At 71.4% G+C, this 56,471-nt stretch carries 49 protein-coding genes (1 of these 49 cut by a window edge); 23 read left to right on the forward strand and 26 right to left on the reverse strand.

The annotated features are described in order from the left end of the window. The 13 genes from WMF45_RS48125 to WMF45_RS48185 all read right to left on the reverse strand — a co-directional run. Window position 1: a 1-nt sliver of a tetratricopeptide repeat protein gene (locus tag WMF45_RS48125; protein ID WP_437713788.1), read on the reverse strand. 3,071 nt of this gene lie to the left of the window's left edge; only 1 of the gene's 3,072 nt is visible here; its start codon straddles the left edge of the window (only 1 of its three bases is visible, at window position 1); its stop codon lies beyond the left edge, outside the window. 194 nt (window positions 2-195) lie between these two features. Further along, window positions 196-483, reverse strand: coding sequence for a hypothetical protein (locus tag WMF45_RS48130; RefSeq protein WP_437713789.1), 288 nt, complete (start codon window positions 481-483; stop codon window positions 196-198). Window positions 484-894: 411 nt separating this feature from the next. Then, entirely contained in the window at window positions 895-2,382 is a 1,488-nt protein-coding gene (locus tag WMF45_RS48135) for an OmpP1/FadL family transporter (protein WP_437713791.1), read from the reverse strand. A gap of 29 nt (window positions 2,383-2,411) precedes the next feature. Next, the gene (locus WMF45_RS48140) at window positions 2,412-4,232 is read right to left on the reverse strand and encodes an acetyltransferase (RefSeq protein WP_437713793.1); all 1,821 of its coding nucleotides are present in this window, start codon (window positions 4,230-4,232) and stop codon (window positions 2,412-2,414) included. 2 nt (window positions 4,233-4,234) lie between these two features. Beyond that, on the reverse strand, window positions 4,235-6,181 hold the full coding sequence (locus tag WMF45_RS48145; RefSeq protein WP_437713795.1) for a hypothetical protein: 1,947 nt from the start codon (window positions 6,179-6,181) through the stop codon (window positions 4,235-4,237). 214 nt (window positions 6,182-6,395) lie between these two features. Continuing rightward, window positions 6,396-7,691 (reverse strand): ketopantoate reductase family protein, encoded by a 1,296-nt coding sequence (locus WMF45_RS48150; RefSeq protein WP_437713797.1) that lies wholly within the window; start codon window positions 7,689-7,691, stop codon window positions 6,396-6,398. Between the two features lie 157 nt (window positions 7,692-7,848). After that, the gene (locus tag WMF45_RS48155) at window positions 7,849-8,550 is read right to left on the reverse strand and encodes a hypothetical protein (RefSeq protein WP_437713799.1); all 702 of its coding nucleotides are present in this window, start codon (window positions 8,548-8,550) and stop codon (window positions 7,849-7,851) included. Continuing rightward, window positions 8,547-9,728 carry an AAA family ATPase gene (locus tag WMF45_RS48160; protein ID WP_437713800.1) on the reverse strand — a complete coding sequence of 394 codons (1,182 nt, stop codon included), beginning with the start codon at window positions 9,726-9,728 and terminating at the stop codon, window positions 8,547-8,549. The genes WMF45_RS48155 and WMF45_RS48160 overlap by 4 nt, the downstream gene beginning before the upstream one ends. A gap of 79 nt (window positions 9,729-9,807) precedes the next feature. Continuing rightward, entirely contained in the window at window positions 9,808-10,758 is a 951-nt protein-coding gene (locus tag WMF45_RS48165; RefSeq protein WP_437713802.1) for a diacylglycerol/lipid kinase family protein, read from the reverse strand. Window positions 10,759-10,851: 93 nt separating this feature from the next. Beyond that, window positions 10,852-11,190, reverse strand: coding sequence for a hypothetical protein (locus tag WMF45_RS48170; protein ID WP_437713804.1), 339 nt, complete (start codon window positions 11,188-11,190; stop codon window positions 10,852-10,854). 63 nt (window positions 11,191-11,253) lie between these two features. Beyond that, on the reverse strand, window positions 11,254-12,276 hold the full coding sequence (locus WMF45_RS48175) for a YihY/virulence factor BrkB family protein (RefSeq protein WP_437713806.1): 1,023 nt from the start codon (window positions 12,274-12,276) through the stop codon (window positions 11,254-11,256). A 363-nt stretch (window positions 12,277-12,639) separates the two neighbouring features. Then, entirely contained in the window at window positions 12,640-13,359 is a 720-nt protein-coding gene (locus WMF45_RS48180; protein ID WP_437713808.1) for a MerR family transcriptional regulator, read from the reverse strand. Window positions 13,360-13,522: 163 nt separating this feature from the next. Continuing rightward, complete coding sequence (locus WMF45_RS48185; protein WP_437713810.1) at window positions 13,523-15,784, reverse strand: bifunctional salicylyl-CoA 5-hydroxylase/oxidoreductase; 2,262 nt, start codon at window positions 15,782-15,784, stop codon at window positions 13,523-13,525. Between the two features lie 503 nt (window positions 15,785-16,287). On the opposite strand from WMF45_RS48185, the gene WMF45_RS48190 reads away from it, so the two are divergent. The 3 genes from WMF45_RS48190 to WMF45_RS48200 all read left to right on the forward strand — a co-directional run bounded on the left by WMF45_RS48190 (window position 16,288) and on the right by WMF45_RS48200 (window position 20,176). Then, entirely contained in the window at window positions 16,288-17,988 is a 1,701-nt protein-coding gene (locus WMF45_RS48190; RefSeq protein WP_437713812.1) for a DUF1592 domain-containing protein, read from the forward strand. A gap of 43 nt (window positions 17,989-18,031) precedes the next feature. Further along, entirely contained in the window at window positions 18,032-19,378 is a 1,347-nt protein-coding gene (locus WMF45_RS48195; protein WP_437713814.1) for a DUF1552 domain-containing protein, read from the forward strand. A gap of 252 nt (window positions 19,379-19,630) precedes the next feature. Further along, on the forward strand, window positions 19,631-20,176 hold the full coding sequence (locus WMF45_RS48200) for an HdeD family acid-resistance protein (protein WP_437713816.1): 546 nt from the start codon (window positions 19,631-19,633) through the stop codon (window positions 20,174-20,176). 35 nt (window positions 20,177-20,211) lie between these two features. Here WMF45_RS48200 and WMF45_RS48205 read toward each other — a convergent pair whose 3' ends face one another. Continuing rightward, a complete protein-coding gene (locus WMF45_RS48205) occupies window positions 20,212-21,075 on the reverse strand; it encodes a hypothetical protein (protein ID WP_437713818.1) in 864 nt (287 codons plus the stop codon). A 121-nt stretch (window positions 21,076-21,196) separates the two neighbouring features. Between WMF45_RS48205 and WMF45_RS48210 the strand changes: the two genes are divergently transcribed. The 6 genes from WMF45_RS48210 to polA all read left to right on the forward strand — a co-directional run bounded on the left by WMF45_RS48210 (window position 21,197) and on the right by polA (window position 30,392). After that, complete coding sequence (locus tag WMF45_RS48210) at window positions 21,197-21,937, forward strand: SDR family oxidoreductase (protein WP_437713819.1); 741 nt, start codon at window positions 21,197-21,199, stop codon at window positions 21,935-21,937. Window positions 21,938-22,034: 97 nt separating this feature from the next. After that, a complete protein-coding gene (locus WMF45_RS48215; protein WP_437713821.1) occupies window positions 22,035-23,573 on the forward strand; it encodes an aminopeptidase P family protein in 1,539 nt (512 codons plus the stop codon). Between the two features lie 492 nt (window positions 23,574-24,065). Continuing rightward, window positions 24,066-26,000 (forward strand): S8 family serine peptidase, encoded by a 1,935-nt coding sequence (locus WMF45_RS48220; protein ID WP_437713823.1) that lies wholly within the window; start codon window positions 24,066-24,068, stop codon window positions 25,998-26,000. An 86-nt stretch (window positions 26,001-26,086) separates the two neighbouring features. Further along, complete coding sequence (locus WMF45_RS48225; RefSeq protein ID WP_437713825.1) at window positions 26,087-26,293, forward strand: hypothetical protein; 207 nt, start codon at window positions 26,087-26,089, stop codon at window positions 26,291-26,293. Window positions 26,294-26,312: 19 nt separating this feature from the next. After that, complete coding sequence (locus WMF45_RS48230; RefSeq protein WP_437713827.1) at window positions 26,313-27,656, forward strand: carboxypeptidase regulatory-like domain-containing protein; 1,344 nt, start codon at window positions 26,313-26,315, stop codon at window positions 27,654-27,656. Window positions 27,657-27,689: 33 nt separating this feature from the next. Beyond that, entirely contained in the window at window positions 27,690-30,392 is a 2,703-nt protein-coding gene (gene polA, locus WMF45_RS48235; protein WP_437713829.1) for a DNA polymerase I, read from the forward strand. Window positions 30,393-30,689: 297 nt separating this feature from the next. On the opposite strand, the gene rpsT is transcribed toward polA, so the two are convergent. The 4 genes from rpsT to WMF45_RS48255 all read right to left on the reverse strand — a co-directional run bounded on the left by rpsT (window position 30,690) and on the right by WMF45_RS48255 (window position 33,374). After that, window positions 30,690-30,974 carry a 30S ribosomal protein S20 gene (rpsT, locus tag WMF45_RS48240; RefSeq protein WP_437547546.1) on the reverse strand — a complete coding sequence of 95 codons (285 nt, stop codon included), beginning with the start codon at window positions 30,972-30,974 and terminating at the stop codon, window positions 30,690-30,692. Between the two features lie 13 nt (window positions 30,975-30,987). Continuing rightward, entirely contained in the window at window positions 30,988-31,176 is a 189-nt protein-coding gene (locus WMF45_RS48245; RefSeq protein WP_044967265.1) for a hypothetical protein, read from the reverse strand. A 108-nt stretch (window positions 31,177-31,284) separates the two neighbouring features. After that, entirely contained in the window at window positions 31,285-32,790 is a 1,506-nt protein-coding gene (locus tag WMF45_RS48250; protein WP_437713831.1) for a hypothetical protein, read from the reverse strand. Continuing rightward, on the reverse strand, window positions 32,787-33,374 hold the full coding sequence (locus tag WMF45_RS48255) for an RNA polymerase sigma factor (protein WP_012241290.1): 588 nt from the start codon (window positions 33,372-33,374) through the stop codon (window positions 32,787-32,789). The genes WMF45_RS48250 and WMF45_RS48255 overlap by 4 nt, the downstream gene beginning before the upstream one ends. Before the next feature lie 384 nt (window positions 33,375-33,758). Between WMF45_RS48255 and WMF45_RS48260 the strand changes: the two genes are divergently transcribed. Next, window positions 33,759-35,096: a S41 family peptidase gene (locus tag WMF45_RS48260; RefSeq protein WP_437713833.1), complete on the forward strand. Its 1,338-nt coding sequence runs from the start codon at window positions 33,759-33,761 to the stop codon at window positions 35,094-35,096. A 45-nt stretch (window positions 35,097-35,141) separates the two neighbouring features. Here WMF45_RS48260 and WMF45_RS48265 read toward each other — a convergent pair whose 3' ends face one another. The 4 genes from WMF45_RS48265 to WMF45_RS48280 form a co-directional block, all read right to left on the reverse strand. Beyond that, window positions 35,142-36,389, reverse strand: coding sequence for an FAD-binding protein (locus WMF45_RS48265; RefSeq protein WP_437713835.1), 1,248 nt, complete (start codon window positions 36,387-36,389; stop codon window positions 35,142-35,144). Continuing rightward, complete coding sequence (locus tag WMF45_RS48270; RefSeq protein WP_437713837.1) at window positions 36,368-38,149, reverse strand: glycerol-3-phosphate dehydrogenase/oxidase; 1,782 nt, start codon at window positions 38,147-38,149, stop codon at window positions 36,368-36,370. Before WMF45_RS48270 ends, WMF45_RS48265 begins: the two co-directional genes overlap by 22 nt. A 94-nt stretch (window positions 38,150-38,243) precedes the next feature. Then, window positions 38,244-38,987: a glycosyltransferase gene (locus tag WMF45_RS48275; protein ID WP_437713839.1), complete on the reverse strand. Its 744-nt coding sequence runs from the start codon at window positions 38,985-38,987 to the stop codon at window positions 38,244-38,246. Beyond that, on the reverse strand, window positions 38,984-40,333 hold the full coding sequence (locus WMF45_RS48280) for a protoporphyrinogen/coproporphyrinogen oxidase (protein WP_437713841.1): 1,350 nt from the start codon (window positions 40,331-40,333) through the stop codon (window positions 38,984-38,986). The genes WMF45_RS48275 and WMF45_RS48280 overlap by 4 nt, the downstream gene beginning before the upstream one ends. A gap of 238 nt (window positions 40,334-40,571) precedes the next feature. Between WMF45_RS48280 and WMF45_RS48285 the strand changes: the two genes are divergently transcribed. From WMF45_RS48285 to WMF45_RS48305, 5 genes are all read left to right on the forward strand, one after another. Then, on the forward strand, window positions 40,572-42,554 hold the full coding sequence (locus WMF45_RS48285) for an aconitase family protein (protein ID WP_437713843.1): 1,983 nt from the start codon (window positions 40,572-40,574) through the stop codon (window positions 42,552-42,554). 134 nt (window positions 42,555-42,688) lie between these two features. Continuing rightward, entirely contained in the window at window positions 42,689-42,919 is a 231-nt protein-coding gene (locus tag WMF45_RS48290) for a TIGR04563 family protein (RefSeq protein ID WP_012241296.1), read from the forward strand. A gap of 43 nt (window positions 42,920-42,962) precedes the next feature. Then, window positions 42,963-44,027 (forward strand): alpha/beta fold hydrolase, encoded by a 1,065-nt coding sequence (locus WMF45_RS48295; RefSeq protein WP_437713845.1) that lies wholly within the window; start codon window positions 42,963-42,965, stop codon window positions 44,025-44,027. Next, window positions 44,024-45,232 carry a hypothetical protein gene (locus WMF45_RS48300; protein ID WP_437713846.1) on the forward strand — a complete coding sequence of 403 codons (1,209 nt, stop codon included), beginning with the start codon at window positions 44,024-44,026 and terminating at the stop codon, window positions 45,230-45,232. The genes WMF45_RS48295 and WMF45_RS48300 overlap by 4 nt, the downstream gene beginning before the upstream one ends. A gap of 54 nt (window positions 45,233-45,286) precedes the next feature. Beyond that, window positions 45,287-45,772 carry a YbjN domain-containing protein gene (locus WMF45_RS48305; protein WP_437713847.1) on the forward strand — a complete coding sequence of 162 codons (486 nt, stop codon included), beginning with the start codon at window positions 45,287-45,289 and terminating at the stop codon, window positions 45,770-45,772. Between the two features lie 37 nt (window positions 45,773-45,809). Here the strand turns inward: WMF45_RS48305 and WMF45_RS48310 are convergent, their stop codons facing one another. Beyond that, entirely contained in the window at window positions 45,810-47,096 is a 1,287-nt protein-coding gene (locus tag WMF45_RS48310; RefSeq protein WP_437713849.1) for a formylglycine-generating enzyme family protein, read from the reverse strand. 86 nt (window positions 47,097-47,182) lie between these two features. On the opposite strand from WMF45_RS48310, the gene WMF45_RS48315 reads away from it, so the two are divergent. From WMF45_RS48315 to WMF45_RS48330, 4 genes are all read left to right on the forward strand, one after another. Continuing rightward, window positions 47,183-47,446, forward strand: a complete 264-nt coding sequence (locus WMF45_RS48315; RefSeq protein ID WP_437713851.1) for a hypothetical protein — start codon at window positions 47,183-47,185, stop codon at window positions 47,444-47,446. Window positions 47,447-47,456: 10 nt separating this feature from the next. Then, the gene (locus WMF45_RS48320; RefSeq protein WP_437719661.1) at window positions 47,457-48,416 is read left to right on the forward strand and encodes a prepilin peptidase; all 960 of its coding nucleotides are present in this window, start codon (window positions 47,457-47,459) and stop codon (window positions 48,414-48,416) included. Then, entirely contained in the window at window positions 48,413-48,772 is a 360-nt protein-coding gene (locus tag WMF45_RS48325) for a YXWGXW repeat-containing protein (protein WP_437713853.1), read from the forward strand. Before WMF45_RS48320 ends, WMF45_RS48325 begins: the two co-directional genes overlap by 4 nt. Window positions 48,773-48,889: 117 nt before the next feature. Then, on the forward strand, window positions 48,890-49,585 hold the full coding sequence (locus WMF45_RS48330) for a hypothetical protein (RefSeq protein ID WP_437713855.1): 696 nt from the start codon (window positions 48,890-48,892) through the stop codon (window positions 49,583-49,585). Between the two features lie 23 nt (window positions 49,586-49,608). Here the strand turns inward: WMF45_RS48330 and WMF45_RS48335 are convergent, their stop codons facing one another. Beyond that, a complete protein-coding gene (locus WMF45_RS48335; RefSeq protein ID WP_437713857.1) occupies window positions 49,609-51,579 on the reverse strand; it encodes a serine/threonine protein kinase in 1,971 nt (656 codons plus the stop codon). Between the two features lie 179 nt (window positions 51,580-51,758). Here WMF45_RS48335 and WMF45_RS48340 point away from each other — a divergent pair, with 179 nt between their 5' ends. The 4 genes from WMF45_RS48340 (at window position 51,759) to WMF45_RS48355 (ending at window position 55,128) form a co-directional block, all read left to right on the forward strand. Then, the gene (locus WMF45_RS48340; RefSeq protein WP_437713859.1) at window positions 51,759-53,546 is read left to right on the forward strand and encodes an AMP-dependent synthetase/ligase; all 1,788 of its coding nucleotides are present in this window, start codon (window positions 51,759-51,761) and stop codon (window positions 53,544-53,546) included. A 2-nt stretch (window positions 53,547-53,548) separates the two neighbouring features. Then, window positions 53,549-54,262 carry an HAD family hydrolase gene (locus tag WMF45_RS48345; protein ID WP_437713861.1) on the forward strand — a complete coding sequence of 238 codons (714 nt, stop codon included), beginning with the start codon at window positions 53,549-53,551 and terminating at the stop codon, window positions 54,260-54,262. A gap of 334 nt (window positions 54,263-54,596) precedes the next feature. Further along, on the forward strand, window positions 54,597-54,806 hold the full coding sequence (locus WMF45_RS48350; protein ID WP_012241308.1) for a hypothetical protein: 210 nt from the start codon (window positions 54,597-54,599) through the stop codon (window positions 54,804-54,806). A 10-nt stretch (window positions 54,807-54,816) separates the two neighbouring features. Next, window positions 54,817-55,128, forward strand: a complete 312-nt coding sequence (locus tag WMF45_RS48355) for a hypothetical protein (protein ID WP_437713863.1) — start codon at window positions 54,817-54,819, stop codon at window positions 55,126-55,128. A 198-nt stretch (window positions 55,129-55,326) separates the two neighbouring features. Here WMF45_RS48355 and WMF45_RS48360 read toward each other — a convergent pair whose 3' ends face one another. Together WMF45_RS48360 and WMF45_RS48365 are read right to left on the reverse strand one after the other, a co-directional pair. After that, window positions 55,327-55,842 (reverse strand): hypothetical protein, encoded by a 516-nt coding sequence (locus WMF45_RS48360; RefSeq protein ID WP_437547566.1) that lies wholly within the window; start codon window positions 55,840-55,842, stop codon window positions 55,327-55,329. A gap of 189 nt (window positions 55,843-56,031) precedes the next feature. Further along, window positions 56,032-56,349 (reverse strand): YtxH domain-containing protein, encoded by a 318-nt coding sequence (locus WMF45_RS48365; RefSeq protein WP_437713865.1) that lies wholly within the window; start codon window positions 56,347-56,349, stop codon window positions 56,032-56,034. Window positions 56,350-56,471 lie beyond the last annotated feature (122 nt).

Consider the following 56,471-nt stretch of genomic DNA (forward strand, 5'->3'; position numbering starts at 1 on the left):
CAGGACGCTGTGTAGCATGCCGCGTCGCGGCCTGTGGTCTCCCGCGTCGCCCTCTCTCGGGTGGTGGGGTACTTTGACTGAAGGTGGGTCTCTTGAACCGCCAAGGCGCCGAGGGCGCCAAGAAAATCCCAATCATCTTGGCGTCTTATGGCGCCATGGCGGTTCCATCATCCCGGCAGGGCGGGGGAGAGGCGACTACCAGCAGGTCGGCTGACCCTGGCAGCACCCGGGCTCCCAGGGCTCGCAGGTCTGCTCGTCGCAGTCCGCCAGGCAGGCATCCCGCTCGGCGGTGCACAACTCGCGGTCTTCGCCTTCGCTCGACTGGATGCAGGCCAAGAAGAACCTGACGCACCGGCCCTTGCAGTTGATCAACTCCTGGCTCGCCTCGCCGACCTCGACGTCGGGGGACGGCTCCTCGGCGACCTCGACCTGACAGCCGAACAGGGTGAAGCTCGCCAGCAGCGACGCGAGAAGGACAGACATGGATCGTTGGGTGACGCGAGTGAACATTCGACTCTCCTCGATGGTGACCGGACAGGTGGAACAGCGATGTCGTTGGCGTCGACAGGAGGTCACGGCGAATGGCCCTCTGCGCGTCGACCCGCGCGCAACGTGCATTGCCCGTGGGTTGAAGCGGCGCTGTCGGCGAGAAACGAAGCGTCCGGCGAAAGGTTTTGCAGATGCCATGCCACGGCGAGCGGGCCGGGCGTCCGCCGGCGGGCTCCCGCGTTTGCGCCCAAATCGAGGCGTATCGTTCGCCTGATCTCCCGCCCTGAGCGCGAGGCTGCCGAGCCCCTTGTCTCTCTGGAGGAGACACCTGTTCCTCGCGGAGAACAGCGGGCCGGCTCGCGGCGAACAGCCACGACGCGGGCGCCGGCGGCCGGCAAATTGCGGTTAGAACACGAACTTGAGGTGTCCGCCCACCGTCGCGAGCACGAGCGAGTACTTCCCGTTGCCGAGGTCGTAATCCGAGCCGGTCACCGTGCGCGGCAGGATGCCCTGCACGCGGACGTCGCCCGAGAGCGACACGCGATCGCTGAGCTTCAAGACGCCCCCGACGTCGCCGATCAGCCGGTGGTTGTCGGGCGAGGCCACGTCGATCGTGCTGTCCGGCGAGGCCGCCGATTGATACCCGACCGACGCCGTCGCCAGAAGCGCCTCGCTGAGCTTGTACTTGGCCCCGAGCTCCACCCACACCGTGTCGTTCCACCTGCGCGGCAGCGTCACGGTGACGCGATCGGTGATCCCGAGCTTCGGCTGCGCGAGGTCCGGAGACGTGGCCTCGACGACGAACGCCTCGATGTCCGAATAGAGCACGTACGAGAGGAGCCCATCGAGGCTGAGCTTGTCGTTCACCCGGTAGCCGACGCCGGCGGTGAGCCGCTTGGGGAGCGTGAACGAGAGCTCCACGTCGCCCTCGACCAGCGGCTTGTAACGCAGGCCCTGCTCGGCGAGGTCCTGCGTGAAGAACGGGTGGTCCATGTCGATGGCGAACTTGCCCTTGTACCGCATCGCCGCGCTGTGCTGGTACGTGAGGCCGAAGCGAAGGTCCTTGTTGGGATTGAAGGCCAGCCCGAGGTGGAACGAGGCGCCGTGCGACAGCGCCTCCTTGATCGAGATGGAGCGGGCGAGCACGTCGAGCTCGCGCAGCTCGGACGGCGTGTTCGGGCCGAAATCGTTGTCCTGCTCGAGGTAGTCGAGGCCGTCGTGGAACTCCTTGAGGCTCCCGAAGTCCTGCACCTTCGAGAGCTCCGCGAGGCCGCTGACGTAGGACAGGCCGGCGCCGAGCGAGACCTGGTCGGTCAGCTTGAGCCCGGCGGCCGCCGTGAGCGACGTCGAGACGATGAACGCCTGCCGGAGCTGCCAGCGCTGCGCGCCGTCCTGGAAGCTGAGCGCCGCGGCATAAGGGACATACAGGCCGACGCCCACGGTCAGGCGATTGGGCAGGACCGGGATCGCCAGGAAGGCGTTGCCCGTCGGCGCGATCGGCGTCGTCGACACCTCCTCGGCGCGGCCGCGCTTGCTGGCGTCGACGTTCGCCGGATCGAGCGGGAGCTTGAACTGGAGCGTGTCCGGCGTCTGGTATGTGCCGAGCCGCTCGCGCTGGTAGGTCGCGTGGCCGACGATGAGGCCCGCGCCCAGGACGAGCTCGGGCCGCTGGACCCCCGCGAGCTCGGCCGGGTTCCAGTAGACGGCCGCGGCGTCGGAGGTCGTGGGGCCCGAGAGGCCGCTCGTCACCCAGGGCGCGTCGATGCCCGAGGCGCGCGCGTCCTGCGCCGTCAGGCAGACGAGGCCTGTCGCGAGCGAGAGCGCGGCGAGTTCACGTCCTGTTCGTTGACGCGCACGGGCGCGGGGCCGCGGGGGCGGCAGAGCTCCTTGCATGAGACGGGTCCTCACGGTGGGGGGGCCGATCACTGGATCCGGGTGAGGGTGAGCGAGAGGCGATGGGGGCTCGGCTTGTCGCCGATCGTGATCTCGTAGCGGTGCCCCTCGTCGTCCGCGAAGTACAGCGTATCTCCCGCCTTGACCTCCACCTTCTCGTGGAGCGCGTCGCCGTCGATCTCCTCGGTCGTCGACACCTTCTTCTCGAGCGCGGGGTCGGAGAAGAAGCCAGGGCTCTCGTAGGCATAGTCGCGCACGCGCACGCCGTCCGCGTCCTTGCGGATGTCGTCGGGCGCGACGAAGTAGAGGTAATCCCGCTGGCCGGCGACGCCGCTCTCGGTGCTCGGCTGGTAGAGGTAGAAGTCCGCGTCGCCGGCGGCGTTGTTGTTGAGCTCGAGCGCCATGTCCTTGAGGACCGCTGGATCGCTCGCGAGGTTCTTCTTGATGCTCGCGACGAGATCCTCCGTCTTCACGCCGACCGGCACGTCGCGCAGGGTCACCTCGAGGTTGGCCTCCCCCTCGCCGAGGCCGCCGTCATGCAGCCGCGCCTGGGCCACGTCGAGGAGGATGTCCCAGAAGTAGGACGGCGCTGGCTCCTCCACGACCACGCTGTCATCGACGCTGATCTTGGTCCATCCGGTGCCGTCGATGCAGACCTCGACGGGCTGGAAGTCGCTCGTGGAGCTGCCCTGGGGCCCGTAGCTCGTGCAGTGATCCTCGATCTGGGCCGCCCTGAGCTCACCCGCGCGGGCGAGGATGTGCTCGAACTCCCAGAGCGGCTGGTCCCACACGGGCGAGTTGCCGCGCGGCGCGGGTTCCTGGCTCGTGCCGCCCGGCAGGAGCATCGCGTTCTCGGGGATGGCCAGCGTCAGCTCGCCGATGCTCAGGTTTCTGTTGAGGTTGTCCAGAACGAGCCAGTCCTCCTGGCTGAAATCGAACAGGGTGTCTATCTGGCCGGGCGTGCTGTTGACGCTCGCGACATCGGCCATCGTGGCGTCGATCCCCTTGTATGGCAGGGCGTTGACGTCGACGCGGACCGTCATCGTGAAGTCGTCGAGGGCCGCCTTCACCCCGGATGCGGCCTTGATGAAGCCGGGGTGCTCCGCGCCGTCCGGGTCGTCCGGATCGAGCGGCGTCGGGCCGAACTGCGCGGCGAGGCCGGCAAAGTCGGTGACGACGTCGTACAGCGTGACGGGGATGGAGTGCGGCGCGACAGGGTAGACGCCGTCCGGGTGCTCGTCGTTCGCCGGCCCTCTCCGGTGCTGGGTATTCGGGTGGGTGCTGACGAGGTTCTCCAGGACGGCCTGCGAGGTGATCTGGACGGGGATGAGCCGCTCGTTGGCGGCCGCGCCTGTGAGGTCCGAGAGGATCTTGGAGGTCGGGAGCCCCACGGCGTTGCCGACCCCGAGCAGGCCCTCGAGGCTCGTGCCGCGGAGGTCGGCGTTCTCCGGCGTCATGTTCAGGAGCCCGACGAGGTTGCGCGACGCCGGCGGGAGCGCCGCGACCTCCGCGGGGGGCATGTACATGACCTTGAGCAGCGCGTTCTCGATGAGCGTCGAGATGTCGAGATCGAGCAGCCAGATCCCCTCGAGGGTGGGCCGCGGGATGGCCTTGAGCTCCTCGAGCGTGAGCGTCTTGGCGAAGCCCGTCGCGTCGAACCGCAGGAACTCTAGCGTGAGGGTGCGGCTCTCGTTCATGCCGAGCGCCGGCGGGGGCGGCGCCTGCTCCACCGTGACGGCCTCGACGCAGCCGGGCAGCGCAGAGGAGAGCGCGGCGGCGAGCAGGGGGCCGAGCCGGGAGAGCCGGCGGGCGGCGGGCGCGGCGGGGCGGGTGCGGTCTCGCGCTTCCATGATCAGAGCTTCTCCACGTCGGCGGTGATCTCCACCGGATCGTCGCTCTCGGGCACGTAGAAGCGGACCTCGTAGACGGCGCCCTCGTCGTCCTGCATGTACAGCGTGGTCTCGCCCGGTGGCAGCCTGTATTTCTCGTGCGTCGTGTCGTCGAGGCCGTCGAGCTCCTTGCTGGAGACCTTGCTCGCCTCGCCGAGATCCGGGCTCGTGAAGAAGCCGGGACTTTCGTAGGTGTAGGCGCGAGGGGCCTGCGAGCTTTGATCCGAAGGCCGGAGGTCGTCCTCGGCGACGAAGAACAAGGTGGGCGCGCCGTCGGGCGCGCCGCGGCCGTAGAAGAAGTCGAGCGCGTCGTTGTTGACCCAGTACCTGCCCAGGATGATCTCGGCGATCTCGTCGGCCTGGCTCTGCAGGGTCGGGCGGAGGTCGGCCACGATCTCGTCGGCGGTCAGGCCGATGCCGACGTTGTGGAGCGCGAAGACCGGCTGGGCGGCGCCTTCCTGGATCTCGGGGCTGCCGTCGCCGGTGGGGTCGTGAATGGCGACCTGGCCGACCTCGGTGAGCAGCTCCCAGAAGAACTGCGGCGGCGGTATCGGGGGCGGTTGGTCGGAAACCAGGTCGGTGAAGGCCGTCCAGCCGCGCGGGTCGCCGTTCTGGCCGATGGTCACGCCCACCCGGCACGTCCCGCTCAGGCGGAAGTAGCACCCTGTGAAGGGCACGCGCTCGCCATACGTGAGATAAGCCGCCTTGCCCACGATGTGCTCCATCATGAATGGAGGGGTGGACCATACCGTATCGGAGCCGACCGGCATGCCTGGACGGTTCTCCTTGCAGGCGGGCGCGTCGGCCTCGATGCACGTCTTCACCTTGGTGGGCAGCTCGCGCAACGAGATGCGCATATCGATCGTCGGTGTCGGGGCGATGCCGCTGATCTGGAGCTTCTCCGGGTCGGTGAAGTCGAACCGGAGCGGCGCGTCGCCGTCCCGGAGGAACATGTCGCCGCCGCCCTTCGAGAGATCGACCCCCGAGACCCTGCGCAGGCCGGACTCGGCGACGACGCGCATCCGGAAGTCGGGCAGGAGGACATCGCTCTTCGTCGTGAACGTCTCATCGTCCCGCACGAGCACGCCAGGATGATCCCCGCTGGGTCCGAGCTTCTCGGACAGCGGCTGGAGATCGACCAGCGCCTCGTAGAGGCTGACAGGCATCCTCAAGCCATCTGGACTGGCGATGGCCGGGTGCGTGCCGAGCAGCTGCTGCTGGAGGGCGACGATGAGCTTGGGTATCGGCACGAAGGGGGCCGTCCGGTTGCTGCGCACGGCCGTCGGATCTGGCTGGACCGCCAGATCGAGGGTGATGCTGTCGGCGAGGACGTCGGCGAAGTCGAACGCGAAGGTGCCCGGATTCTCCTCGAAGATCGCCTGCAGCCCCTCGAGCGACGTCCCCGTCACGTTGGCGTTGGCGGGCGTCATGCTGAGCAGCCGGACGAGCGCGAACTCCGGGGATGTCCTCCACTCCATCCCGAAGCTCTCGCCGAGCTCGGTGAGCGAGCAATCGTGGCCGGGGTTCGGGTTGTCGTTCGCCCACGAGGTCCCACACGCGTTCTGGATCTGCTCCAGCGCGTTCCGGAGCAGCCCGGTCGTATCCACGTTGAGGATCGTGATCTGCTTGGCCCCGTCCTCGCCGAAGACCTGGAGCGCCTTCTGCTTGTCGAGCTCCAGCACGACCGACGGGAGCTCGGCGTCGTCGATGCGCAGGCGGAACCGGTTCGGCTCCTCGATGACCACGCCGCCACCCCCGCCGCCCTCGCCGCCGCTTCCCCCGCCGCCCGCGGCCCCGCTGCCGCCGCCTCCATCATCGCCGCATGCGGCGAGCGCGGCGAGCAGCACGAGGGAAGCGCCGCGGAGCGCGGCGCCGCGCCGGGAGGAGAGGGCGAGCGAGATGTGCGTCATGCGAGGGTTCCTCGTCGAGGGATCTCTCGGGATCCGCAGGAAGAGACGTCCGATGCTACCGAACTTCGACGCCACGGCGCGACAAAGAGTTCGTGCCGCGACGGCGCGGTGAGCTCGATCCGCGACGAAGCCAGGCGCGCCAGGACACGTGTCGGTGTCCTTCGGCTGTTCGTCCGCTTGTCGGTGTTCTGTCGCCGAGCTGCTCGGCGCCTGTCTACGCGTCCCTGAGATCGCTCTGGACGTTCGCTGCTGGCATGGACGGCTCGCCCGATGCGTCCGCCTGTGCGTTCGTTGCGGTCGTGGGCGGCTCGTACGGCGGAGCCGCGGGCGGCTCGTGCGGCGCGGCCGCGGGCGGCTCGGCGGGCGTCGCCGGCGGCGGTGGCCGCATGGACGACGGCGCGCCCACGAGTTCGCGCGTCCGGTCGAAGAACGCGCGCAGCAGCGTGAGGCTCGGCTTGCGCTTGCCCGCCGCGATCGCGAGCACCTCCTCGCGGATCGCGACGTTGATCGGCGTCGCGATGCCGAGCGCCGCGCCGCGCTCGACGACCTCGCCGTTCAGGAAGTCGACAGCCGGCGGGCGGCCTCGCTCGATGGCGGCGAGCATCGAGGAGCGCATGCGGCGGAAGCGCGCGCCCACCGCGAGGAGCAGCGCGTGCTTCGCGAAGAGCCCCGGCGAGCCCACGGCGGTGCGCTCGGCGTCCGTGAGCGCGATCCAGTCGAGGTCGAGCGTCCCTGCGACCTTCTCGAGGCGCACGCCGAGCGTGCGCGAGACCTGCACGGTCTCGGTCATGATCTCCAGCGCGAGGCGGCGGACGAAGCGGTGCCTGAGCAGCACGCCCAGGCGATCGCCGCCGACGGTGCCGAGCGACGAGATGGCGCAGTTGATGGCGAGCTTCGACCAGCGCGCGCCGGCGAGGTTGTCCGTCACGGTCGTCGGCCCGATCGCCTCGAGGATGCGCGCGAGCTCGTCGAGGCGCGGGTCGCTCGCCCCGTCGAGCCGCCCGAGGACGAAGCCGCCGCTCGAGGTGCGGTCGTAGACGCCGGGCTCCACCATCGAGGCGCCCCACGCGACGATCCCCCCGAAGGTGCGCTCCGGGCCGGCGATGCGCGCGATGCGCTCCTCGCAGAGGCCGTTCTGGAGGCAGATCATGGCGCCCGTCGGGGCGAGGTGCGCGACCGCGTTCCGCGCGGCCTCCTCGACCTGCGGCGGCTGCGTCGCCAGGAGGATGTAGTCGAAGGGTCGGGTGTCCGGGCCGAGCTCCCGCACCGCGCGGCCCCCGACCGTTCCAGGGCTCGTCTCGCCGCGCACCCGGAAGCCGCCGGCGTTGATGGCGTCCGCGATGAGCGGGTTCGTCGTGAAGGCAGTGACGTCGTGGCCCTGCTCGAACAGGTACGCGGCGACGATGCCGCCGATCCCGCCGCAGCCGACGACGAGCAGCCGGGGGGCGGAGGAAGCGGGGGCCACGGAGGCACCCGGGGCAAGCTCGGCAGGTGAATCGATGAAGCTCATGAAAGATCCATTACCACCGCTGCCGCGCGGGCTCGACGGGCTCGAGGGGAGCGGCACAAGGGGGCAGGGGTGTCGGAAGCCACGGCGGCTTCCGCAGCGCGTCATGGGGGAGGCGCGGGTGATGCGGCGGTGGCTCGAGGGGCGGCTCGCATGGGCGTTACGGCCCCACGTCCCCAGCTGTCTCGAAGGCCGAGAGCCGTCGCCGGAAGCTCTGGATGTGTCCCGTGCGCGCGCAACGCGCCCGCAGCGCGTCGAAGTACGACGGCTCGATCACCACGCCTGGGCGCTGCTTCGTGTAGCGATGGCTGCGCTCGATGAGCATGGCCTTGAGATACGCCAGGTGGAAGCTGGCGCGGGTGACGTAGCCCGGATAGGTCCCCATCCGCTCGGGATCGTCCGTGCTCACGTCGTGGAAGCGCTTGAAATCGACGAGCTGGGGTGACTGTGGGCCGGCGCGGAGGAAGCCGTCGTGCCCCAGAAACCAGGTCTCGATGCAGCAATGCTGGATGATGATGCGGATCTCGAGGGAGGGATTGGTCCTCGCCATGCGGGTGCCCTGGAGCTCGGCCTGCACGGCGCGGTGGACCTCGGCGTAGCGAGCCTCGTACGTGTCCTCGTCCGAGTCGATACAGATCCAGAATTCCTGCACGCGACCGGCGTTGGTCTCGATGTCCTGGAGGAGGCCGGCGATCCTGCGATAAACCGAGGGATAGCCCTTGCCGCTCACGAGGACGTAGCCGTCGGCGATAAGGTCGGCCACGTTGGGCACGCGACGCAGCGCGGGGAGCCGGTGTCGGAGCCATGCCTCGTAGACCCTCGGCTCGGTCTCGGCACCCTCCACGAGGAGGACGAGGTTCATCCCTGGACCCCGTGCTCGTACTCCGGCAGGTTGATGAGGCGCGTGAAGCGGTCGAGGTGCGAGCGCTCCTCTGCCATCGCCGGGATTTTCTCGGCGTCGAGGACCCGCACGCGACTGCCCTTCCGGGTGACGATCTTCCAGTGGCTCGGCGGGATTTGCTCGATGATGTAGGGGTGGTGGCTGGTCAGGACGAGCTGGAGGTACGGCGCCCGGCTCAGCAGGAAGCGCGTCACTGCGGGCAGGCAGTTGACGCCAAGGCTCGACTCCAGCTCGTCGATGAGCACCACCGTACCAGGCGGAGCGAACGAGAGGTGGATAAGGAAGGAGAGGTAACGCTGCATGCCAGAGGACATGTCGTAAAAGAAGATCCAGCTATCGACGCCCGACTCGGCTGCCGTGAGCGCGAGGTTGTAGCTACCCCCTAACTCCTTGCTCGCCTCGGAGCCCAAAGGGTAGTAGCGCTGGACCTTGAGCTTCTCGACCGTGGGAAACGCTTCGCTGAACGCCTCCTCTATCTCGGCGAACGCCTCTGGAAACACCTCCTGGAGAAGCTCGGCCTTGTGGTGCAGCGGCAGCGTGAAGTCCGCGCCAAGATCTGCCGCGGATTGGTAGTTGCCCCGCCGCTTGTCGAAGTGAGTCTCCGTCGTAAATCCATGGCTCGGCAACGTTTCGAGCGCTGATCGAGGAATACAGCGCGAAAAGGCCTTGTAAAGCGGAGCCATCTGCGGGTCTTCCTTGAGGACGGCAATTGCGCTCTGCGCCCGGTCCAGCTTGGGGAGTGCATGGCCATTCAGAAGGAAGCGCTCAGGCGAGCGTTCCACGATGGCCCGGTCTCCCTGGAAGATGCGCTCGGTTCGGAGGAGGGGTGGCTCCTCGGCGTGCAGCGCGCCGTGCTCTTCTGCCCCTCGCCCGACGCGCGGCTCCAGATCGGCTTCCCAGCGGTACGTGAGCCCTTCGTGCTCGAAGCCGATCGCGAAGCTGGCCCCGCGGACTGCATCGATCAGCTCATCCTCTTCCTTCTCTCCGAGCGCCACGGCGCGGACCTGCTCGATCGCCCGGACAATCCGCGTCTTGCCCGCCCCGGACACGCCGACCAGCAGGTTGAACGCATCGAGCACCATCGGCTCGAGCGTCCAGCCACGCCCAGCGCTCTGAAACTCGAAGGTCAGGATCCTCATACGGCGGCCAGTCTACGCGCCTGCCCCATTCCGGCTAGCCCTGCCGGCTCGACCGCAGCGCCTCCCCTCGCGGTCCCCCTCAATCCGCCGGCGCCAGCACCTCGATCGCCTTCGGCTCCAGCGTGACCTTGATCGGCAGCTTCCCCAGCGGCTCGCCGTCCACGTCGAGGAAGAACGACTGCTCGACGTCGCGGTTCAGGAGCGTGAGCTCGATGCTATCGCACTGGAAGTGGCGCACGTCCGGGTGGCGGATGTGCGAGCCCGTGTACATGCCGGTCGACACGGCCGCGAAGCGGAGGTGGGGCGCGGCGCCCAGGTCGATGACGTCGAACACGCCGTCGTCGAGCTTCGCCATCGGCGCGAGCTGCATGCCCGCGCCGAAGAAGCGGCCGTTGCAGATGCCCACCATGCGCGTCGAGATCTCCTCCTCGCGGCGCTCCCCGCGCAGCGTCGTCACGCAGCGCACCCGGCCGACGCGGCTGCGGACGAGGCCCCGGAGCGAGGCGAGCGAGTAGGCGAGCGTGTTGCCGAGCACCCGCGACGACTCGTTGACCAGCGAGACCACGACGCCGCTCATGCCCGCGGAGAGGACGTTGACGAAGAACGCGTCGGCCCGCTGGCCGTCGCGCGTCTCGTACGAGAGGCGGCCCACGTCGAGCCGGCGCGTGTGGCCGCTCGCGATCGCGGTGCAAAAGCTGTCGAGCCGGCGGGTGAGCTTCAGCGTCTTGCAGAGATCGCTGCCGGTGCCCGCGCCGATGATCCCGAGCCGCGTGCCGGCGGCGCCCCGGTCCCTCGCCTGCATGAGGCCGTTCACCACCTCGCTGATGCTGCCGTCCCCGCCGACCGCCACGACCGTCTCGCGCCCGCCGAGCGCGGCCTCGCGCGCGAGATCGACGGCGTGGCGCGGGCGATCCGTGCGCACGATGTCGACGTCGCCGAGGATGCGGCGGATGGGCGTCAGCATCTCGTCGAAGAGCCTGCCCGTCTTTCCGCCGCTGGACCGGGGGTTCACGATGAGGAGGGGGCGCATGCGGGCACCGATGCTAGATGCCGCAGGCCGCCCAGGGCGAGGTGTTTTTGTCGCGAGCCCCGCGGGCCGACGCCCCGGCGCGCTCGGCGGCGGTCACTGCTTCGTGCAGCCGCAGCCGCAGTCGTCGGCGAAGTAGCTCCAGCCGGGCTCGCACACGAAGCGGATCCGTGCGCACTCGTCATGGCTCTGCCCGACGTACTTGAGCATCGGGCTGTCGGTCCCGCAGCCTGGCGGGCTGCTCGCGCCCGGCGCGCCGCCGGCGCCGGTCGGCTCGCCCTCCGGGCCCCGCACGCTCCCCGTCTCCGCGCCCTTCGCGCTGTCGGCCGGCGGAGCTGCCACGGGCGCGCCGCTCGGGGCGCCGCGGCAACCCACGGCGAGCGAGCCGAGCAGCACGAGCAGCAATGGCGAGGAGGAGAGGTGTCGAGTTGGCATGAAGGTGGCTCCGGTGGCAAAGACAGGCCCGCTCCGCGGGGCCAGGCGGTGAAGGCGCGTCGCTTACGCCCTCCCTCGATGGAGCTCCGACCGGCGCGAGCCGACGGGGTGGGGGAGCGCGGCGTCGTTGCCCGAGCTCTCGTCGCGTGGTCCTCGCTCGCCGCGCGCGGCGCCGGCCGGTAGCGCGGCGCCCTGGGCCTCCTCCTTCGCGGTCTTGGGCAGGTCCGCCCCCGTATCGCTGGCGTCCTTGGCGCCCGCGCGCTTCCCCTCGGGCGAGCGGTGCTCGATGATGGCGTTGATCTCGGCCCCGAGCAGCACCGCCAGCGAGGAGATCCACATCCAGAGGAGGAGGATGATGACGCCGCCCAGCGCGCCGTAGCTCACCTCGTAGCTGCCGAAGCGGCTGACGTAAAAGGAGAAGCCGAGCGACGCGATGACCCAGATCACGACCGCCACGACCGACCCCGGGGTGATGAACTTGAACTTCTGCTCTACGTCGGGGAGCAAGTAATAGAGGGTTGCCAGGACCGCCATCACGATGAGCGCCGACACCGGCATGCGCAGCCAGAGGACAGGCGTCGCGAAGGGGCCGAGGTGCGCGGCGAGCGCCGGCGTGGCGACCGCGATCGCCGAGGCGACCGTCAGCAGGACGGCGCCGCCGATCGTGACCAGCAGGGCGATGCCGCGGCGCTTGAGGTACGACCGGCTGTCCTCGACGCCGTAGGCGGAGTTGAGCGCGTCCATCAGCGCGGTGACGCCTCCCGAGGCGGCCCAGACCGCGCCGAGGGCGCCGACGGTCAGGAGCGCCGGGCTCTGGCCCCCAGTGAGCGCCTGAAGGCGCTCGCCCAGGATGGTGGCCACGGCGGGCGGGGCCACCTGGTACAATTCGCCCATCAGCTGCGCGGACTCGGCAGGATCGATGACCAGGCCGGCGAGGGCGACAGCGAAGAGCAGGAACGGGAAGATCGCGAGGACACCGAAGAACGCCAGCGACGCAGCGACGGTGTCGATCTTGTCCTTGATACATTCCTGCTTGATGTCGTTCAGGAAATCCTTCCAGGGGATCTCTCTTCCGGGCAGGTGCATGATGGACCTTCCGTGGGGCGCATGGAGCGCTGCTGGGTTCTTCCTGGGGCGGCTGGCGCTGGAGGCGCTGTACGCTGTCATGAAAAGCAACGCGGGTGCCAGGCCTGCGGCTGCAGCTCCCCGGACAGGTCGGCGATTTTCTCGCGCGGGCCCCCGGCCGAGCGCAGAGGCGGCTCGATCCTCGCGTGTGGCGCGAATTGCCCCACACGGCAGAACGGCCACGGCGCGAGCGCCCGAGGCCACCTGGCCGGGCGCTCGCGCCGGGACCTCCGGCGCCGCCGGCGTGGGCGCCCCGCCGCCAGCGGGGGGGCGCTCCGCCCCGCGCGGCCGGGCGCTCCGCCGGCGGCCTGCCTGCGCCGCGAGCTAGCTCATCGCCTTGCCGATGAACTCGTGCAGCTCCGGATCATTCCCGTGTTGCGTCCTCACCGAGGGATCCTCCCGGTACATCGTGTTGAGCGCCCTCTCGATACCGGGGTTCTTCCCCGTGAACGCGTCGATGAGCTCCCGCATGCGCTTCACGATCTGCTGCACCGGCTCGCTCTTCGGGTCTTCGCCCTTCTGCATCTGCGCCCGCATGTCGTCGTAGATCTGCTTCCACGCCGACTCGGCCTCACGCATCTTCTCGGGGCCCATCGCCTCTGCGCGCTGCTTGAGCTCCTCGAGCTGCTCTGGGGTGTAATATTTCTCGCTCATGGTCATCACCTCGATGGTTTGAAGGAGCTGCTCCACAGAGACGTCCTCTCCCGACCGCAGGACGTGGGCCAGGCCCTCGAGCCGCGCGCAGAGCCGCTGCTCCAGCGCGATCTGCTCGCGCAGCCGCGACAGGTGGAGCTCGATGGTCTGGAGCGGAGAGAACCCCGGCTGGTCCAGGCACGCGGCGATCTGCTCCAGGTTGAAGCCGAGCTCGCGCAACGACTTGATCTGCTGGAGCCGGGCGACGTCGCCCGCCGAGTACATCCGGTGCCCCGACGCGGTGCGATGCGACGGGACGAGCAGGCCGATCTCCTCGTAATAGTGGAGCGTGCGGACGGAGAGGCCGGTCTGCCGGGCGAGATCGCCGACTTTCAACGGTGCTGAACGCATGGCGCTACCCCTGTTTCCAGGGCGGGTGAGGACGTCCATGCCCCGGAGGCTAGGTCCTCACGTAGCGTGAGGATCAAGGGCCCGCCTTCACTTTTTTCGCTCGACCGGGGCGCCGCGCGGAGCGCCCCGGGTGGGACAGACCTCTCCCTCGCCCCGCGCAGCGTCACCGCATGCGGAGCGTGTATCTCTCGACCGACCTGTACTGAGGTGGCCAGTCGATGTCGAAGCCCTGCTCCGCGGCGGCGTGCCGGGTCCAGTACGGGTCGTAGAGGTGCGCCCGCGCGAGCGCGCACAGGTCGGCTCTCCCGGCCGCGACGATGCTGTTCACGTCCGCGTAGCTCTGGATGTTGCCCACCGTGATCGTCGGCACGCTGGCTTCCAGCCGCACGAGCTCCGAGAGCGGCGTCTGGAACAGCCTGCCATGCTCGGGTTTGCTGGACGGGTCCGTCTGTCCTGCCGAGACGTGGATGATGTCGGCGCCGTGCTCGCGCAGCATCGTCGAGAGGGCGATCAGATCGTCCGTCGTGAGCCCGCCAGGCGCCCAGTCGGTGGCGGAGATGCGCACGCTCATGGGCTTCTCCGCCGGCCACGCGGCCCGCACCGCGTCGAACACCTCCAGCGGGTAGCGCATCCGGCTCTCGATAGGACCGCCGTACGCGTCGTCGCGCCTGTTCGTGAGCGGCGAGATGAAGCTCGCGAGCAGGTAGCCGTGCGCGCAGTGGAGCTCGATCAGGTCGAACCCGGCCTCGTCCGCCCGCCTCGCCGCCTGCACGAAGTCCGAGGTCACCTGGTCCATGTCCCCGCGATCCATCGCCTTGGGGACCTGGCTCTCCGCCAGGTACGGGATGGCGGAGGCGCTGAGCAGCGGCCAGGCGCCCCGTTCGAGCGGCACATCCATGCCCTCCCAGAGCAGCTTCGTCGCGCCCTTGCGCCCGGCGTGGGCCAGCTGGACGCCGATCTTGGCCCGGGAGCGCGCGTGGACGAAGTCGACGACGCGCCGCCACCCCTCGACGTGGTCGGGGCGATAGAGCCCCGCGCAGCCCGGCGTGATGCGCGCTTCCGCGCTGACGTCGGTCATCTCCGTGATGACGAGCCCCGCGCCTCCGAGCGCCCGGCTGCCGAGGTGGACGAGGTGCCAGTCGTCGATCTGCCCGTCCTCGGCCGAGTACTGGCACATGGGCGACACGACGACCCGGTTCTCCAGCACGAGCGATCGCAGCCGGAACGGCGTGAACATCGGCGGCGGCGGCGCCCCATCCCCGGCGAGGAGGCGCGCCCCCGCCTGCGCTTCCGCCTTGTGCGCCACGTGCGCGTCGATCTCGCGCACGAACGCCGGGTCGCGCGCCTTCAGGCCCTCGTGCGTCACCCGCAGGCTCCGCGTCAGCAGGCTGAACATGAACTCCACCGGGTCGAGCGCCATGTAGCGCTCGGTGTTCTCGAACCACAGCAGGCTCACCTGCGCGGCCCGCTGGAGCGCGAGCACCTTGGGCTTGCGCTCCGCCTCGTAGGCGGCGAGCGCCTCGGGCACGCCCCGGTGCCGCTGGAGGCTGTCGACGAGCGCGATCGCGTCCTCGAGCGCGAGCTTCGTCCCCGAGCCGATCGAGAAGTGCGCCGTGTGCGCGGCGTCCCCGAGCAGCACCACGTTGCCCGCGCTCCAGCGCTCGTTGTGCACCGTGGGGAAGCTCCGCCAGACGCTCCGGTTCTTCAGCAGCCGGTGTCCCTGGAGCTTCTCGGCGAAGAGCTCCTCGAAGTACGCGATCGTCTCGTCCTCGCCGGCGCGATCGAGGCCCGCGCGCCGGAAGGTCTCCTCCCGGCACTCCACGATGAAGGTCGAGCGCTCCGGCTCGTAGCGGTACGCGTGGACCCGGAAGAGGCCGTGGCGGTTCTCCTCGAAGTAGAAGGTGAAGGCGTCGAACGGGAACGTCGTGCCGAGCCACACGAACCGGTTCGGGCGGACGTCGATGCGCGGCCCGAACCGGTCGGCGAACCGCTCGCGGATCTGGCTGTTCACCCCGTCGGCCGCGACGACCAGATCGCTCTCGGCGACGGCCTCCGCCGGGTCCGTCACCTCTTCCTCGAAGCGCAGGACGACGCCGAGCTCCCGCGCCCGGTCCCCCAGGATCGCGAGCAGCTTCCGGCGCGAGAGGCCGCTGAACCCGTGCCCCCTCGACACGAGGACGCGCCCGCCGAAGTGCGCGTGGAGCTCGTCCCAGTGGGCGAGGCTGCTCCGGATCGCGTCGTAGCTCGGGCGATCCGCGTCGGCGAGGCCGTCGAGCGTCGCGTCCGAGAACACGACCCCGAAGCCGAAGGTGTCATCGGGCCGATTCCGCTCCACCACGACGACCTCGCGCCGGGGGTCTGCCTGCTTCGCCAGGAGGGCGAAATAGAGGCCCGCCGGCCCGCCGCCCACGCATGTGATCCTCAACGCCCTGCTCCTCTGCTCTCGCGTCTGCGCCCGCGCCGGAGCCTACACGAGAACGCCGAGGTCAGCGCCGCTCCGGTGGAAATCAAAGGTGGACAGGAGCGAAGAACGGGATTCCCGGGACGCGCACGAGCTGGTTCGCATCATCGCGCGATCGAGCGCGGCAGTCCGCGCCGTCACCCCGGTTCGCGCAGGCAGCCGGCGATGCGGTCGTCAAAGACGATCACCACACCCGATCTGGAAAATTCGAGGGAATGCTGCTTCCGCTCTGAATGCCTCTGCATGAGCGCCTCCGGGCGACCGACGAAGGGGTTGGTCGGCAAGCGGAAGTAGGGTAAGCCTGGATCAGAAGAGCGATCGCCGGGAATATAGACCGAGCCCCGAGGTGACGCCGGGGCGCACGTACCGCTCTGCTTCAAATATTCTCCTTAGCCACGATGCGGCTTATCGCCGGGGCGCGCCTCGGCATGGGCCAGGTGAATTCCACCCGAACGGCTGGTCACTCCATGAGCAAGACAGCGCCGCCCGACACCGAGCGATCGGTACTGTTTCTCCGCCGTTCCATCGCGGCGGGCATGTTCGCGATGGGGCTCGTCGGCCTGACGGCGGCTGCCTGCACCGGGCAGCTCGGCGATGGGAGCCCGGGCAGCTCGGGCAGCTCCAACGACGACAGGCCCATCGATCCGGCCACCGGGAAGCCGGCCGCGTACGACTGCAGAGAGGCCCGAACGAGCCCCGGCGTGCTGCGCCGTCTGTCCAGGGTCGAGGTCCAGCTGACCCTTCAGGACCTGTTCCAGCTCGACGAGCCGCCCGCCGTGGACAGCATCCCCGAGGACACCGGCCAGGGCGGCTTCCGGACGATCGCCGCCCTCCAGAACGTGTCGGATCAGCACCTGCGCGCCTACCTGGCGATCGCGGAGACGCTCGGGCAGGAGCTCATGGCGGACGAGGCGCGCCGGACAGCGGTGCTCGGCTGCGAGCCGGAGGCCGACGATTGCCTCGATCGCTTCGTACAGCGCTTCGGCAAGCTGGCGTATCGAAGGCCGCTCTCCTCCGAGGAGGCGAGCGATCTGGTCGCGCGGGCGAGCGAGGTCGCGCGGGACAGGGAGGACGCGTTCCGCTTCGTCATCGAGGCGCTGCTGACCTCGCCCAGCTTCCTGTTCAGGATCGAGGTCGGCTCGGCCGGCTCGGAGACGTCGACCTTGACGCCGCTCGAGCTCGCGTCGCGGCTGTCGTTCACGCTGTGGGGCCGGTCCCCGAGCGCAGCGCTGCTCGAGCGGGCCGAGTCCGGCGAGCTCGACAGCGACGAGGGCCTCCGCGCTGTCGCGGAGGAGATGGTCGAAGACGAGCGGACGCAGGTCTTCTTCAACGCCTTCTTCAAGCAGTGGCTGACCTTCGAGCAGCTCCGCGCGCCGGTCAACCCGGACGCGTCGTTCACGCCCGCCCTGCTCGAGGACATGATCGCCGAGAGCGAGCTCGTCCTCGGGGAGCACGCGTTCACCCCAGACATCGACTTCTTCGACGCGCTCACCGCGAACCACACGTATGTCACCCCCGCGCTCGGCAAGTTCTACGGCCTCGAGGTGCCGGGGGACGGCGTGAGCCGCGTCGAGTTCCCTGCCGGCCACCACCGGGCGAACACCGGGCTGCTCACGCACGCGAGCCTCATCAGCGCCAAGAACGACGGTGATCTCATCGCCGTGCGCGGCCAGTGGCTCCGGGCGGCCTTCCTCTGCGAGAAGATCTCGATCCCCGCGGGGCTCCTCGAGCAGCTGGAGAGCGAGCTCTCCGGCCTGACCTATCTCGAGGTGCTCCAGAAGCGCAACACCCAGGAAGGGTGCGCCGGCTGCCATGCGCTCATCGATCCTATCGGCGTCGGCTTTGCCCAGTACGACAAGCTGGGGAAGTACGATGGGAGCATCGGTATCGACGAGTTCGGGCTGGAGCCGCGCCTGGAGGGCGCGGCCAACGAGTCGTTCGACTCGCTCGCTGCCCTGGCGGCGGAGCTGCGGCGGAGCCCAGATCTGGCCGCCTGCGTCGCGGAGAAGCTGTTCATCTACACCCAGGGGCGCGAGCCGGCGGCCGAGGACCGCTGCGCGATCGACGCCTCCGCGGGCAGCTTCACGCAGGACGGCAACCGGTTCCGCTCCTTCCTGACCGCCATCGTGCGCTCGCCGGAGTTCCGGCTGCGGAGGGCGCCAGAGTGATGTGCTCGCACACGGTTCGACCGACGGAAGAGGAGTGTCGCCAGTGAAGATCTCGAGAAGAGCTCTGCTCCGCGGGGCGGGTGTCGCGGTCGCCCTGCCGTTCCTCGACGTGATGCGGCCCCAGCGCGCCAGCGCCGCGCCGGCGGATCCGAAGCGCTTCGTGGCGTTCTTCGTCCCGAACGGCACGGATCCCGGGGCGTGGCACCCGAAGACGGAGGGGCCGCTCTCGGCGGAGGGGCTGCCTCCGTGCCTCGTCGACACGAACGGCTTCGATGCCGAGCGCGAGTGGCCGGCGGGAGACGCGATCTGGCGCGACGTCACCCTGGTGTCCGGCGTCGACCACCAGCGGATCTGCTCCGACATCCACAGCCCGGCCATGGCGCTGTGCGCCCACACCGACGGCGGCGGGACAGCCGTCCCGCGCAAGGCCACGCTCGACCAGTACCTCGCCAACCACATCGCGGCCGAGACCCCGTTCCGCAACCTCAACCTGTCTCCCACGGGCGACACGGCGGTCACGCAGGGCTTCATCTCGTTCAGGGACGGCGGTCAGGTCGAGGACGCCTTCCGCGATCCGGCGAAGGTGTTCGACACGCTCTTCAGCAACCTGGGCAATCCCAGCGAGGAGATGGACGACATCCGGCGCCGCCGCGCCAGCGTCCTCGACTGGGTGCGAGAGGACGCGAGGCGCCTGAACCTGCGCCTCGGCGCGGCGGACCGGGCGCGCGTCGAGCAGCACCTCGAGTCGGTGTTCGAGCTGGAGAAGCAGATCCAGTCCACGACGCCGTCGGGCTGCACCGTCCCCGGCGCGCCCACGAAGGGGCAGAGCTTGCACGGCAAGTTCAAGCAGATGATCGATCTCGGGCTCCTCGCCCTCACCTGCGACCTGACGCGGGTGCTCGTCCTGCAGTACTCGAACAGCTGGGGCCTCGACTTCGCCGGGTACGATCTGCCCGACGGCGTGGGGGACTGGAGCGATCACTTCATCTCGCACAAGCTCGGCGATCGCGACCGCGCGACCGATCTCGACGGGCTGCCGCAGGCGGAGGCGATGCGCATCGCGAACGCCCGCGTCGTCCAGACCTCGCGGTTCAAGGTGCGCCGCTTCGCCTACCTGCTCAACGCGATGAAGGCCGCCCAGACGGCGACAGGCACCCTGCTCGACGAGTCGCTCGTGCTCTACACGTCAGAGAACGGCGACGGGGACTCCCACGGTCGGACCAACATGCCCATCATGCTCGCCGGCCACGTTGGGGGGTTCCAGACAGGCCGCGCCATCAAGGCCAGCAAGCCCCCGACCGGCGCGCTCCATTGCTCCATCATCAACTACTTCGGGGTCGAGCTGTCGGAGTACGGCGACCCGGCGGGCGGGCCGATCGCCGGCCTGTGAGCCTCGCGCGCCGCGAGGCCTGCGCGTGACACCTACCAGCGCTCGACCTTCGATGGGCCCGCCTGCCCGCGGCTGCTGAGCAGCTCGCTCGCCGCGGTCGGGCAGGGGACGTGCATCCAGCCCGGGCAGTGGGACGACGTGCGGGCATGAGCGGCACAGCTCTCCGCGCGCGAGCGGCGGACGCGCCGTGCGCTCAGGCCGCCCGCGTCCGCCGGATGTGAGCGACGTGGATGCCAGAGAAGGGGGTGAGGCATGGAATCGCTGGGACGGTATTGGTGGTTGCTGGCCCTGAGGGGCGTGGTCGGGATCCTCTTCGGGATCTTGTTCTTCGTGTGGCCGATCCCATCGCTCGCCACGCTCGTGCTGCTGTTCGGCGTGTGGGCGTTGTTCGACGGCTGCGCCGCGTTCGCGTCCGCGATCAGCGGCCGCGGCGGCGTGTATTCCGTGGTCGAGGGCATCTTCGGCGTCGGGATCGCGGTGCTGACGTTCTGGCGGCCCATGATCACAGCGCTCACGCTCTACGGCGTGGTCGCCGCGTGGGCCATCGTGATGGGCATCTTCAAGATCGTCAGCGCGGTGAAGCTCCGGCACGTGATCGCCAACGAGATCTGGCTCGGGCTGAGCGGCGCCGTCTTCGTGATCTTCGGCGTCATGATGGTGGCGCTCCCGGCGGCCGGCGTGCTGGCGCTCGTCTGGTTCATCGGAGCGTTCGCGATCGCCGAGGGGGCGATGCTCATCGGGCTCTCGCTGCGCCTGCGCCGCGTGCCGAGCGTGGTCGCGCCGCTGCACATGCGCTGACGCCCGGCGGGGCGCCATGGCGCGGAGCGCGCCCGTCAATCGATCTGCAGGTGGTAGTGCGCGGGCGTCGTCTCCTCGAGCACCAGGACGCCCCCAACCTCCGCGGTGCTCTCGAGGAACGCGCGCTTTTCCTTGGGCGACATGGTCCTGTTGCGCACGTCGACGGCGCCTTTGCGCAGGTGCGCGGAGACGTAGATTCCCCGGTCGATCTGGTCCTGGATCACGGCCTCCATGGCGGCCACCACCTGCTCCGGCGGCTTGCGGGAGTTCGCCTGATAAGCCTTCTTGATCTCCTGGACCGCCGCCTTGTTGCGGTAGAGCTGGAGGAGGTCCTCGCCGAGCCTGAGCTTCGTGAACATCGCCCTGGCCTGGCGGTTCGCGTCGCGTGTCCCGCTCGTGATCACGAGGTGCTCGCGCGTGCGTCGCGCGTAGCCCTGGTCGATCTGCTCGACCTTGGCGGCGATCTTCGCCGGGAGCGTCACGCCCGGGAGCACCTCGTACGGCGGCGGGGCCCACGGCTCCGTGGGTACGGCCTTCCCGAGCGCCGTCAGGGGCGGCAGCTGCGCGCGCCGCTCCTCTTCCTCCGACGGCAGCTCGTCGCACTCGGGTCGGGTCGCCGGCGCGGCGGCGCGCGGCGCGGCGGCGCGCGGCGCGGCGCTCGCTGTCCCGGCGGCGCGCGGCGCGCTCGGGGCCCGCGGCGCGGCGCTCGCAGGCGCCGCGGGGGCGCTCGCGCCGGGCGGATCGAGGCCCGGCAGGCCGATGCTGGGCAGATCGATCGACTCGAGCCGCTCTCTACATCCAGCCGCGCAAAGCAGCGCCGCGGCGAGGGCGCGCAGGCGGCGCGGCGGCTCCAGGGAGCGTTCCTGTGCGGCTGCTCGGCGTGTCGGAGGCGTCGGCAAAGCCGGTCCAGCGTGCCATGGCGCGCGGCGTGGGCGAAAAAAACGGCGGCGCGCGACGTCGCGACGTCGCGAAGTCCACCGACTCGACGCGCGGGGCCCTGCATCGACTACACAGCTCCCCATGCCCCATGCTCCCCTGACCGGCCGTATCGCCCTCGTGACCGGCGCCGGCTCCCGCCTCGGCGCCGCGACGGCCCGCGCGCTCGCGGCCGCAGGCGCCGACCTGGCCGTCCACTACGCCACGAGCGCCGCCGGCGCGGAGCTCGTCGCCGACGAGGCGCGCTCCCTCGGCCGCCGCGCCGCCGCGTTTCAGGCGGACCTCCACGACCGGGGGGCGCTCGCCGCGCTCGCCCGCGCGGTGCTCGACTGGTCGTCTGGCCGGCTCGACGTGCTGGTCCACAACGCGGCGAACTTCGACCGGGTCCCGCCGGCCGAGCTCTCCGCCGACGCGTGGGATCACGCCATGGCGCTCAACGCGACCGCGCCGTACCTGCTCACGCTCGAGCTCGCCCCGGCGCTCCGCGCCTGCCGTGGCAGCGTCGTCGCGATGGTGTGCGTGAGCGCCGAGCGCCCCTGGAGAAATTACATCCCGTACTCCGTGTCGAAGGCCGCGCTCGCGCACCTGGTCCGCGGCCTCGCCGTGGGGCTGGCGCCGGAGGTGCGCGTGAACGGCGTCTCACCCGGGACGGTGCTGCCGCCGTCCTCCTACGACGAGGCCACGCTCGCTCGCCTCCGCGAGCGCATCCCGCTCCAGCGCATCGGCGAGGCGGAAGACGTCGCCCGCGCCGTTGTGTTCCTTGCCGAAAACGACTTCATCACCGGCCAGATCCTCGCGGTCGACGGCGGCGTCTCGGTCGCGTGACGCGCCGCCTTCTCGCCCGGGTCGATCCGCCCCAGCGTGAACGGGCGCGCGCTTTGGCTTGAACGACCTCACCTGATCGACCCATAGTTCGAGCCTCATGAGCCACACGCCCGAGACCAGCGCCGCCCCCCTCCAGGCAGATCCTGCCCACAGCGCGCCCGCCGGCGGCGCCCCGGCCGAGGCGCCCGCGGCTGCGGCTCCCGGCGCGGAGGCCAAGCCGGCGAGCCACGACTCGTCGCTGCCGGAGGCGCTTGTCGCGTTCATGCTGGAGCGCTGGACGCCGGCGTCCAGCGAGCTCCCGCAGGCGATCGCGCACGCGGAGGTGTTCGCTGCCCGCCGCCGCGCCCTGTCGAAGCTCTTCCCGGCGGAGACGCTCATCATCCCCACCGGGCACGAGAAGGTGCGCGCCAACGACACGCACTACCGCTTTCGCCCAGGCTCGGACTTCTTTTACCTGACGGGCAACCTCGAGCCTGACTGCGTGCTCGTGCTGCAGCCGCAGGAGGGGGGCGGGCACCGGGACATCCTCTTCGTCGAGCCGAACCCCGGGCGCAGCGACAAGACGTTCTTCACCGATCGCGCCAAGGGCGAGCTCTGGGTCGGCCCCCGCCTCGGCGTCGAGCAGAGCCGCGCGCACTTCGGCGTCGACGAGTGCCGCGGGCTCCCCGAGCTGGACGCGTACCTGAGCGGCCTCGTCGGCACGGTGACGCGCCCCCACCGCGTGCTCCGCGGCATGTCCGAGCGCGTCGACAAGCTCCTCGCCCGGCACGATCGCGACAAGCAGCTCGGCGAGGCGCTCTCGGAGATGCGCCTCCTCAAGGACGACCTCGAGGTGCAGGAGCTCGAGGCGGTGGTCGCGTCGACGAAGCGGGGCTTCGAGGACGTCATCCGCGCGCTCCCCCGCGCGCGGAGCGAGCGAGAGGTGGAGGGCACGTTCAACCTGCGCGCCCGGGTCGAGGGCAACGACGTCGGTTACGGGACCATCGCCGCGTCGGGCCACCACGCGTGTATCCTGCACTGGACGAGGAACGACGGCGCGCTGGAGCCGGGCAAGCTCCTCCTGGTCGACGCCGGCGTCGAGGGCAACGCGCTCTACACGGCCGACATCACCCGGACCCTGCCGATCAACGGGAAGTTCTCCAGGGAGCAGCGCGAGATCTACGAGCTCGTGCTCGAGGCGCAGGAGGCGGCGATCCGCGAGGTGAAGCCGGGCAACGACTTCATGGAGCCGAACCGGGCGGCGATGCGGGTGCTCGCCCGGGGGCTCGAGCGGCTCGGCATCCTCCACGTCTCCGCCGAGGAGGCGCTCAAGGAAGATAGGCAGCTCTACCGGCGGTATTCGCTCCACAACGTGAGCCACATGCTGGGCCTCGACGTGCACGACTGCGCGCAGGCGCGGCAGCAGGTCTACAAGTTCGGCAAGCTCAAGGCGGGCATGGTGCTCACGGTCGAGCCGGGGCTTTATTTCCAGCTCGATGACGAGACCGTCCCGGCCAGGTACCGCGGGATCGGGGTGCGCATCGAGGACGATATCCTCGTCACGGAGACGGGGTATCAGAACCTGTCGAGCGATATCCCGAGGTCCGTGAGCGACGTGGAAGCGTGGATGGCGGGACTCTGGGCCACGTCGAAGTGAGCTGAACGGCGGGCGGGGGGACGGTCCAGGCGAGCTAGGTGGAGGGAGCGCCCAGACGCGGGGGCCGCCGGTGGAGGGTGGAGCCGCGCGGGAGGGCGGCGGGGGTCCCCCCACAAACTCGCGCCTTTTGGGGGGCTACTGCCACACAGGAGGGTGGGGTGGGGCTGGGGGCGACTCGCTTCGATGCGGGCCGGCGCTCGGGTTTGTGGGGCCCACCCCCGCCGCCCTCCCGCGCGGCCCCACCCTCCACCGGCGGCTCTGCCGGGGGGAACGGTGGTCGGGAGCCTTGGCAGTCGAGCTCGGCCTTGAGGGAATGGGGCGGTGTCTGGTGGTTCCAGGAAGTCCGTGGTTGCGGATGGCGGTTGATGCCATCGGGACACGGCGACGGGGGTGAGGGGGGCTGGCGCACGGACGCAATGGGCGCGGCGCGAGGATGCTGGAGCGATGGCTGCTCGCGGGCGGCGGCGCTACCCTGGCGAGGAGGAGACCCGCATGCACACGTCTCGCCTTCTGCGTTGGCCAGGGACCGCAAATCTCCGAACCGGACGCGCGCTCGCGACGTCGCTGCTCGCTGCGACCGCGCTGGTCGCCGTGTCAGGCGCGGTCAGGGCCGACGATGGGACGGATAGCCAAGGCGCCGGGGCCGTCCTCGCGGCGCGCTCGCCGGGGATGCTGGAGCCTCGCCTCCCTGGGTACGTCAACCCTGCGCTGCCCGCCGACGTCGGCCAGCCGCTGCGCGGCCCGGACCTGCTGGTTGAACCGGTCGCGACCGCGGGGGAGCCGCTGCACGGCTTGGCCTCCGAGCTCGACGAGACCAGTTACGACATCCCCGGGCAGATCGTCGTCGACGCGCGCGACGACCTCGACGACGCCTCGCTCGCGGACCTCGTGCGCGACTTCTCGCTGCGCGCGCTGCCGACGGCGCTCACGTCGCAGACCAGGATCCAGATCGCCACGGTGGACGGGCCGGTCAGCGCGACGCTGGAGCGGCTCGCGCGCGATCCGCGCGTGGAGGCGGCGGAGCCGCTCGCCTGGGTGCGCGCCTCGTTCGTCGCGAACGACCCGCTGATGAAGGACCAGTGGCACATGGCGCGCGTGGGCGCGGAGCGCGCGTGGGACTTCGCCTCCGGCCGCGGCGTCACCGTCGCCGTTGTCGATACGGGCATCGCGTGCGAGGACCACGGGCCCTTCACCAAGGGGACCGACCTGGCCTCGACCGAGTGCGTGGAGGGATGGAACTTCGTCACCAAGAACAACCACGCGAACGACGACCAGGGCCACGGCACGCACGTCGCCGGGACGATCGCGCAATCGACCAACAACGGCCTCGGCGCCGTGGGGCTCGCGTTCCACGCGCGGCTCATGCCGGTCAAGGTGCTGAACGAGAGCGGCTGGGGCACGACAGCCGACGTGGCCGACGGCATCCGGTGGGCGGCCGAGCACGGCGCCCAGGTCATCAACCTGAGCCTCGGCGGCCCCCGCAACTCCAAGGTGCTCCAGAGCGCGATCGACGACGCGGTCGCGCGGGGCGCGGTCGTCGTCGCGGCGGCCGGCAACACCGGCGGGCGCGTGCAGTTCCCCGGCGCCTCCGATGGCGTCATCGGCGTGAGCGCCACCGACGTGAACGACAAGATCGCGCGGTTCTCCTCGCGCGGTCAGGGCGTCGACGTCGCCGCGCCCGGGGTGAACGTCACCCAGCAGACCATCTGCAACCGCGGGCGCGACAAGTGCCAGAATTTCTACGCGTACAGCGGCACCTCGATGGCCGCGCCCCACGTGGCCGGCGCGGCGGCGCTGCTCGTGAGCCTCGGCGTGACGGACCCGCGCGCGGTCGAGGACGCGCTCCGCGCTGGCGCGCGCGTCGTCGACGACTCCGACGGCGGCAAGCTCCTCTACGGGGCCGGCATCCTCGACGCAGCGAGCTCGGTCGTGCGCGTGACGCAGAGCCACATCGTCGTGCGGCTGCTCGCGCTGCTGGTGCTCGCGACCTGGGTCGCGCGCCGCGCCCGCAAGAAGGACGCGACCGCCACGAGCCCGTGGCGGGCGAGCTTCCTCCTCCCGGCGCTCGCGGCAGGGCCGGGGCTGTTCTTCTTCGCGCCGTGGCTCCTGCCGCGCGTTGAGCTCGCCGTCGACGTGCTGGCCCGGCCGATCGCCGACCTCGACCTGCTGATCGGCGCGTCGGTCCACCGCTGGCTGCCGCTCGCCAACGCGCTCGTCCCGCTCGGCCTCACGGCGCTCTTCTTCGGCGTGAAGCGGCTCCGGCCGGCGATCGCGGGCTTCGCCGTCGGCACGGCGGCCTACCTCACGTCGGTCGTCCTGCTCGGCGAGGCCGCCGGTCCCTTCGGCAGGATGGCCCTCGTCGTGTGGTGCGCCGTCAACGCTGCAGCCTGCCTCTGGATCGCCCGGACGAACCTGTCCACGCGCTGAGCCGGCGCCTGCCGCGCTCGCTCCACGGCCGGGCGGTGCGCCCGGCCCTCATGACCACCCTGCAAAAACGAGCTAGGATGCCGGCGATGCGGTCCGGCACCTTGCTCCTACCTTTCATGCTGCTCCTCGGGGCGTGCGGCGGCTCCTCCAGCGAGACGCCGTGGCCCGCCGAGCCGCGGGGCCCCGCGCTCGGTCCCACGGACGAGGCGTCGCCGGACGGGCCGGCCAACTCGAGCGCGGCCCCTCAAGGCGCGGGCGAAGGCTCGGCGGACGAGGCCGACGCCGGCCGGTGAACCGGCGGCGGAGGATGGCATGGCGGACATCCGGACGGCAGGCGAGCAGCGGAGGGCCTGGCTCTCCGCTGCGCTGCTCTCCGTCGCGCTGCTGGTCGTGCCGCTCCTCGTCTGGCTGCTCCTGCCGAGCCCCGGCCCCGTGATGCCGCTCCGGCGCGAGCCGGCCGCCGCGCTGCTCCCTCCACCGCAGCCGGAGCTCACGGCGCCGCGCGAGGTCGAGGCGCCGCCGGCGCCGTCCGCGCCGCCAGCGCCCCCACCGCCGCCACGCGAGGTCACGGCCGCGAGCGTGGGGCCGGTCCGCGGCGTCGTGCTGGATCCGGAAGGCCACCCCAGCGCCGGCGCCGTGGTCAGCTGCCGCGAACCGCCCGGCAACTCTGCGAGCGCCGACGCCGAGGGGCGCTTCGAGCTGCCGCCCGAGGCCGACGGTTGTACCGCCACCGCCGCGCAGAATCCGTACGGCGACGCCGAGCCCACGCGCATCGCCGCGGGCCGCGACAACGTCCTTCGCCTGCTCGCCGCGGGCGCGATCGTGGGCGAGGTCGTGGATCCATCGGGCAGGCCCGTCGAGGCGTACCTCCTGGCGATCGAGTCGTTCACGCCGGCCGGGTCCGGCGCGCACGCGGGCGTGAACGGCCGCGCGCGCAAGGTGTCGGATCCGGGCGGCGCGTTCCGGTGGGACATGCTCGCCCCGGGCCGCTACGTGCTGACGGCGAGCTCGGCCGGACGTCCGCCTGCGCGGAGCCGGCCCGTCGATGTCGCGGCGGGCCGCGCCGCCGAGCGCGTGCGCATCGTGCTGCCGCAGGGCGCGACGCTGAGGGGCAGGGTCGTCGACGCCGCGTCGCGCGCGCCGGTCGTCGAGGCCCAGGTCGAGCTCGACTCCGCGACCTCGTCGGGCGCGAACGCGATCTCGCTCGCGCTCACCGACGCGAACGGCGACTACGAGCTCGAGGGCGTGCCGGCCAGCGGCCCGTTCTCGGTGCGCGTGCGCCACCAGCAGTACATGGCCAAGATCGTGTCCGGCCTCGACGCGCGCGGCGCGCAGTCGACGCGCGTCGACGTCGAGCTCCGCCAGCTGGACGACGGCGGCGCGCGCGAGGAGCTCACGGGCATCGGCGCGATGCTCTCGCTCTCCTCGGGGCGCGTGATCATCGCAGGCGTCGTCGAGGGAGGGCCCGCGGCGTCCGCCGGGCTCCTGGCGGGCGACGTCATCGCCCGCATCGACGGCCGGCCCACGACGGAGCTCCCGCTCGCCGACTGCATCCAGCGCCTCCGCGGCCCGGCGGGGACGGTCGTCTCCGTCGGCGTGGAGCGGGAAGGGCGCTCCCTCGACGTGACGATACGGCGCGACGTCGTGGTTCGGTGAACGGCCGCGCGCCGAGGTGCTAAGGGTCGGTCCATGTCCACGCGCCCCACCGCGCTTCCCCCGGCCGGAGCTCCGGACGTCCTCTACCTCGTCGACCTGTCGGGCTACGTCTTCCGCGCCTACCACGCGATCAGCCCGCTCTCGAGCCCGAGCGGCGAGCCGACCCACGCGACGTACGGCACCGTCGCGATGCTCACGAAGCTCGTGGACGAGCGGAAGCCCGCGTACCTGGGCGTCGCGATGGACTCGCCGGGCAAGACGTTCCGCGACGACCTCGACCCCCGCTACAAGGCGCACCGGCCGCCGCCGCCGCCCGATCTCGGGGTGCAGATGAGCCGGTGCCGGGAGATCGTCGAGGCGTACCGCATCCCGATCTTCATCCAGGAGGGGCTCGAGGCGGACGATCTCGTCGCCGTCGCCGTCGCGCGGGCCAAGGAGCAAGGGCTGCGCGTCGTCATCGCGTCGAGCGACAAGGATCTGATGCAGCTCGTCGACGGCGAGCAGGTGATGCTCTGGGACGCGATGCGCGACAAGGTCTACGGGCACCCCGAGGTCGTCGCGAAGTTCGGGGTGCCGCCGGAGCAGGTGCGCGATCTGCTCGCGCTCGTCGGCGACACCTCGGACAACGTCCCCGGCGTCCCCGGCGTGGGCTTGAAGACGGCCGCCGAGCTGCTCGCGCAGTTCGGCTCGCTCTCGGCGATCTACGAGCGCATCGGCGAGGTCAAGAAGCCCCGCATCCGGGAGTCGCTCCAGCAGAACGAGGCCGACGCGCGCCTGTCGCAGAAGCTCGTGACGCTCGACGGCGGCGCCCCGGTGTCGCTCGACCTCGAGACGCTGCGCTACGGCGGCGCGGACACCGGCAGGCTCCGCGAGCTCTTCACCGAGCTCGGCTTCTCGCGCTTCCTGAAGGCGGTCCGCGCGCCCGAGCCGACAGCGCGCGCGGCGACCTACCGGGTCCTGACGACGCGCGAGGAGCTCGAGGCCTTCGCCAGGTCGGTGCGCGCGGCCGGCCGCCTCGCCCTCGACGTGCTCGCGACGAGCCGCGAGCCGATGAGCGCCCACGTCTGCGGCGTCGCGCTCGCCTGCGAGCCGGGGCAAGCCGTGTACGTCCCGCTGGGCCACCGCTACCTCGGCGCGCCGGCCCAGCTCTCGATGAGCGACATCGACGCGGTGATGGGCCCGCTGCTCGCCGACCCCGAGCTCCCGAAGGTCGGCCACGACGTCAAGTTCTGCGAGGTGATCCTCCTGCGGCACCGCATCGGGCTCGTGGGCGTCTCCTTCGACACGATGCTGGCGAGCTACCTGCTCGATCCCGAGGGGAAGAACCAGCTCCACGAGCTCGCCGAGCGCGAGCTCGGCGCCAAGATGCAGACCCTCGACGAGGTGGCCCCGAAGCGCCGCGGCCAGGCGCAGCGCGCCCTCGACGAGATCGAGCTCGGCGAGGCGTCGAGCTACGGGGCCGCGTTCGCCGACGTCGCGCTGTCGCTCACCGATCGGCTGCGCCCGCGGCTCCGCGCCGAGAAGCTCGAGGACCTGCTCGTGCAGATCGAGCTGCCCCTCTCCGCCGTGCTCGCGGAGATGGAGCTCACGGGCGTCCTCGTCGACCCGAAGGCGCTCGCGCAGCTCGGCGCGCAGATGACGACGGAGCTCGCCGCGCTGGAGGAGAAGGCGCGCGAGATCGTGGGGCACGACATCAACCTCGCGTCGCCGAAGCAGCTCGAGGCGGTCCTGTTCGACGAGCTCAAGCTGCGCTCCCAGCGCAAGACGAAGACCGGCCGCTCGACGGACGCCGACGTGCTCGAGGCGCTCTCCGAGGAGCACCCGTTCCCCGGGGTGGTCCTCGAGCACCGCGCCATCGCCAAGCTCAAGGGCACGTACGTCGACGCGCTGCCGCGCCTCGTGCACCCGGGCACGGGCCGGATCCACACGCGCTGGGGCCAGGCCGTGGCCGCGACCGGGCGCCTCTCGTCGCAGGACCCGAACCTGCAGAACATCCCGATCCGCACGGAGCTCGGCCGGATGATCCGGCGCGCGTTCGTCGCGCCGCCCGGGAGCGTGATCGTGAGCGCCGACTACTCCCAGATCGAGCTGCGCGTCCTCGCGCACCTCTCGAAGGACCCGGTGCTCGTCGACGCCTTCCGCACCGGGCAGGACGTGCACGTGCGCACCGCCATGGAGATCTTCTGCGTGGACCAGGCGGGGGTCACCGCCGAGATGCGCCGCCGGAGCAAGACGATCAACTTCGGCGTGATCTACGGCATGGGCGAGTCGGCGCTCGCCAAGCGGCTCGACATCTCGCGGGCGGAGGCGGCGCGCTTCATCGACGCCTACTTCGCGCGCTACCGCGGCGTGCACGAGTTCATGGAGGGGACGATGGCCGAGGCGAAGCGCTCCGAGTCGGTGCGGACGCTGCTCGGCCGGCGCCGCTTGCTCCCGGATCTGCGCAGCAGCGACCGCATGCGCCGCGCTCAGGCGGAGCGCATCGCGCAGAACACCCCCATCCAGGGGACGGCGGCGGATCTCCTGAAGCTCGCGATGGTGCGCGTCCCGCGCCCCGTCGTCCCCGGCGCGCGCATGGTGCTCACGGTGCACGACGAGCTCGCGTTCGAGGTGCCGGCCGAGGCCGTGGACGAGGCCAAGGCGAAGGTGCGGGAGGCCATGGAGTCGGTCTTCCCGCTCGACGTCCCGCTCGTCGTCGACGTCGGTCACGGCCTCACCTGGGCCGACGCTCATTGAAGGGGCGGGCACCCGCTGCGGATACGGGCCCATCTCGGCGTTTTCGGTGCTCAGCGTACGGGAGTACGCTTCCGCGCCGAAAACGCCGAGCTGGACCCGTCTCCTGTGCGGGTGCCCGCCGCTGGCGTCATGCGGTGGAGAGAGAGGGGCGGAGAAGAGACGCGCTCTCCGGGGCCGGGGCTGTGACGGCGGCGGCGAAGGGCTGCGGCAACGGGGGCCTACGGGGTTGCGGGGAGACAAAACGACGACGCCCGCTTCACCTTGCGGTGAGCGGGGCGTACGTGCAGAAGGTTGTTCTCAGCTCGCGGCGGTCTTGGCAGCGACGCTCGCCTTGTGAAGGGCGAGGGCGAGGCGGCTCTTCACGCGCGACGCGCGCTTGGCGGGGATCGTCCCCTTCGACGCGGCACGATCGAGCGCGCTCACCGCGGCGGTCACCGGCGCAGCGGACTCTTGCGCGACGCCCTTCAGCGCGGTGCGCGCCTTCTTGACGGTCGTGCGGAGCTCCGACTTGATGGCGCGATTGCGCGCGGTCCTCGTGATGCGCTGGCGGTTGCGCTTGTCGGCAGATGCGTGATTGGCCATGAGAAAAGCTCTCCTACTTCTTCGCCTGCGCCTCGGCGGGCGTGGCAGCGCGCAGGGCGTCCGGCGCGTTCTGGTCGTAACCCGCCGGGTGGATCGGGAACGCGGGGGTGCCGTGTGCGCGCTCGAAGCGCTTGCGGCGGGTACCCGCCGTGCGCGCCTTGCGCCGGCGGATGCGCTGGGTTTGCTGAGTCGCGGAAACCATGGGGGCGCGCATTCTACCCACGGGGGGGGCTGTGTCAACCGGGAGGTTTGGCTGCCCTCCGCGAGGGCGCGCGTTGGCGTGTGGGCGCGTGCGGGCGCGTGGTCAGGGCTAGGGTCGGATCGTCGCGCTGACCGAGAAAGACGGCCTGGAGAAAGGACCGACGTTGGCGCCCTTGAGCGCGGACTGCACGCAGCTCGACTGGCCGTTCGACGCCGCCCACCCGCTGACGCTGACCTTGCTCACCTGGCCCGTCGACGAGAACGTGATCTGCGCGCGCGACACGTCGTTCGCGCCCGCGACGCACGCCTTGGCGCTGCCCATGACCGAGCCGAGCGCGGCCTGCACCGAGCCCTGCGACGGCTGTTCGGGGATGTTCTGCTGCCGGAGCGGACCCGACGCCGGCACCGGCGCCTCAGAGACGACCGACGGCTGTCGCTCCGCGTTGTCGCCCACGGCCGCCTGCATGGCCGAGGGGAGGTCCCCCGGCTTGCCAGCCGCCGCCGGCGCAGCCGCCGTCTTTGCCTGCTCGGGCTTCGGCGACACGACAGGCGTGACCGGCGCCTCGACGGCCGCCGGCGCAGGAGCGCCGCCGGCGGCGGGGGCGGCTTGCGCCTTGGGCGCCGCCGCGAGCTTCTCCTCCGGTTGCACGGGCTGCTCGACCACGGCGCGCTCCTCCGGCGCCGCGGCGACCGGAGCAGCCGGCTCCACCCGCGTGTCGCCGCGCGGCGCGGCGGGCGCCGCGACGGTGGTCGGCGCGGGCGACGCAGTCGCCGCGATCTCCGGCTGCGGAGGAGCCGTCGTCTTCACCATGACGGTGACCGCCGCCGCCAGCCCCAGGGCCACGACGGCCGCGCCGGCGATCATCCCGCCGGATCGCTTCTTCGCTGGAACCGAGGCCACGGGCGCGGACGGGGCGCGGCGCGCCGCAACGGGCATGGCCGCTGCCGCCCTCGCGTCCTCGAACCGAGCCGCCGCGCCGGGCTGCGCCGTTTCGGAGGCCTCCACCGCCGAGGGCGCCGACGCGTTGAGCCGGTTCAGATCGATGACCCCGGAGTCCTCGGGCACCCCCTCCGCCGGCCGCAGGGACGGCGACGACGTGCGGGCGCCGCCGGAGAGCGAGCCGCGCCCCGGCAGCGGGGACACACGCCCTGGCGGCGCCGAGCTGCGTCCTGACGCCGGCAGCGGCGTCGAGAGCGCGGTGCCGCTCATCGCGGGCATACCGCTCGCGCGACCCGGCGCCTGGCTGACCCGCTCGGCGATCTCCTTCAGCGACTGGCGTCTCTTCTCCGGCGGCCGCGACAAGGTGCCACCCGACAGGCTCTCAGGCTTCGAGGCCCTGGCTGCTTGTGATCCGTCCCCCATGGTGCTGCGTTCTCCTGATGCGCGTTCTTCGCGCGAAGGATCCTCCGTCTGCTCCTCGCCTGGCGCTGCGGTGAGGTCGGGGGGGGCGAGGAGATCGGCTGTCGCCGTGGTGTCCTCCGAGCGCCGGGAGATGGCGACCTCGACGATGTGAGCGGCCCGCGTCTCCCACGCCTCCTCGTCGTTCGTCGAGGGCGCGGGGGCAGGCCAATCGTTGAGCATCCCGTCGAGGTCGAGCTTGTTGGTGACGTTCATTCGGCGTCCCCTCCGAAACCGCGCTCCGCGAGGTATGCACGGAGCTTGCGGCGCGCCTCGTGGACGCGCCAGGCGACTGTTCCTTCCGGACAACCCAGGATCCTGGAGGCGTCCTCGTGGGGCACGCCGTCGATGCACACGAGGATGAGCGTCGTCCGCAGCGTGTCCGAGAGCGCGTCGATGCCGTCGCAGAGCGCGGCCGCGAGCTCGCGTCGCTGGGTCGACGCGGCCGGATCGACGCCGTGGCTCGGGCGCGTCTCGAGCAGCAGCGCCTCGATCCGCGGATCGTCCGCGGGGGTCGAGTTCTTGCTCGGCTTGCGGGCCCGGATCATGTTGAGCGAGAGGTTCACGGCGATCCGGTAGAGCCAGGTGAACGGTTCGCTCCGGCCGTCGAACCGGTCGAGCGCCTGGTAGGCCCGGACGAAGGTCTCCTGCGTCACGTCCTCTGCCTCCGCGCCCGAGCGGACAAGGTGGAACGCCAGCCGGAAGATGCGCTTCTGATATCGACGAACCAGCACCCCGAACGCCTGGGCATCTCCGCTCCGGGCTTGATCGACGAGCTCACGATCGGTGGGTTTGGCCATCCTAGCCGCCTCGGGGTGCGAGTTGTCTCCCGCGCACGGACGACAGCGCAGCCGCGGACACCTCCTCGCGACGGCCCCCGACCGTCTCGGCGAGAGAAGCCCCTCGCGGCGAGCCCCGCTTCGCGAGCGCGAAGCCGGGCGATGAGGAGGCAAGTTCCACGTTCAGGCGCGCGAAGATAGCCGAACACTCCTCTTAGGACAAACCATGCGCCCGGAGCTTGGGCGCCGTGGTGATCTCGTTGACTGGCGGGCGGATACGCCCGCGCTGGCACATCGAAAGCCTGCGCTGCGCCCCGCCGCCCCGCCCACCGCGCAGGCGTGTGAACGAGCGCGGCCGTCGCCGGCGCACCGCGCCGCCGCCCGTACCGCTGCTATGGTCGGCGGATGCAACGCTTCTCGAGCTGGATGCGCACCCTGGGGCTCATCGCTGCGGCCTTCGCAGGAGGGGCGGCGACTTCCCACCTCGCGGGCGCGAGCACACAGGCACAGAGCCCCTACGCTCCGCTCGAGCAGCTCGCGCGCGTGCTCGTGCTCGTGGAGAACAACTACGTCGAGCCGGCGCAGCGCAGCAAGATCCTCGACGGCGCCATCAAGGGGATGGTCGCGGAGCTCGACCCGCACTCGGCGTACATGAACTCCTCTGAGTTCGCCCAGTTCCAGGAAGAGACGGGGGGGACGTTCGGCGGCGTCGGCATCGAGGTCGACGCCAAGGACGACAACATCACCGTCATCGCGCCGATCGAGGGCTCGCCGGCGGCGCGGGCGGGCATCCGCTCCGGCGATCAGATCCTCGCGATCGACGGGCGCCCCGTCCGCGGCGAGCGCCTCGACAAGCTCGTGAAGATCATGCGCGGGGCGCCCGGCTCCCGGGTGAAGCTCACGATCCGCCGGCAGGGCGTGCCTGAGCCCCTCTCGTTCGACCTCACGCGGGAGCAGATCCACGTCACGAGCATCGCGGCGAAGCGCCTCGACCGGGACATCGCGTACGTCCGCGTGAAGCAGTTCCAGGACGGCACCCACGAAGAGATGCTCCGCGCCGCGGCGAAGCTGCGCGCCGCATCGAAGGCGCCGCTGGCCGGCGTCATCCTGGACCTGCGCAACAACCCCGGAGGCCTCGTCAACGAGGCGGAGGCCGTGGCCGACGAGCTCCTCTCCTCGGGGACGATCTACTCGACGCGCCAGCGCAACCAGATCGTCGACGAGGCGAAGGCGCACGACGGCGGCGCGTTCGCCTCGCTGCCCATCGTCGCGCTCGTGAACGAGTACTCCGCGAGCGCCGCCGAGCTCGTCGCGGGCGCCCTGCAGGACAGCGGGCGCGCCGTGCTCGTCGGCGCGAGGACCTTCGGCAAGGGGTCTGTGCAGACCATCTACGAGCTGCCCGGCGGCGCCGGGGTGAGGCTCACGACGATGCGCTACTACACGCCGAACGGGCGCTCGATCCAGGCCCAGGGCATCCGCCCGGACGTCGTCATCGAGAGCGCGGCGCAGCAGGTCCCGGCCGCCATCCTCCGCGAGCAGGACCTCGAGGGGCACCTCCCCGCCGAAGGGGCTATCGGCGACCGTTCGCCGAGGGCCGTGCTCGTGGAGAAGCGCGCCGAGACGGCCGCGGCGGCCGGCCCCGAGGGCGACATGCCCTCCGATCCCACCCGCGGGAGCGACTTCGCGCTCGCCGTCGGGTACCAGCAGCTCCTCCGCGCCATCCCGGCGATCCGCCAGCGCTGAGGATCGCGCGTCGAGCGACCTGCGCCGGGCGCCGCTCGACGCGCGTCAGGCCTCGGCGCCGGCGCGGAGCCCGGTCGTCACCGCGTCGAGCACGGTGCGCGCCCTCCCCGCGATGGTCGCCCCGGCCGCCAGGATCCCGGGTGCGGCGCGGACGCCCTCGCACCGCACCCCCACCGCCTCCAGCGCGCCCGGGCGCTCGCCGCGGGGCCACGCGACGACGTCGAGCTCCGGGCCTTGCATGGAGCTCACCACGCCGAACGCGCCGCGATCGTCGCCCATCGTGACGGGCGCCGCGATCGAGAGCGCGAACGGCACGGCGCCGCGCGCGGGGAAATCGGCGCCGGCGCCGCTCTCGGGCGGCGTGTACGCGATCCCGCCGCCGGCGAGGCCGCCGATCGCCAGGATCACCCCGTCCGCCGCGAGCGGCACGTCCTCCCCCGCGACGTGGATCGTGACGCCTTCGTCGGGCGCCCCTGGCCCCGGGTGTCCGCCGCCCACCGCGCGCACGCGGCCGTGGCGCTGAGCCGCCCCGATCGTCGCGAGGAGCGCGTCGCGCGCCGCCTCGAAGCGCAGCCCCGCCGGCGAGCCGGCGCCCATCAGCGCCTCGCCCACCGGGACGCCGAGGCGGGCCGCGAGCGCCTCGGCCCGCGGAGCGCTCGCGCCGAGCCACGGGCCGAGCAGGATCGCCCCGGCGCCGCCCGCGCCCTCGAGCGCCTGGCGGAGCCGATCGAGGAGCCAGGAGAGCCGCGCCGGGTCGTCGTGCCGGGCCGCGAGATCGCCGTCGGCGATGTGCCGCTCGTCGTCGAAGCGCAGGACCGGCGCGTCGACCGGCAGGAAGCGGAGCCCCCGCGCCCGGGCGAACGGCTCGTCCGTGAGCGCCTCCGCGAGCGCGTCCGCGTCCCACGCGGCGCGCGCCGCGCGCGGGACGAGGACGCGCGTGCGGCGGAGCGGGCCGAGGTCGAGCAGCGCGCGATCCCTGCCGCGGGCGGGGCGGATCCGCCCCGCGACGGTCGCGAGGCGCACGCCCGCCGCCTGCGGCAGCTCCCACAGGCCGAGCTCCGCCGCGAACTGCCTCGCCGCCGGCGCGAGATCGCTCGCGGGCAGGTCGCCGCCGAGCAGCCGCGACGCCCGCTCGATCTGCTCCCACGGCACGTCGTCCACCGCGCCGCCCGCGAGCGCCGTCTCGCCGACGCCCGCGGAGATCACCGCGACCCGGGCCCCGCGCCGCCGCGCGCTCCACGCGGCGGCGAGCCCGGCGACGCCGGCGCCGATCACGAGGATCGATCGCGCCACGCCCTCTCCTCCGGCTCCCGCGCGGCGCGCTGCCCGCGACGATCGGCGTCCTCGCACGCCGCCGCCTGCTCGTCGTCCGCGGGCGCGCCGAGCTCCGACCTGACGCTGGCGATCGCGAGGGCCTCCTGCCGCGCCTGCTCCGGGCCGAGCGCGACCGCGCGGGTCACCGCCTGCCGCGAGAGGAACGCCGCCGCCTGCCGCATCCCGTCGCGCGGCGGGAGCGAGAGCTCCTGCGCCACGATCTGCCCGCACCGCGCCGCGCAGCGCATGCCGCCGCACGCGCCCAGGCCGAGGCGCGTGCGGCGCGCGACGTCGGCGACGCTCCGGGCGAGCTCGTGCCGGAGGACATAACGCACCTCGGCCTCGATCACGGGCTCGCAGGGGCACACCGTCGCGGCCTCGCGCGGCCGCTGCCGCACGCGCTCCTCGATCCGGAGCGCGCGCGAGCCGTGCCGGTACACGAGCCGCCGGGCGGCCACCGCGTCGATCTCCATCCGCCGCGAGAGCGCGAGCGCGTCCACCGCGCGATCGCCGCCAGGCAGCGCGGTCGTGTGCGTCACGCAGCGGGCGCCGAGGTCGAAGCGCCGCGAGAGCACGTCGGTCATCTCCTCGGCGAAGAGCCGGAAGCTCGCCAGCTTGCCGCCGATCATCGAGTAGAGGCCCGGCGCGCCGTGCGCCGCGTGATCGACGATCTGGTGCTCGCGCGAGAGCGCGTCCTCGGTGGGACCGAACGCGTAGAGCGTGGGCCGAACGCCCGCGAACGTGCCGATGGCGCGCGCCTCGTGGATCTGCGGGAACACGCGGGCGATGCCCTGGACCAGGTACCTGACCTCCTCGCTCGTCGCGCGGACCTGATCGAGATCGCCGTAGAAGTCGTCGTCGGTCGTGCCGATGACGCTCATGTTCTCCCACGGCTCGAGGAAGATCTGACGGCCGTCGATCGTCCTCGCCATGATCGCGTAGTTGGTGAGGCGCCGGTCGAACACGACGTGCACGCCCTTGCCGGGCCGCACGCGCGAGCTCGCGGCGGGGAGGCCGGCGAGGGACGATGTGATCGGCGACCACGCGCCCGTCGCGTTCACGACCGTGCTCGTGCGGAGCCGCCCGCCTTCCCCCGTCGTGCGGTCCCGGTAACGGACGGCGACGACCTCGCCGGTGTCCTCCCGGCGCTCGATCCGCTCGACCGTGTGCCCCACGTAGACCTTGGCCCCGCGCTCGATCGCGTCGACCGCGTTGGCGACGCAGAGCCGCGCGCCGTCGATCCCCCACTCGTCGAAGCTGAAGCCGCCCACCAGGTCGCCGTGCAGCCCCGGCTCGAGCCGGCGGAGCTCGTCGGGCGAGAGGCGCGCGTGCGGCTTGCCGCGCTTGAGCGGCTGGTAGTTGTCGTACGCCTCGAAGAAGGCGTCCGCGAGCGGGTAGAGGAGGCGCCCGTGCCGCGCGTTCTCGAACGGGACGAGGAAGGGGATCCGGAAGAGCAGGTGCGGCGCGATCGCCTGGATGTGGCCCGAGTCGCGGCACGATTTCTCGGTCACCTCCGGATCGCTGGTCAGGTACCTGAGCCCGCCGTGGATCATGCCGCTCGAGTTGCCGCTCGCGCCGAACGCGAGATCGTTGCGCTCGAAGAGGGCGACCCTCAGGCCCCGCTGTGAAGCGTCACGCGCGACCCCCACGCCGTTCACGCCGCCGCCGATGACCACGACGTCCACGTCGGTGTCCGCGCGGCGAGCCGGTCTTGCGGCGCTCGAGAGGAGGATCGTCACCTGCGGCGTATAGCATGCCAGAATTTTTCCACGAGCGGGCCCGGCCTCGCGCGCGGCGCTGCGAATGCTGCGCGAAGGTTGGAGGAGCCGGCCGTCAGCCGCGGACCCGGATGGCCCAGGTCAGCTTCGCGAGGCTGCGCAGCACGTTCGGGACGCGGCGGGTGAGGTTGATCGAGGGGCGCCGCTTCTCCAGCACGCGGACGGGGATCTCCTCGATCCGCAGGCCAGCGCGGTAGGCGCGGATGACGAGCTCGCTGGCGAACACGTCCTTGTCCACGACGCAGTCGCGCGCGATCCCGAGGAGCGGCTCGCGCAGGAACGCCTTGAGCCCGTGCGTGTCCGTCCCACGGAAGCCGAGCGTGGCGCGGAGGAGCCCGTTGTACATCTGGCTCGCCGCGTGCCGCGCCCACGGGCGATCGTCGCGCGCCCCCTGGATGAGCTTGGACCCGATCACCATGTCGATGCCGCCTGCCCGCAGCATCGCGATGGCGCGGCGGTGGAAATCGACGTCGCAGAGGTCAATCTCGTCGCAGAGCACGAAGCGCCCGCGCGCCCGCTCGATGCCCGCGCGGAGCGCGGCCCCGTAGTTCGGCTCGCCGATCGAGAAGTGCCGCACTTCCGGGTATTTGCGCTCGAGCTCGCCGGCGATGCCGAGGGTCCCGTCGCGCGAGCCGTTCTCGGCGAGCACGAGCTCCCAGCGCCAGCCGAGCGGCGAGAGCCGCTCGCGCAGATCCACGACGGCGGCGTGGAGGATCGCCTCCTCGTTGTAGACGGGGATGACGATGGAGATCTCCGGCGATCCGCCCGCGTTTTCGCGATCAGGCTCGGCTGTGCTCACGGCGCGCCTCCGAGGAGCGCGTGCGCGCGGTGCGCTGCGTCGCGCCCGAAGTGGAGCGCGTCCTCCATCGAGGAGTAGTTCCAGCCGCCGTAGCGCCCGCACGAGAGGATGCGCTGGCCCTCGAGGAACGGTCGCACCGCCTCCAGCGAGCCGAAGTAGCTGTGATCGAACACGACGTACGCGTGGTCGATGCGGCGCAGGCGGGCGAAGCGGATGGCGCTCGGGGCGGGGATGAGGCCCATCTCGACGAGGCCTTCGGCGACGCGGGGGAGCAGCGCCGCCAGATCGGGCTCGGCGCGATCGGCGAGCTCGACGTAGAGGCCGGCCTTGCCCGGCGGGGCCATGGCGGCGGAGAAGTGGGAGTAGCAGCCCACGCGGTAGAACGGGTACTTCGCCTCCGGGACGTACACCCAGTGCAGCGGCTGCCCGCACGGCGTGTCGAGCGCCACATCGAGGTAGTAGAGGTGCGTGCAGCGCAGCCGGGAAGCCGCCTCGCCGACGGCGCGAGGCGCGTCCGAGAGGAGCCTGACGAGCGCGGGCAGCGGCGCCGACGAGACGAGCACGTCGTACCGGACGATCTCGTCGTCGAACACGAGCTCGCGCGCGCGCCAGTCGATCGACCTGGGAGAGCGGCTGAGCTCGATCGCCGGCGTTCCCGCGTCCCGCGGCCGCTGCTCGGCGAGCGCCCGCGCGAGCCCGTGCGTCAGCTGCCCGATGCCGAGCCGCGGGTAGAGGAACCTCGCGTTGTAGCCGAGCTCCCTGTCGTTCAGCCCGACCGCTCCGGCGAGCACGTCCTCCAGCTTCGGTATCGGGACGAAGCGAGAGCACCAGTCGGCGGTGATCTCGCTCGGGTGCACGCCCCAGAGGCGGCTGTTGTAGGGGATCATGAAGTGGCGGCTGATCCCCTCGCCGAAGTGCGCCAGACAGAACTCCTCGAAGTTCCTTGGCTCTGGTCTGTCCTTGGCGAAGTGCGCCTCGATGAAGCCGCGGAGGCAGTCGTAGGCCACCGAGGGCGGCAGCCCGAAGGTGTTCGCCTGGAACGGATAGCGGGTGTACGTGCCGTTCGACCAGATCATCGAACGTCGCTCGATCTCGAGCGGGTCGGGGCCCAGCCACCCCAGCGCGAGCTCACGGGTCGCGGGGTCGCGCAGGTGGAGGAGGTGCCCTGTCCGATCGAAGCGGAAGCCGGCGTCCTCGAGCGTGATCACGTGGCCGCCCGGGCGCGGCAGGCGCTCGAACACCCGGTGCGGCACGCCGGCTCGTCCCAGGTGGTACGCCGCTGCCATGCCCGTCAGGCCGGCGCCGAGGATCGCGACGGGAACGCTTGAGATCGTGGGTCGGGTCATCGCTCGCGGCCCGGCCGCGGCCGCGAAGACACCATCTCCCCGGTGCGTCGTCAAGGCACGCTGCCGTCCAGGCGCTCCTCGGCTCATGCTGGATTTCCTGCCTTCGACGTAATTCGACGTAAGCCGCGCGGAGCTCCGCGCGCGCCGGCAAAGACCGCCGTTGGCGCCTCCGCCCAGAGCGACTAGGTGTGGAGAGGTCCCGGCGCGCGCCGCGCGTCCCGGGGCGTCCGAGGTGCAGATGCCGATCCCCCGCCGGAAGTCCGTTCAAGTCACCGGGAGGACCCTCTACCTGACCGAGGACCCGGCGCTCCTGAAGCAGCAGCTGGCGGGCGGCGAGCTTCGCTTCGATCCCGAGCAGCACGCGCTGATCGACAACATCTCGACCGACGAGCTCACGCCGGGCTGGGTCTGTTACTACTACGACGAGACGCTCGCCCGTTACTGCCTGGTCGGGCTGCGCGGCGGTCACATCGAGCGCGACGCCATCAAGAACGGCGGCTTCGGCGTCATCGTCAGCGGCCGCTCGAAGGGGTGCGGCAGCTCGCGCGAGACGGCGCCGTACTCGGAGCGCGAGGCGGGGATCCAGATCGTCGTCGCTCGAAGCATCGAGAAGATCTACGGCCAGAACTGCCAGAACATCGGGCTGCTCACGACGACCGATTTCTCGCTGCTCGACCGGATCGCGCGGGGCGACGAGATCCCGATCGGCGAGTTCACCCGCGGGCTCGACCCGATCAGCGCCGATGTCGTCGAGTACGGTGGCCTCTTCGCCTACAACAAGGCGCGGATGGCCGGCGAGGTCTCGCCGCCCACCCTGGCCACGCCGCCGCGGCCGATGACGCTGTGCGAGAAGATCATCGCGGCGCACGCGATCGTGGACGCCCGGGCAGGGAAGATCGGCGTCCCCGCGGTGAAGCCTGGAGACGCGCTCTTCGCCCGCATCGACGTGCGCTTCTCGCACGAGTACGTCACGCCGATGGCCGAGTCGCTCTTCCGGGCGGGCGTCGGGCCGGACGCGGTCGTGACCGAGCCGGAGAGCGTCTTCGCCTTCCGGGATCACCTGACGTTCCTCGATCGCGTGATGCCGGAAGCGCACCTCAGGCTCGGCTTGCGGGAGCAGGCGGCGTCGCTCGCGACGGTGCAGCAAGCCTTCACCGAGCGGCACGGGATCAAGCTGTACGGCGAGGTGGAGCGCGACGGCAGGACCGTGGGCTCGGAGGCCATCTGCCACAACAAGGTGATCGAGGCGCTCGCGCTGCCAGGGCAGATCGTGGCCGGGACCGACTCGCACACCTGCATGGCGGGGGCGCTCGGGTGCTTCGCGTTCGGCGTCGGCTCGACGGACATGGCGAACGCGTGGCTCACGCGCGACGTCCGCGTCGCGGTGCCGCAGTCGGTGCGCTTCAACCTGACCGGGCGGCTCGGGCCGGGGGTCACGGCGAAGGACGTGATGCTGTTCCTGCTCTCGCAGCCGTTCTGGAAGACGGGCCAGGGCATCGGCAAGGTGCTCGAGTTCGCGGGGGATGGCGTCCGCGCGATGGGGCTCGACGAGCGGGCGACGCTCACCAACATGGCGGTCGAGGCGGGCGGCTTCACGGGGATCATCGAGGCCGACGAGGAGATCGTGCGCTACCTCGTCGAGCAACGCGGGCTCGCCGCCGAAGACGTGCGCGCGCGCGTCGTGCGCGCGGATCCCGGCGCGGAGTACATGGCGACGTTCGACGTCGATCTCGCGTCGGTCGAGCCGATGGTCGCGACGCCGGGCGATCCGAGGAACGGCGTGCCGCTGCGGTCGCTCGATGAGGCCACCGGCGGTCCGGTGAAGATCGACATCGCGTACGGAGGCTCGTGCACGGGCGGCAAGAAGGCCGACATGGACATGTACGCGTCCGTGCTGCGCCAGGCGGTCGAGCGGGGCAAGCGCGTCGCTGACGGCGTGCACCTCTACATCCAGTTCGGCTCGCAGGACATCCGCCGCTACGCCGAGGCCAAGGGCTACCTCGAGATCTTCGAGAAAGCCGGCGCCGAGCTCGTCGACCCCTCCTGCGGCGCGTGCATCAAGGCCGGTCCCGGTGTATCCGACCGCAAGGAACAGGTCACGGTCTCGGCCATCAACCGGAACTTCCCGGGGCGAAGCGGGCCCGGCCAGGTCTACCTGGCCAGTCCCCTCATCGTCGCGGCAAGCGCGATTGCGGGGAAGATCGCATTCCCGGAATCATGACGCAGAGCGCCTATCGCGGTAATACACACATGGTGGCCGCAATCGGCATGATGGAAAAACGAATGCTTTCCACGGAAGTGCACCGTACGCTAAGGTGCTCTTCTGTGGCGGATCGGGAGGAGCCCCTAGAGCGTATGACCGACAAGGACACGCTGGCGAAAAACAACGAAGCCTCGAAGACGGACAAGCGGAAGCAGAGCCTCTACTTTCCGGAGTCGATGCTGCAGGAAATCAAGGAGGAAGCGGCGCGGCTCGATCGCTCGCTTTCTTGGGTTGTGCAGCGCGCGTGGAAGCTGGCGCGGATAGACATCAAAAAGCTTCCGAGTGTCAATGACGTGGCTGACGACGAGGACAGCGGCGACTAACATCGCCGCGAGCCTCGCGTAAAGCCGCGTCGCTCGGGGATCGATGGGCCGAGAGCTTTTCGCCGCCGGGAAGGACGGTACGCGGATTTACGTCCGCTACCGGGAAGGTCCCGGCGGCAGCGGAAGCTTTGCCAGCGGGGTCGGGGCGGGCTCGGGACGCCTCACCGCGGTGCTCTGTGACGGCATCGCGTGCGACGGCTTCATCTGGAAGTACCTGTGGGACGACCTGGCCCGTACGGTCAACGTCGCTCACTGGAACTATCGCGGCCACGGTCGCAGCAGCTTGCCTGGCGATCCGCAGGCGGTCGAGCTGCGCGATCACGCCAGCGATCTGGCTGCGGTGCGCGCGTCGATCGGCGACGGCCCCGTGGTGCTCTTCGGGCACTCGATGGGCTGCCAGGTCGTCCTGGAGCACCTGCGGACCCACCGCGAGGGGGTGCGCGGGCTCGTGCTGATCTGCGGCTCGTCCGGCAGGATCACGCATCATTTCAAGGGCACGGACGTGCTCGCGCAGCTCCTGCCGCGGCTGATCGAGCAGGTCGACGCGTACCCGCACATCGCGCGCGCGATCTGGAGCCGCGTGCCCGCGCCGATGGCGCTGCGGATCGCGCTGCTCACGCGGGAGGTCGACGCGAGCGCGGTCACGCCGGCGGATCTGCTGCCGTACATGCGGCACATGGTCGACATCGATTTCTCGATGTTCCTCCACATGCTGCGCAGCGCCGGCGAGCACTCGACGCTCGATCTGCTCCCGCAGATCGACGTGCCCGCGCTCGTGATCGCGGGCGATCGCGACACGTTCACCCCGCCTCGGCTCGCAGAGGAGATGGCGGCGGCGCTGCCGCGCGGAGAGCTGATGATGGTGAACGGCGGCACACACGTCGTCCCGCTGGAGCGCAAGAAGATGGTCATCGAGCGCGTGGAGCAGTTCCTCCTGGAGCGCGTCATCGGCGGCGCGTCGCTCGGGGCGAGCGCGCGGGCGTCAGGCTCGCAGGCTCCGACCGATGAGGGGCGCTCGCGATCGCTGGCCGACGAGGCGTCGTCGCAACGTCTAGCCGAGGGCGGGTCCTCGCCGGACCATCCGCGCGGGCTCTCGAAGGACGGATGAGCCGGTGCGCGCGCGACCTGCGCGCCCCCGGATCGGCGCGCGGACCGCTGCGGCGCCTCGGCGGCGCGGGGGCGCAGCGCATGCTCGTCGCGGCTTCGCTGCTCGCGGTGTCGTGCGCGCGACCATCGTCCGAGCGCAGCGATGGGTCCGTCGGCGCGATCGCTGCGCTCGTCGACGAGGAGAGCGCGCCCGCGATCGGCGCGCCCACGGCGCGCCCGCCGGCCGAGCCGCGCTCGCCGTCCGAGCTGCGCCCGCCGGCCGAGGCGCACCCGCCGGCCGAGCCGCGGCCGCCTCCGGCGTCGAGCGCCTCGGCCGCAGGGGACGCCCGCGTCGCGCGCGCCCTCCAGCGCTCGCCGCTGCGCGCGCTGCGGCTCACGGGCAAGCTGGCTGACGGCCGGTTCGAGGCGACGCTCTCGCTGGGCGCACCCGCGGAAGGAGCGGCCCCGCGCGAGGTGAAGGTGAAGCTCGCGCCGGCGCAGAAGAAGGCCCCGCTCGCGTTCCGGCGCCCGCTCGCGTTCTACCGCATGGCGAGGGCGCTCGACGCGCATGTCGTGCCCGCCGCAGCGGCGCGACGCATCGGCATCGGCGAGCTCGCGGCGCTCATCGGCCGGGAGCCGAACGCGCGCAAGCTGCTGCGTCGCCTCGCCGTCATGAACGACGGGACGGTCGACGCGCTGGTCCTCGCGCCCGCTCCCGGTCCGCCCGGCCCGCGCTGGCTCTCGCCTCGCCGGCGGTCCGTGCGCTTCGACGACGCGCCCGAGCTCGACGTGTGGGCGCGCTGGGCTCGGTCGCCGTCGCCTGTGCGCGGCGAGCGCGCCGTCATCCTCCGCGACTACCTGGAGGTGCTGGTGCTCGATTACCTGGCGGGCAACGGGCTCCGGAAGGAGATCGTCATCGACGTGCACGCGGGAGCGCTCAGCCTGGAGGCCAACTCGAGCGCCTTCCCGCTGCACGTGAAGGCGCACGAGCTCGATCGGCAGCTCGAGCGCCTCGTGGAAGCGGTGCGGTTCCCCCGGGCCCTTCGCGATGCGCTCGCGCGCTTCGGCCCGGAGGAGGCCGCCGCGGCGCTGCGCCCCGGCGGCATCGAGGAGGAGCTGGTGCCGCCGCGCGCGCTCGTCGAGCTCGAGGAGCGGAGGCAAGCGCTCCTCAGCCTGATCGCGGCGAAGCTCGCCGACCGGGGAGAGGACGCCGTCCTCAGCCTCTAGCGCCCCTCGCCTCCGTCGCTTGCCCCTGCGAGGGGGCCTCCAGCGCGCCGCATCTTGATCTCCGGCCGCGGCAGGGCGATCACGTCACCCGTGATCGACGTGGCGACCCTGCAGCGCTGGACGGAGGAGATCGGCTACAGCGCCGAGCTGACGAAGCCGTCGACCCTGCGCATCCGTCCGCGCGAGGAAGGGGTCGTCGAGCTCCCTCCGTTCTACGTCCAGTGCACCGAGAACTGGGTCGTGCTCTCGATGTTCGGCGTGCTCGATCTGCTCGACGCGCAAAGCGACGCCCAGGGCGGCGCTGCGATGCCGACCCTGGCCGAGGACACCGGTCAGGTGCTCGGCTTGCTCCGTCATCTGCTCGAGGCCAACCGAGACATGCGCGTCGCCAAGTTCGCCCTCGACGATCGGAACGAGATCCTGCTGTGCGCCGAGCTGCCCACCGAGTCGCTCGACCGCTCGGAGTTCGTCGACGCGGTCGAGCGGATCATCGAATACGGCACGACCTACCAGCACACCCTGCTCGGCGCCGACACCTGAGGCGCCGGGGCGCGCGGGTGTCCGGTCCGCGCCGCGGTCACTTCTGCGTGATCACCACGCGGCTGTCGTCCCGGTAGGTGATGTTGCCGGACTCGCCGCGGCAGTCCCAGCAGGTCGCCCACGCGAGCCGCCGCCGCACGTAGCCGTTGAACCCGAGCGCGAGCGGCCCCGGGTCGTCCTTGAGCAGCAGCGACGACGCGATGCGGTAGCGATCTCCAGGGAGCTTCAGGAACGCGACGATGAAGGCGTCGTCGTCGGCCTTTCCCGTCACGACGAGCACCTCCTCGCCCGGGACCGGGTTCCAGAGCAGCGGAGACGTCGTGAGCGTGGTGTTCGGGGGCGGGCCCGCCTCGGGCTGGCTCGCCGGAGCGCCGCTCGGCGAGAGCCGCGTCCGGCCCCGGCTGAGCACGGCGTTCGCGTCGTCGGGCTCCTTGAAGAAGGAGATCTGCCCGCCGAGGTCGCGCAGCTGCGGCACCGACGCGAGCAGCTCTGCGACCTGCTGCGGCCCGATCTCCGCGCGCCGGAACGTCTGCTGCCACTGCGGCGACGGGATCGACGCCGCGTTCGGCGCGCCGTGGCAGCACCGGAAGCCGATGTCGTCGCCCGTCACCGCCGGATCGACCGCCGCGCGGCGCGCGCACCGGTGATCCACGGCGCTCGCGCTCGCCGTGGCCCCGCGCACGGCGGCGGCTCTGGGCTGGAGGTTCTCGATCGGCGCGATGTCGCTCGCGGTCCACTCGCGCAGCGCAGCGCCCATGCCGACGACGCCGAACCCGGATGCGCACGACGCGGGCGCCTTGGCGCACGCCGGGTCCCACGCCGCGCCGCCCGCGTAGGGCGTCCCCTCGGGGCCCTTGCACGCGCGCTCCCACTCGAGCTCGGTGCACAGCCTCCCGCCGGCCTGCTGGCAGAGCTCCGAGGCGCGCGCCCGCGTCACCCCGGTGAGCGGAGCCTGCGCAGGATCGTTCGGGTACAGGTGGCGATCGACGGTGAAGCCGCCCAGCTCGACGTCGAGCAACGCCGGCTCGAGCGTCGGATCGCGCCCCTTGTCCCCGGGCGTGCTGCCCGCGACGAGCTTTCCAGCAGGGATCTCGATCCGCGCGGGCCCGGCCGCCGCGGCGCCGGCCCGCGGCGTGGCGCTCGCGGCGGGCGACTCGTTCTCGGCCGCCTCGAGCACCTTCCCCTGGGGCGCGGGCGCCTGTGGGGCGCCTCCGTCCGCGCGCTTCTCCCCGGGCTCTCGCTGCTCGGCGCGGCTGCAGCCGGCCCCTCCGGCGATGCCGGCGGCCAGCAGGATCAGGGCAACGGCAGGCGTCCTCGTCGGCACGGTTCCTCGTGAGCGACTCGCCTTATGTCGCAGGACCCCTCGCCCGTCAAAGTGCCCGCGCTATGCTGGCCGGGATGGGGCAGGGCGTGAGCGGCGCACCGGATCCGATGGCCTCGCAGATGGCGCAGCTCCTCGCTGGCAGCGATGTCGACGAGCTGCGCGAGATCGTGAAGCGGTGGGTCGCCGAGGCGCCGACCGAGGGCGTGCGCCGTCACTACCAGGAGCTCGGCGGCCGCCTGGTCGACCTCAAGGCGGCGCTCGCCGAGAACCCCGTGCAACCCACGATCGCGGAGCTCGAGCAGGCGCTCACGATGATGCTCCGGCTCGCCGCGTCGAGCCCGAGGACGTGAGCCCCAGGTGATGCTCGCCGATTTTCCCCCGTGGTTCCTGCGCGCCTTCGGGCTCTGCTTCGGCCTGCTCTGGGGGAGCTTCCTCAACGTCGTCATCCACCGCGTCCCGCGCGAGCTCAGCGTCGTCCGTCCGGGCTCGTGCTGCCCGGCGTGCGGCGCGCCGATCCGCGCCTACGACAACATCCCCGTCCTCAGCTACCTGCTGCTGCGCGGCCGCGCTCGCTGCTGCGGTGCGCCCGTGTCGCCGCGGTATCCCCTGGTGGAGGCGGCGGGCGGCTTGCTCTCGCTCGCGATCATCGAGGTCATCATCCTCCGGCTCCCCGGGACGACGCCGGCCCTCCACGCGCTCGCCACGTACACCGCTGGCCTGGCGCTCGCCCTCGGGCTGCTCGCGGCGACGTTCATCGACCTCGAGCACATGTTCATCCCCGACTCGATCACCCTCGGCGGCGCGGTGCTCGGCGTCGCGACCGCGTCGCTGCGGTCGATGGGCTTCGTCGACGCCCTCGTCGGCGCCGCGGTCGGCTTCGGCATCGTCTGGCTGCCGTGCATGGTGCTCTATTCCTGGATCCGCGGTCGCGAAGGCATGGGCCTCGGCGATGCGAAGCTCGTCATGCTGGCGGGCGCCTGGTTCGGCTGGCAAGGAGCGCTGATCGTGCTCGGCGCCGCCGCCATGCAGGGCACGATCGTGGCGATCGCGTTGCTGCTCGTGCAGGGGCGCATCGAGGAGCCCGAGGCGGTGCGCCGCGAACGCGCGGAGTACCTGGAAGATCTCGCGGCGATGTCCCCCGAGGACCGCGCGGCGGCCGAGAAGGAGAACGCGCTGGATCTGGTCGCGCACCCGCCAGATGGACGGTTCCGCACGACGGCCATCGCGTTCGGCCCGTTCCTCGCGCTCGCGACGCTGGAGTGCCTGCTTTTCGGCCGCGACGTCCTGGACGCGTACCTTTCCTGGATCGACGCAGGATGAACGCCGCTCTGCGCCGCGCGCTCGGGATCCCGCTCGCGTCGCTCCTCGCGCTCGCGGGCTGCGGCGGCTCGCTCCCGCTGCCTCCGACCGGCCCTCACCTGCCGAGCGAGACGACGGTGGTCGTGCCGTACCCTCCGCCGCCTGCGCGGGTCGAGATCATCTCGCCGTCCGAGCGGCCGGGCGATGTGTGGATCGACGGCGAGTGGCAGTGGCGGAGCCGCCGCTGGGCGTGGCAGCAGGGACGATGGGAGCCCGTCCCGCCGGGCGCGTACTTCGCGCCTGCCACCACCGTGCGCCGCGCAGACGGATCCCTTGTGTGGTTCGCCGGCGTGTGGCACCTCCCCGGCAAGAAGTGATCGACACCGCGGCCGAGCGATGGGAATTCACGTCGTGCCGAGGTGCCCGCCGCCCTACCGGCATCGGCGAGCCAGCTCGGCGTGCCATCCCCTGCACGGATCGATGAGCCTTGCCCCATGATGCTTGCCTGGTCGTTCGCAGCGCGCACACCCGACGAAATCGCCCGACTCCTCCGCGCCCTCGGCAAGCACCGGTACGTGCGCGAGGTCGATCATCGGCTCCACTGGTCCGTCGATCACGCCCTGGCCGAGCTGCCGGAGTTCGCGCCGCACGCGTCGGCCTTCCAGGCGCGCCTCCGGAAGGAGCGCGCGCTCGATCTCGGCTCGCGCGACCCCTCGCTGTGGCGCGAGGCGAAGACCGAGGACGTGATCGCGGCCCTCACGGCGCTCTGGACCCCGGATGACGCGGCGCTGCGCTACCGGAGCCGCCTGATCGAGGCGCTCGCGCGGACGGGCCTCCCCGAGGCCACGCACGCCCCCTTCGCGTCGGCGGCGAACGAGCCTCCGCACCCGGAGCTCGTGCTGCTCGACTGGGAGCTCTACCCCGTCGACGAGCTCGACGCCGACCGGCACGCCGGCGCGCTGGCGGCCATGGAAGAGGCCGAGGAGGCGGTCAACGCGTCGGCGCCGATCTACAACGAAGGGCCCGTCATGGCGGCGCCGGAGCTCTGCGAGGGAGCGCCCAACGGGGTGCTCGCGGACGATTTCCTCGTGTGGTCGGACGGGCCTTACAGCTACTCCGACTACGTGTTCCGCGGCGTCGCCAAGGCGGCGAAGCTCGTCGAGCCGCCGATCGGTTACCAGGATCTGTAACGGCCGCCCGCGGGCCCCGCGCGTCAGTAGGGATCGGGCTTCGGCGGCGGGACGGTGGGATCCGCCTCGGCGGGGGGCTTGACGACCTTCGGGGTCGTCGTGGCCGCGGGGGCCGGCCCTCTCTGCGCGTGGGAGAGCGTCACCTCGAGCTCGATGTCCCGGTCGAACACGAGCATCCGTCGTTGCGCGGCGTGGCCTGGCGCAGAGACCTCGATCCGGTGCGCCGCGCCGTCCTTGATGAGCTTGCCGTCGAACGGGTTCGAGGGGAGCTCCACCCCGTCGACGAAGATCTTCGCGCTGGCGGGGCTCGCCTTGATCGATGCGCGGAGGAGCGACGCGTCGGTCTGCTCGCGTGGAGCGCTGCTCGCGGCGGATGGCGGCGAGGGCTCCGGCGCGGGCAGCGCGCTCTCGGCCGGCGGCGGGGGCGCGCGGAGGCTCTGCTGGACCGGATCGCGCAGCTTCAGGTACAGCGTCGCGGCGCTGACCAGCGCGATGACCGCTGTGAACGCGACGAGCGGCAACCGGGAGCGCCGCGGCGCCGGCGCCGGTTGAACGGTCGTGGCCGGCTCGGTCCGCACGACGGCGTGGAGCGTCGCTTGCGGAGGGCTCGAGCGGTGGAGGGCGCGCGTGGGCGCCGATGGCGAAGAGCCCGTGGTCGCGCCGTCCTCCTGCGCGGGAGGATCCGAGTCGAGGGGCTCGCGCCCTGGCAGCGCCGGCAGCCTCGGCGCGCGGCCGGCGAGCCCCGCGCTCCCCGCCTCCGCGCCGTGCTCCTGCAGCTGCTTGAGCTGGCGATCGATGATCGCCCGGATCTCGGACCGCTCGCCGGCGAACAGCTCGCGCATGAGGGCGCCGAGCTGCTCGGCCGTCACCTGCTCTTCCAGGCGTTCCGTGTAGCGAGCGAGCTCCGTGCGGAAGGCGGCGGCCGTCGAATAGCGCTGGTCGGGCGAGTGCGCGAGCGCCTTGGCGCAGATGCGCGCGAGCTCGACGGGCACCTCGGGGCGCGCGGACCGCAGGTCCGGGATGTCCCGCATCAGGCGCGAGATGATCTGCGGATCGGACAGCCCACGCCAGAGGCGGCGGCCGGCGAGCATCTCCCAGAGGATGACGCCGGCCGAGAAGACGTCCGCGCGCGGATCGATCTGGGAAGAGTGCGAGAACGCCTGCTCCGGCGCCATGTACGCGACCTTGCCCTTCATCGTGCCGGTCTGCGTCTCGACGAGGCGGTGCGCGGCGAGCGCGATCCCGAAATCGACGATCTTCACCTGCCCGTCGTAGGTGACGAAGATGTTGTGAGGGCTGATGTCGCGGTGAACGACGTTGAGCGGCGTCCCGTCGTAGTCGACGAGCTCGTGGGCGTAGTGGAGGCCGGCCAGCACCTCGCTGAGGATCCAGAACTGGACGGCGAACGGGATCGCCCGCGCTTGCTCTCGCGCGCGGGAGATCACCCGGCTCAGCGGCTGCCCGTCGAGGTACTCCATGGCGATGAAGTACTCGCCGTCCGCGAGGCCGACCTCGTTGGTCTGCACCACGTTGCGGTGGTTCAGGCGGGCGGCGAGGCGGGCCTCGTCGAGCAGCATGTCCCGGAACTCGGGCTCGTCGGCGATGTTGGGCCGGAGGCGCTTGATGACCTGCAGCTTGCTGAAGCCCGCCGGCCCCACCGCGACCGCCAGGTGCACGTCCGCCATGCCCCCGTGCCCGAGCGTCGCGATGAACCGGTATTTCCCGAAGCTCCGCGCGTGCCGATCCGAGGGCGACGGCGGCGCGTCCGGCGGCGCATCCCGGCCGACCGTGGTCGGCGCGTCGCGATCCGCGCGCCGCACCTGGACGGTGGGCGGGGGCTCGGCCGCGGGGACGAGCCCCTGCCTGGAGACCAGGGTCCCGCCGTCGATCGCTGCCCGCACGCGCTCCGGCGGGCCCGAGGCGGCGAGCTCGTTGCTGCGGGCGGAGTCCGCCGCCCAGTCAGCCTCCTCGATCGTCCCTTTGCGCTCGCCCACCGCCGAATGGTCCTGATCCAAAGACGTGCAGTCAAGCTGACGACAGCGCGGGTCAGCAACGCCGCGGTGTCTGCTGCTACTGTTCGGGGCGTCACTCCCCCCAGGCGGTCCCGGACCCCGGGAGGCGCAGGAAAATTCTCCTGTGATTGCGCACCTTTGCCCGTGAACGAGGTAGCCCGATGCCCTGTGACTCGATACCGCGGCGCCTGCTAGGCCAGGCGAAGGCGCGTCCCGAGGCTCCTGCCCACTACGTCAAGGAGGGGGGCTTCTGGAGGATGACCAGCTTCCGGGAGTACGCGGGCGAGGTGCGGCGCGCCGGCAAGGCGCTCCTCGCGCTCGGCCTCGATCCCGGCGCCACGGTCAGCCTCCTCGGCTTCAACCGGCCCGAGTGGGTGGTGCTCCACGTGGCCTGCATGGCGATCGGGGGCGCTCCCGCGGGCATCTACACGACGTGCTCGCCCGAGGAGGTGCGCCACGTCGTGCGCCACGCGGGGTCGCAGGTGGTGCTGGTCGAGGACAGGGCCCAGCTGGAGAAGGTGCTGAGCCAGTGGGATCGGCTGCCGCAGCTCTCGTGGGTGGTGCTGATGCGTGGCGCGGAGTTCGCGGGCGATCCGCGTGATCCGCGGATCCTGGCCTGGGATGAGTTCCTCGCGCGGGGCGACCGCGTCTCGGACGAGCTGCTCGAGCAGCGGCTCGACGCGCTCGAGCCGAGCGGCCTCGCGACGCTGCTCTACACCTCCGGGACGGTGGGGCCGCCGAAGGGGGTCATGCTGAGCCATGAGAACCTCACGCGCTCGGCGGACATGGCGGCGCGCCTCATGCCGTGCTCGTCCCGGGACATCGCGCTCTCCTACCTGCCTCTTTCGCACGTCGCCGAGCAGATGTTCACGATCCACATCCCGGCCTCGGTCGGCGCGGCCGTGTACTTCGCCGAGTCGATGGCGGCGCTCGCCGACAACCTCAAAGAGGTGCGGCCTACCGCCTTCTTCGGGGTCCCGCGCGTCTGGGAGAAGCTGAGGGACGGGATCGACGCGAAGCTCTCCGGCGCGAAGGGGTTGCAGAAGATCATGCTCGAGCAGGCGAGGCGCGTCGGGCTCCAGCACAGCGAGCTCCGCGCCCGAGGCGAGCAGCCGGGGCCGCTGCTCGCGGTCCAGCACCGCGCCTTCGACAGGCTGGTCTACGCGAAGGTGAAGGCGGCCGTGGGGCTCGGCCGGGCGCACGCGTTCAGCAGCGGCGCGGCCCCCATCGCGAAGGAGGTCCTCGAGTTCTTCGCGTCGCTCGACATCCTGATCACCGAGGTTTACGGCCAGTCCGAGGTGACCGGCGCGACGAGCTACAACCTGCCGGGCAGGACGAAGCTCGGCTCCGTGGGGCCGTCGGTGCCAGGCATGGACGTGAAGATCGCGGACGACGGCGAGATCCTCGTGAAGGGGCCGACCGTGTTCCTCGGCTACTACAAGGAGCCGGAGGCGACCGCGCAGGCCCTGGTCGACGGCTGGCTCCACTCGGGGGATCTCGGCCGATTCGACGAGGAGGGGTTCCTCCACATCACCGGGCGGAAGAAGGAGATCCTCATCACGGCCGGCGGAAAGAACATCTCGCCCAAGAACATCGAGGAGGCGCTCAAGCGCCACGACCTCATCGCCGAGGCGGTGGTCGTCGGCGATGGGCGCAAGTTCCTCACGGCCCTGCTCGTGCTGGCCCCCGACGCGGTGAAGCGCCTCTCGGCCGAGCGCGGGCTCGGCCGCGAGCTCTCGCACGCGTCGCCCGAGATCAGGGAGGCCGTGCAGCGGGCCGTCGACGAGGTGAACGGTGAGCTCGCGCAGGTCGAGACGATCAAGAGGTTCTCGATCCTGCCGCGCGGCTTCACCATCGAGGACGGCGAGCTGACGCCGACGCTCAAGATCAAGCGGCGCAATGTGAGCCAGAATTTTGCGCGCGAGATCGAGGCGATGTACGCCGAGTAATCATGCGCAACGAGCCTGCCACAGCCGTCTCCTTCGACTTCGGCCAGACCCTGGTGGAGCTCGACACCGGGCTGCTCTCCGCCCGCCTCGCCGAGCGGGGCATCGCCGCGCCTCGGGAGCGGCTGGACGCGGCGGTGGACGAGGGCTGGCGCGCGTACAACGAGGCGATCCAGCGCGGGCTCGGCGGCCACCCGTGGAAGATCATGATGCGCCGCCTGCTCGAGGCGGGCGGCGTCGAGGCCAGCGCGCGCGACGCGGCGGTCGACTGGCTCTGGACGGAGCAGCCCCGGAAGAACCTCTGGCGCCGGCCGATCGCGGGGATGATCGACGTCGTGATCGAGCTCCGGCAGGCCGGCGTGCCGGTCGCGGTGCTGTCGAACTCGGAGGGCCGGCTCGAGGAGCTGATCGAAGAGCTCGGCTGGTCGGCGCACTTCGTGGCGGTGGCGGACTCGGGGCGGCTCGGGTTCGAGAAGCCGGGCAGGGAGATCTTCGCGTGGACGGCCGAGCGCCTCGGTGCGCCGCTCGCCGCGGTGGTCCACGTCGGCGATTCCTTCGCCGCCGACGTCGGCGGCGCTGTCGCGGCAGGGATGCGGGCCGTCTGGTTCAAGGGGGAGCCGACGAGGGCTGCGGAGGCGTCCCAGGCCGAGCGGGTGGCGGTGTGCGACGGCGCGGAGGCGCTGCGCGGCGCGCTCCGGGCGTTCGGCGTCCGCTTCTAGCGCGTGCGCTGCGCCGCGCGCCGTCGCGTGGCCAGCGATCTCCAGGAGCCCGTCACCTGGCGAGCGCGGCCCGCAAGCGCGGCGCTCGCGCGCGAGGTCGCGAGGTCGCGAGGTCGCGAGGTCGCGAGGTCGCGAGGTCCAGACGCGCGTCGCGCGCTCGCCCTTCCGTCCGTGAGCACGAACGTCCCGGAAGGCGATCGTCCCCGCGCTCGTCGCGCGCGCTTCTCCGCTGGCGCTCCTCGTCCTGCTGCCCCGCGCCGGTGGGTCGGTCTCCGGATCGTGCAGCCGATGCACGTCGCGCGGTGGTTCGGGCATTGCTGGAGACCGGCTCACGATGATCGCCAACGATGCAGACATCGAACAAGAGTCCGGACGCCGGGAGCGGCGAGCGAACGTTCCCGCCGCCGTCCCTCGCCTCTTCGGCGAGGTCCGCCGCGCGGACGAGCGGCTCGTCTCGCTCGTGCAAGAGCGCCCTGTGGCCACGCTCCTCGCGGTGGCCGCCGTGGGTTACCTGATCGGGCGGGTCGTTACGCGGTTGAGTTGAGGAGGTCGTCATGACGGTACGCGAGGTCGAGGCCGAACGGGATCGCGATGCGCGGGAGATGGTGAATGATGCGCTCAGCAAGCTCGACGCGGCGGAGGTCACGCGGGCGGTCTCGGCGTTCGCGCGGGACAACCCGCACGTGGCGATCGCTGCGGCGGCTGGGCTGGGGTTCCTGCTCGGCGGGGGCCTGACGCCGCGCGTGCTCAGCAGGCTCGGGTCGCTCGCGACGCGCAGCTACGTCAAGAGCGCGTTGGCCCAGGCGGTCGAGCTCGTCGTCGATGAGCAGACGCGGTCCCAGAGCCATCTCGGCTCGTCGCCCTGATCCAGCAGGCACCTGCTGCGCGTTCCCTTGGCGGAAGGCGGGGTCGTTTGAACCGCCAAGGACGCCAAGGTCTCTGAGGTTTTTCTCGGCGCCCTTGGCGGATTGGCGGCTTCACCACGGGCGCGTCCGCGCGTGGATCGCGGCTCGCCCGGTGCTCGTTCGCAAGATCGCCGGGCCACGCCGGGCGCAGGTCCTCCTTCAGGCCCTGCGGCTGCAGGTCTTGCGGATGCGGCGACCGCCGCTCTCGCTCAGCACCTCTTCAACGCTGTGGGAAACGTCGGGCAAGCACCGCACGGAGAGCAACGCGCCGCCGCCGGCGCTGCCGTCGTCGAGCCGGCGCGCCTCGTACTCGGGCAGGCGCGCGCCGAGGACGGCGCCGAGCAGGGTGCCGGCCGCGCCAGCGGCGCCCGCTCCCGCGAGGCACGCGACGATGGGCCCCGCCAGGAACGCGTCGAGCCGCGGAATGATCAGCGCGCCTCCTGCCGTGATCGCCGCGAGCGTACCCCCGACGAGCCCTCCGATCACGGCGCCCAGGGCGGCTCCTTCGGACGCCTTGCTGTGGATCGTGAGCTCGATCTCGTCCAGACGGGAGTGCTGCCTGGGCACCATGCTGATGTCCTCGGCCGCGACGCCCAGGGCGAGGAGGCGGCCAAGTGCGCCCGCGGCTTCCGTGCGACCTGGGAAGAATGCAGTGAGCGTCCGGTAATACATCATTCGACGAGTGCCCCTGTGCCGCGGTTCGCGAGGTGTCTCGTTCAATCCATCTGCTCTCGGAAAAGCATCGCTTGTGCCGCTCCGGCTGCGCAGATGTCGCTCGGCTGCTGGAGCACATCCCGGGAAATGATGGAAGGCGCCGCTCCGCGCGTGGGCGGTGCGGCGCCTTCGCGCCCCCCTGGAGCTCGCTCAGCGGGCGCCGAGCTCGTTGGAGTACGAGCCGGTGCTCTCCTGGAGCTTCTCCTGGATCTGGTCCTGGGTCCGCTGCGCAGCGCCCAGGGCGCGCTCCTTGGCCCTCTCCGCGCGCTCGCGCAGCCGGCTCGTGCTGTCGCGCAGCCGGCGGCGAGCCTCGTCACCTGACGTCGGCGCGACCAGGACGCCAACCCCGACGCCCATGGCGACGCCGAGGCCGAGCCCGAGCGACAAGGGAACGATCCAATCGAGTGAGCTCCTTCTCTTGTAGGGGAACATGTCGGCCATGTAACTGACGAGATCGTCTGCCTTCATTGTGGCTCCGTCGGTTCGTATCGCGTGGGGGCGCGTAACGCGTATCCCTCAGCGTGGATTCACGTGGATGGAACAGTGACCGGCGGGACGTGAGGCAGCGCGCATGCCAAGGGCATATTGCG

This window comes from Sorangium sp. So ce448 (genome assembly GCF_051520915.1).
In the GTDB taxonomy this organism is placed as follows: domain Bacteria; phylum Myxococcota_A; class Polyangia; order Polyangiales; family Polyangiaceae; genus Sorangium; species Sorangium cellulosum_B.

Excerpts from the sequence above, each read along its gene's own strand:
- WMF45_RS48170 (WP_437713804.1), bottom strand. The coding sequence starts at position 11,190 with ATGCCAACTCGACACCTCTCCTCCTCGCCATTGCTGCTCGTGCTGCTC.
- WMF45_RS48200 (WP_437713816.1), top strand. The coding sequence starts at position 19,631 with ATGGAATCGCTGGGACGGTATTGGTGGTTGCTGGCCCTGAGGGGCGTG.
- WMF45_RS48255 (WP_012241290.1), bottom strand. The coding sequence starts at position 33,374 with ATGGCCAAACCCACCGATCGTGAGCTCGTCGATCAAGCCCGGAGCGGA.
- WMF45_RS48250 (WP_437713831.1), bottom strand. The coding sequence starts at position 32,790 with ATGAACGTCACCAACAAGCTCGACCTCGACGGGATGCTCAACGATTGG.
- WMF45_RS48360 (WP_437547566.1), bottom strand. The coding sequence starts at position 55,842 with ATGATGTATTACCGGACGCTCACTGCATTCTTCCCAGGTCGCACGGAA.
- WMF45_RS48225 (WP_437713825.1), top strand. The coding sequence starts at position 26,087 with ATGCGGTCCGGCACCTTGCTCCTACCTTTCATGCTGCTCCTCGGGGCG.
- WMF45_RS48340 (WP_437713859.1), top strand. The coding sequence starts at position 51,759 with ATGCCCTGTGACTCGATACCGCGGCGCCTGCTAGGCCAGGCGAAGGCG.
- WMF45_RS48320 (WP_437719661.1), top strand. The coding sequence starts at position 47,457 with ATGCTCGCCGATTTTCCCCCGTGGTTCCTGCGCGCCTTCGGGCTCTGC.
- WMF45_RS48190 (WP_437713812.1), top strand. The coding sequence starts at position 16,288 with ATGAGCAAGACAGCGCCGCCCGACACCGAGCGATCGGTACTGTTTCTC.
- WMF45_RS48285 (WP_437713843.1), top strand. The coding sequence starts at position 40,572 with ATGCCGATCCCCCGCCGGAAGTCCGTTCAAGTCACCGGGAGGACCCTC.
- WMF45_RS48130 (WP_437713789.1), bottom strand. The coding sequence starts at position 483 with ATGTCTGTCCTTCTCGCGTCGCTGCTGGCGAGCTTCACCCTGTTCGGC.
- WMF45_RS48330 (WP_437713855.1), top strand. The coding sequence starts at position 48,890 with ATGATGCTTGCCTGGTCGTTCGCAGCGCGCACACCCGACGAAATCGCC.
- WMF45_RS48135 (WP_437713791.1), bottom strand. The coding sequence starts at position 2,382 with ATGCAAGGAGCTCTGCCGCCCCCGCGGCCCCGCGCCCGTGCGCGTCAA.
- WMF45_RS48345 (WP_437713861.1), top strand. The coding sequence starts at position 53,549 with ATGCGCAACGAGCCTGCCACAGCCGTCTCCTTCGACTTCGGCCAGACC.
- WMF45_RS48290 (WP_012241296.1), top strand. The coding sequence starts at position 42,689 with ATGACCGACAAGGACACGCTGGCGAAAAACAACGAAGCCTCGAAGACG.
- WMF45_RS48260 (WP_437713833.1), top strand. The coding sequence starts at position 33,759 with ATGCAACGCTTCTCGAGCTGGATGCGCACCCTGGGGCTCATCGCTGCG.
- rpsT (WP_437547546.1), bottom strand. The coding sequence starts at position 30,974 with ATGGCCAATCACGCATCTGCCGACAAGCGCAACCGCCAGCGCATCACG.
- WMF45_RS48355 (WP_437713863.1), top strand. The coding sequence starts at position 54,817 with ATGACGGTACGCGAGGTCGAGGCCGAACGGGATCGCGATGCGCGGGAG.
- WMF45_RS48145 (WP_437713795.1), bottom strand. The coding sequence starts at position 6,181 with ATGACGCACATCTCGCTCGCCCTCTCCTCCCGGCGCGGCGCCGCGCTC.
- WMF45_RS48175 (WP_437713806.1), bottom strand. The coding sequence starts at position 12,276 with ATGCACCTGCCCGGAAGAGAGATCCCCTGGAAGGATTTCCTGAACGAC.
- WMF45_RS48350 (WP_012241308.1), top strand. The coding sequence starts at position 54,597 with ATGATCGCCAACGATGCAGACATCGAACAAGAGTCCGGACGCCGGGAG.
- WMF45_RS48220 (WP_437713823.1), top strand. The coding sequence starts at position 24,066 with ATGCACACGTCTCGCCTTCTGCGTTGGCCAGGGACCGCAAATCTCCGA.
- WMF45_RS48165 (WP_437713802.1), bottom strand. The coding sequence starts at position 10,758 with ATGCGCCCCCTCCTCATCGTGAACCCCCGGTCCAGCGGCGGAAAGACG.
- WMF45_RS48140 (WP_437713793.1), bottom strand. The coding sequence starts at position 4,232 with ATGGAAGCGCGAGACCGCACCCGCCCCGCCGCGCCCGCCGCCCGCCGG.
- WMF45_RS48160 (WP_437713800.1), bottom strand. The coding sequence starts at position 9,728 with ATGAGGATCCTGACCTTCGAGTTTCAGAGCGCTGGGCGTGGCTGGACG.
- WMF45_RS48210 (WP_437713819.1), top strand. The coding sequence starts at position 21,197 with ATGCCCCATGCTCCCCTGACCGGCCGTATCGCCCTCGTGACCGGCGCC.
- WMF45_RS48295 (WP_437713845.1), top strand. The coding sequence starts at position 42,963 with ATGGGCCGAGAGCTTTTCGCCGCCGGGAAGGACGGTACGCGGATTTAC.
- WMF45_RS48180 (WP_437713808.1), bottom strand. The coding sequence starts at position 13,359 with ATGCGTTCAGCACCGTTGAAAGTCGGCGATCTCGCCCGGCAGACCGGC.
- WMF45_RS48215 (WP_437713821.1), top strand. The coding sequence starts at position 22,035 with ATGAGCCACACGCCCGAGACCAGCGCCGCCCCCCTCCAGGCAGATCCT.
- WMF45_RS48325 (WP_437713853.1), top strand. The coding sequence starts at position 48,413 with ATGAACGCCGCTCTGCGCCGCGCGCTCGGGATCCCGCTCGCGTCGCTC.
- WMF45_RS48365 (WP_437713865.1), bottom strand. The coding sequence starts at position 56,349 with ATGAAGGCAGACGATCTCGTCAGTTACATGGCCGACATGTTCCCCTAC.
- WMF45_RS48280 (WP_437713841.1), bottom strand. The coding sequence starts at position 40,333 with ATGACCCGACCCACGATCTCAAGCGTTCCCGTCGCGATCCTCGGCGCC.
- WMF45_RS48155 (WP_437713799.1), bottom strand. The coding sequence starts at position 8,550 with ATGAACCTCGTCCTCCTCGTGGAGGGTGCCGAGACCGAGCCGAGGGTC.
- polA (WP_437713829.1), top strand. The coding sequence starts at position 27,690 with ATGTCCACGCGCCCCACCGCGCTTCCCCCGGCCGGAGCTCCGGACGTC.
- WMF45_RS48230 (WP_437713827.1), top strand. The coding sequence starts at position 26,313 with ATGGCGGACATCCGGACGGCAGGCGAGCAGCGGAGGGCCTGGCTCTCC.
- WMF45_RS48245 (WP_044967265.1), bottom strand. The coding sequence starts at position 31,176 with ATGGTTTCCGCGACTCAGCAAACCCAGCGCATCCGCCGGCGCAAGGCG.
- WMF45_RS48150 (WP_437713797.1), bottom strand. The coding sequence starts at position 7,691 with ATGAGCTTCATCGATTCACCTGCCGAGCTTGCCCCGGGTGCCTCCGTG.
- WMF45_RS48300 (WP_437713846.1), top strand. The coding sequence starts at position 44,024 with ATGAGCCGGTGCGCGCGCGACCTGCGCGCCCCCGGATCGGCGCGCGGA.